The 41,490-nt window shown below is 71.7% G+C and carries 39 protein-coding genes and 1 riboswitch; of the genes, 12 read left to right on the top strand and 27 right to left on the bottom strand.

Going from position 1 to position 41,490, the window contains the following annotated elements:
• Nucleotides 1–119: 119 nt before the first annotated feature.
• The gene (locus ACWD38_RS23265) at nucleotides 120–971 is read right to left on the bottom strand and encodes a helix-turn-helix domain-containing protein (protein ID WP_184478710.1); all 852 of its coding nucleotides are present in this window, start codon (nucleotides 969–971) and stop codon (nucleotides 120–122) included.
• Between the two features lie 185 nt (nucleotides 972–1,156).
• Here ACWD38_RS23265 and ACWD38_RS23260 point away from each other — a divergent pair, with 185 nt between their 5' ends.
• Nucleotides 1,157–1,849, top strand: coding sequence for a DJ-1/PfpI family protein (locus ACWD38_RS23260; RefSeq protein WP_184478709.1), 693 nt, complete (start codon nucleotides 1,157–1,159; stop codon nucleotides 1,847–1,849).
• Between the two features lie 52 nt (nucleotides 1,850–1,901).
• On the opposite strand, the gene ACWD38_RS23255 is transcribed toward ACWD38_RS23260, so the two are convergent.
• Complete coding sequence (locus ACWD38_RS23255; protein WP_221315770.1) at nucleotides 1,902–2,888, bottom strand: alpha/beta fold hydrolase; 987 nt, start codon at nucleotides 2,886–2,888, stop codon at nucleotides 1,902–1,904.
• Nucleotides 2,889–3,198: 310 nt separating this feature from the next.
• Here ACWD38_RS23255 and ACWD38_RS23250 point away from each other — a divergent pair, with 310 nt between their 5' ends.
• A complete protein-coding gene (locus ACWD38_RS23250) occupies nucleotides 3,199–3,381 on the top strand; it encodes a hypothetical protein (protein WP_184478707.1) in 183 nt (60 codons plus the stop codon).
• 623 nt (nucleotides 3,382–4,004) lie between these two features.
• The gene (locus ACWD38_RS23245) at nucleotides 4,005–4,778 is read left to right on the top strand and encodes a S1 family peptidase (protein ID WP_184478706.1); all 774 of its coding nucleotides are present in this window, start codon (nucleotides 4,005–4,007) and stop codon (nucleotides 4,776–4,778) included.
• 66 nt (nucleotides 4,779–4,844) lie between these two features.
• Here the strand turns inward: ACWD38_RS23245 and ACWD38_RS23240 are convergent, their stop codons facing one another.
• Both ACWD38_RS23240 and ACWD38_RS23235 read right to left on the bottom strand, forming a co-directional pair.
• Nucleotides 4,845–5,843, bottom strand: coding sequence for an ABC transporter substrate-binding protein (locus ACWD38_RS23240; protein WP_184478705.1), 999 nt, complete (start codon nucleotides 5,841–5,843; stop codon nucleotides 4,845–4,847).
• Nucleotides 5,844–5,952: 109 nt separating this feature from the next.
• Complete coding sequence (locus ACWD38_RS23235; RefSeq protein WP_246456731.1) at nucleotides 5,953–6,948, bottom strand: 2-hydroxyacid dehydrogenase; 996 nt, start codon at nucleotides 6,946–6,948, stop codon at nucleotides 5,953–5,955.
• A gap of 240 nt (nucleotides 6,949–7,188) precedes the next feature.
• Here ACWD38_RS23235 and ACWD38_RS23230 point away from each other — a divergent pair, with 240 nt between their 5' ends.
• A complete protein-coding gene (locus ACWD38_RS23230; RefSeq protein ID WP_450124897.1) occupies nucleotides 7,189–7,674 on the top strand; it encodes a hotdog fold domain-containing protein in 486 nt (161 codons plus the stop codon).
• Nucleotides 7,675–7,843: 169 nt separating this feature from the next.
• Here the strand turns inward: ACWD38_RS23230 and ACWD38_RS23225 are convergent, their stop codons facing one another.
• Nucleotides 7,844–9,172, bottom strand: coding sequence for an MFS transporter (locus tag ACWD38_RS23225; RefSeq protein WP_221315768.1), 1,329 nt, complete (start codon nucleotides 9,170–9,172; stop codon nucleotides 7,844–7,846).
• Between the two features lie 247 nt (nucleotides 9,173–9,419).
• On the opposite strand from ACWD38_RS23225, the gene ACWD38_RS23220 reads away from it, so the two are divergent.
• Nucleotides 9,420–10,217, top strand: coding sequence for a DeoR/GlpR family DNA-binding transcription regulator (locus ACWD38_RS23220; RefSeq protein WP_184478703.1), 798 nt, complete (start codon nucleotides 9,420–9,422; stop codon nucleotides 10,215–10,217).
• A 329-nt stretch (nucleotides 10,218–10,546) separates the two neighbouring features.
• On the opposite strand, the gene ACWD38_RS23215 is transcribed toward ACWD38_RS23220, so the two are convergent.
• The 18 genes from ACWD38_RS23215 to ACWD38_RS23130 all read right to left on the bottom strand — a co-directional run bounded on the left by ACWD38_RS23215 (nucleotide 10,547) and on the right by ACWD38_RS23130 (nucleotide 31,982).
• Nucleotides 10,547–11,929: an NAD-dependent succinate-semialdehyde dehydrogenase gene (locus ACWD38_RS23215; RefSeq protein WP_450124896.1), complete on the bottom strand. Its 1,383-nt coding sequence runs from the start codon at nucleotides 11,927–11,929 to the stop codon at nucleotides 10,547–10,549.
• Between the two features lie 193 nt (nucleotides 11,930–12,122).
• Nucleotides 12,123–13,079, bottom strand: coding sequence for a glycosyl hydrolase family 18 protein (locus ACWD38_RS23210; RefSeq protein ID WP_450124895.1), 957 nt, complete (start codon nucleotides 13,077–13,079; stop codon nucleotides 12,123–12,125).
• A 354-nt stretch (nucleotides 13,080–13,433) separates the two neighbouring features.
• Nucleotides 13,434–14,768: an MFS transporter gene (locus tag ACWD38_RS23205; protein WP_184478700.1), complete on the bottom strand. Its 1,335-nt coding sequence runs from the start codon at nucleotides 14,766–14,768 to the stop codon at nucleotides 13,434–13,436.
• 62 nt (nucleotides 14,769–14,830) lie between these two features.
• The gene (locus tag ACWD38_RS23200) at nucleotides 14,831–16,306 is read right to left on the bottom strand and encodes a mannitol dehydrogenase family protein (RefSeq protein ID WP_184478699.1); all 1,476 of its coding nucleotides are present in this window, start codon (nucleotides 16,304–16,306) and stop codon (nucleotides 14,831–14,833) included.
• Between the two features lie 4 nt (nucleotides 16,307–16,310).
• Nucleotides 16,311–17,531: a D-mannonate dehydratase ManD gene (manD, locus tag ACWD38_RS23195; RefSeq protein ID WP_184478698.1), complete on the bottom strand. Its 1,221-nt coding sequence runs from the start codon at nucleotides 17,529–17,531 to the stop codon at nucleotides 16,311–16,313.
• Complete coding sequence (locus tag ACWD38_RS23190; RefSeq protein WP_184478697.1) at nucleotides 17,528–18,520, bottom strand: substrate-binding domain-containing protein; 993 nt, start codon at nucleotides 18,518–18,520, stop codon at nucleotides 17,528–17,530. Before ACWD38_RS23190 ends, manD begins: the two co-directional genes overlap by 4 nt.
• A gap of 358 nt (nucleotides 18,521–18,878) precedes the next feature.
• A complete protein-coding gene (locus ACWD38_RS23185) occupies nucleotides 18,879–19,325 on the bottom strand; it encodes an acetyltransferase (RefSeq protein ID WP_184478696.1) in 447 nt (148 codons plus the stop codon).
• A 64-nt stretch (nucleotides 19,326–19,389) separates the two neighbouring features.
• A complete protein-coding gene (locus ACWD38_RS23180) occupies nucleotides 19,390–20,271 on the bottom strand; it encodes an SMP-30/gluconolactonase/LRE family protein (protein WP_184478695.1) in 882 nt (293 codons plus the stop codon).
• A 412-nt stretch (nucleotides 20,272–20,683) separates the two neighbouring features.
• Nucleotides 20,684–21,685: a zinc-dependent alcohol dehydrogenase gene (locus tag ACWD38_RS23175; protein WP_343071323.1), complete on the bottom strand. Its 1,002-nt coding sequence runs from the start codon at nucleotides 21,683–21,685 to the stop codon at nucleotides 20,684–20,686.
• Between the two features lie 11 nt (nucleotides 21,686–21,696).
• On the bottom strand, nucleotides 21,697–22,854 hold the full coding sequence (locus tag ACWD38_RS23170) for a mandelate racemase/muconate lactonizing enzyme family protein (RefSeq protein ID WP_184478693.1): 1,158 nt from the start codon (nucleotides 22,852–22,854) through the stop codon (nucleotides 21,697–21,699).
• Complete coding sequence (locus ACWD38_RS23165; protein ID WP_246456729.1) at nucleotides 22,851–23,834, bottom strand: U32 family peptidase; 984 nt, start codon at nucleotides 23,832–23,834, stop codon at nucleotides 22,851–22,853. The genes ACWD38_RS23170 and ACWD38_RS23165 overlap by 4 nt, the downstream gene beginning before the upstream one ends.
• A 31-nt stretch (nucleotides 23,835–23,865) precedes the next feature.
• Complete coding sequence (locus ACWD38_RS23160) at nucleotides 23,866–24,174, bottom strand: hypothetical protein (RefSeq protein ID WP_184478691.1); 309 nt, start codon at nucleotides 24,172–24,174, stop codon at nucleotides 23,866–23,868.
• A gap of 29 nt (nucleotides 24,175–24,203) precedes the next feature.
• On the bottom strand, nucleotides 24,204–25,868 hold the full coding sequence (locus ACWD38_RS23155) for a sodium:solute symporter family protein (RefSeq protein WP_450124894.1): 1,665 nt from the start codon (nucleotides 25,866–25,868) through the stop codon (nucleotides 24,204–24,206).
• Between the two features lie 248 nt (nucleotides 25,869–26,116).
• Nucleotides 26,117–27,163 carry a LacI family DNA-binding transcriptional regulator gene (locus ACWD38_RS23150; RefSeq protein ID WP_450124893.1) on the bottom strand — a complete coding sequence of 349 codons (1,047 nt, stop codon included), beginning with the start codon at nucleotides 27,161–27,163 and terminating at the stop codon, nucleotides 26,117–26,119.
• Between the two features lie 407 nt (nucleotides 27,164–27,570).
• The gene (locus ACWD38_RS23145) at nucleotides 27,571–28,356 is read right to left on the bottom strand and encodes an ABC transporter permease (RefSeq protein WP_450124892.1); all 786 of its coding nucleotides are present in this window, start codon (nucleotides 28,354–28,356) and stop codon (nucleotides 27,571–27,573) included.
• Entirely contained in the window at nucleotides 28,353–29,339 is a 987-nt protein-coding gene (locus ACWD38_RS23140) for an ABC transporter permease (protein ID WP_343071322.1), read from the bottom strand. The genes ACWD38_RS23145 and ACWD38_RS23140 overlap by 4 nt, the downstream gene beginning before the upstream one ends.
• Nucleotides 29,336–30,859, bottom strand: coding sequence for an ABC transporter substrate-binding protein (locus ACWD38_RS23135; RefSeq protein ID WP_343071321.1), 1,524 nt, complete (start codon nucleotides 30,857–30,859; stop codon nucleotides 29,336–29,338). Before ACWD38_RS23135 ends, ACWD38_RS23140 begins: the two co-directional genes overlap by 4 nt.
• A gap of 93 nt (nucleotides 30,860–30,952) precedes the next feature.
• Nucleotides 30,953–31,144, bottom strand: a riboswitch (cobalamin riboswitch).
• Nucleotides 31,145–31,223: 79 nt separating this feature from the next.
• Nucleotides 31,224–31,982, bottom strand: a complete 759-nt coding sequence (locus tag ACWD38_RS23130; RefSeq protein WP_184478686.1) for a DUF899 domain-containing protein — start codon at nucleotides 31,980–31,982, stop codon at nucleotides 31,224–31,226.
• A 174-nt stretch (nucleotides 31,983–32,156) separates the two neighbouring features.
• Between ACWD38_RS23130 and ACWD38_RS23125 the strand changes: the two genes are divergently transcribed.
• Together ACWD38_RS23125 and ACWD38_RS23120 are read left to right on the top strand one after the other, a co-directional pair.
• Nucleotides 32,157–32,825 (top strand): hypothetical protein, encoded by a 669-nt coding sequence (locus ACWD38_RS23125; protein ID WP_184478685.1) that lies wholly within the window; start codon nucleotides 32,157–32,159, stop codon nucleotides 32,823–32,825.
• A 42-nt stretch (nucleotides 32,826–32,867) separates the two neighbouring features.
• Nucleotides 32,868–33,602 carry a hypothetical protein gene (locus ACWD38_RS23120; protein WP_184478684.1) on the top strand — a complete coding sequence of 245 codons (735 nt, stop codon included), beginning with the start codon at nucleotides 32,868–32,870 and terminating at the stop codon, nucleotides 33,600–33,602.
• 245 nt (nucleotides 33,603–33,847) lie between these two features.
• Here ACWD38_RS23120 and hrpB read toward each other — a convergent pair whose 3' ends face one another.
• Nucleotides 33,848–36,283, bottom strand: coding sequence for an ATP-dependent helicase HrpB (hrpB, locus tag ACWD38_RS23115; protein ID WP_450124891.1), 2,436 nt, complete (start codon nucleotides 36,281–36,283; stop codon nucleotides 33,848–33,850).
• Between the two features lie 46 nt (nucleotides 36,284–36,329).
• A complete protein-coding gene (locus ACWD38_RS23110; RefSeq protein ID WP_343071320.1) occupies nucleotides 36,330–36,764 on the bottom strand; it encodes a MarR family winged helix-turn-helix transcriptional regulator in 435 nt (144 codons plus the stop codon).
• A 62-nt stretch (nucleotides 36,765–36,826) separates the two neighbouring features.
• On the opposite strand from ACWD38_RS23110, the gene ACWD38_RS23105 reads away from it, so the two are divergent.
• Nucleotides 36,827–37,162, top strand: coding sequence for an antibiotic biosynthesis monooxygenase family protein (locus ACWD38_RS23105; RefSeq protein ID WP_184478682.1), 336 nt, complete (start codon nucleotides 36,827–36,829; stop codon nucleotides 37,160–37,162).
• Nucleotides 37,163–37,183: 21 nt separating this feature from the next.
• Here ACWD38_RS23105 and ACWD38_RS23100 read toward each other — a convergent pair whose 3' ends face one another.
• Nucleotides 37,184–38,431 carry a hypothetical protein gene (locus ACWD38_RS23100; protein WP_450124890.1) on the bottom strand — a complete coding sequence of 416 codons (1,248 nt, stop codon included), beginning with the start codon at nucleotides 38,429–38,431 and terminating at the stop codon, nucleotides 37,184–37,186.
• A gap of 65 nt (nucleotides 38,432–38,496) precedes the next feature.
• Between ACWD38_RS23100 and ACWD38_RS23095 the strand changes: the two genes are divergently transcribed.
• The 4 genes from ACWD38_RS23095 (at nucleotide 38,497) to ACWD38_RS23080 (ending at nucleotide 40,602) form a co-directional block, all read left to right on the top strand.
• Nucleotides 38,497–38,739 (top strand): hypothetical protein, encoded by a 243-nt coding sequence (locus ACWD38_RS23095; RefSeq protein WP_450124889.1) that lies wholly within the window; start codon nucleotides 38,497–38,499, stop codon nucleotides 38,737–38,739.
• A complete protein-coding gene (locus tag ACWD38_RS23090) occupies nucleotides 38,736–38,951 on the top strand; it encodes a hypothetical protein (protein WP_184478679.1) in 216 nt (71 codons plus the stop codon). The genes ACWD38_RS23095 and ACWD38_RS23090 overlap by 4 nt, the downstream gene beginning before the upstream one ends.
• A 231-nt stretch (nucleotides 38,952–39,182) precedes the next feature.
• A complete protein-coding gene (locus tag ACWD38_RS23085) occupies nucleotides 39,183–39,881 on the top strand; it encodes a dienelactone hydrolase family protein (protein WP_450124888.1) in 699 nt (232 codons plus the stop codon).
• Between the two features lie 91 nt (nucleotides 39,882–39,972).
• Entirely contained in the window at nucleotides 39,973–40,602 is a 630-nt protein-coding gene (locus ACWD38_RS23080) for a TetR/AcrR family transcriptional regulator C-terminal domain-containing protein (protein WP_184478676.1), read from the top strand.
• A 19-nt stretch (nucleotides 40,603–40,621) separates the two neighbouring features.
• Here ACWD38_RS23080 and ACWD38_RS23075 read toward each other — a convergent pair whose 3' ends face one another.
• Nucleotides 40,622–41,011, bottom strand: coding sequence for a hypothetical protein (locus ACWD38_RS23075; protein WP_450124887.1), 390 nt, complete (start codon nucleotides 41,009–41,011; stop codon nucleotides 40,622–40,624).
• Nucleotides 41,012–41,490 lie beyond the last annotated feature (479 nt).

The raw sequence follows: 41,490 nt of genomic DNA, 5'->3' as shown, positions 1-41,490 counted from the left end.
TCTCAGCGTTCTTCTCGCGAGGACAGCTTTTTCCCTCGTGGCGGAGCCACTCGGGAAAAAGATCCCGCAGCGAGAAGAACGCTGAGGTTCCGCCAAATGACCACCAGAGCAGAACGAGATCAAGAACAGGTAGTCAGGTTCCAGCTGGCGAGGAGGTTCAACGCGTCGTGCGACGGTGATCCGGCCTCCGCGGTGTAGAGGAACAGGGTCGTGTCCGGATCGCCGGGCGGTACGAAGGTCTCGTACTGGACGGTGAGTTCGCCGACGACGGGATGGCGCAACCGCTTCGACCCGTGGGTGCGCTGGTGGACGCGGTGCTCGTCCCACCACCGGCCGAACTCGGGGCTGCGCTGGCGCAGCTCGGCGACCAGCGCGACCGCCGCCGCGTCCTCGGGGTCGGCGCCGACGTCCAGGCGCAGCGCCTCCACCGTCGTGCGTGCGTGCTGCTCCCAGTCGGCGAACAGCGTGCGCGCGGCGTCGTCCAGGAACATCCAGCGCGCGTAGTTCCGCCGCGGCGCCGGGATCCGGTCGAAGTCGGTGAACAGCGCGTGGGCCATCCGGTTGCTCGCCAGCACGTCCGTGCGGCGACCGAGGACCAGCGCGGGTTCACCGTCGAGGGCGTCGAGCAACCGGTGCAGGCCGGGCCGCACTCGCTGGACCCCGCGCGCCCGCCGCCGCCCGGCACCGGCGGAGCGCTCGATGAGGGCTTCGAGGTGCGACAGGCCGGCGTCGTCGAGTTCGAGCGCGCGGCCGATCGCCGCCACCACCGGCGGTGACGGCACGATGCGCCGGCCCTGCTCCAGGCGCGCGTAGTAGTCGGTCGACACGCCGGCGAGCAGCGCGACCTCTTCCCGCCGCAAGCCGGGGACCCGTCGCACCCGGCCGTCGGCGGGCAGACCGGCGCGTGCGGGGTCGCCGAGGCTGCGGGCTCGCCGCAGGAAGTCCGCGAGCTCGCGGTTGGTCCGGGCCATGGGGCCATTGTCGCCGCTGCGGGGCGACCGCGGGTGGTCCGCTGCGTCCTAGGTTCGCCAAGGCGGGTCCGCGCAGGGCGCGCGGACGGGCTCCCGGAGCGCTTTCCGGGCGGCAGCCTGGGAGTCGATCCCGGACGCGAGCCGATCGCCGCCCGCGTCCTCCCGCCCCGAGAAAGGCCCGCTCCGTGAGCAAGATCCTGATCATCATGTCCGCCGCCGACGTTTGGGAGCGCGCCGACGGTTCGACTTACCCGACCGGCTACTGGGCCGAAGAACTCGCCGCGCCGCACGAGAAGTTCGTCGACGCGGGGCACGTGGTCGACTTCGCTTCGCCCGGCGGCGTCCTGCAACCGTTGGACCGGCACAGCGCCGACCCCGAGATCGCCGGGGCGGACTGCTCCCGCCACGTGCGGCACGCCGAGACGGCGCTGCGCGAGTTCGGGGCGCCGCTGCCGTTGCACGAGGTCGACGTGGACGACTACGCCGCCGTGCTGCTGCCGGGCGGGCACGGCCCCGTCGTCGATCTGCACCAGGACGCGGACCTCGGACGTCTGCTCATCCGGGCCGACGAGACCGGCACGATCATCGGCGCGGTCTGCCACGGCCCGGCGGGCCTGCTCAGCGCCGTCGATGCGGAGGGCGGCTGGCGGTTCGCGGGCCGGAGGATGGCCGCTTTCACCGACGAGGAGGAGCAGCTGTTCGGCACCGCCGAGGGCGCCCCGTGGCTGCTCGCGGCCCGGCTCCGCGAACGGGGCGCGCAGCACGAGGGCGGCCCGGCCTACGAGGCGCGCACCGTGCGGGACGGGAACCTGCTCACCGGCCAGAACCCGGCGTCCAGCGGACCGCTGGCCGACGCGATGCTCGACGCGCTGGGCTGACGGGCCGCTGCTCGCCGCGCGGCGCGATCGTGCGGCGAGCAGCCGTTCCCGCTCAGCTCGCGGAGCGCGGCTCCAGGTCGAGCCCGTCCAGCCAGCCGGTGATGGTCGCGGCGTACGTGGCCGGGTCGTGCCCGTGCATGGAATGCGGCATCTCCGGAAAGGCGCGGTAGGTGAACGAGTTCCCCGCGCCCTCGATCAGCCGCCGGGCGTGCTCGACCTGCTGGTCGGAGACCGCGCCGACCAGGTTGCCGGTCTCCGGATCGGCGACGTGGAAGTGGTGGGTGAACAGGACCGGCACCCGCACCCGCGACAGCATCGTCTCGTGGTCGCAGTTGAGCGCGACGCGACCGGAGACGAAGGCGTCACCCCACTCGGGGTCGTACTCGCGCAGGTTCTGCGGCACGGCGGCGGATTCGCCCGTCGCGTCACCGGTGTTCGCGCCGCCCAGCATCGCGGCCATCGCGCCGGGCAGCTCGGTCGCCATCGCCGCGCGCATGCCCTCGATGTCGCCGATGGACCACTGCGGGCCGAGCCACTTGTGCCAGAGCCGGAAGATCGGGCCCGCGCCCTGGCGCAGCGACGTGCCGACCGCGGGGTTCAGCTCGGACGAGAACAGCGGCGGGTCCTCGTAAACGGCGGCGCGGAGCTGTCCGGGTGCGGCGAAGGCGGACAGCCACGCCGTGATCACACCGCCGGACGACAGACCGCTGACCACCACCGGACGGCCGATGACCCGATCGATGAACCGGACGAGGTCGCCGCCGAAGAGGTCCAGGCTGTAGCGGCCCGGCGTCCACGTGGACCTGCCCTGCCCGCGCAGGTCGACCGCGTAGACCTGGTACCGGTCGGCGAGCAGCCGCATCGCCTCCTCGTAGCCCCACCACGATTCGCTCTGACCGGGGACGAGCAGCAGCGCGGGGTTCGTGGGGTCGCCCGCGACCGCGTAGTTCATGCGGATCTCGCCGAGATCCGCGATGTGCTCCGGATATCCGTGCTCGACGAAGATGTCCGGGTGATCGGCCTGTTCCAGGTACGGCACCGTGGCCGCTCCTTCCGAAGTGCTGAGATCGGCGGTCGCCGAGGGTGGAACCCAGGACGTGGCCGAAAACATTCCGCCATCCGAGCAGAACGCCCCGAACCGCCGAATCCGAACGGACCAGGCCGCACAACAAAACTACGTTAAGTGATCAGACGGGCCGAACCTGATCAACCGTTCGTCGTCGCAGGACGACCGCACAGCGGCAGGCCATCAAACGATCGTTGCCGTAAGTGATCGTCAGTGATGTTCTGATGCTCCATTCGGGGAGGGCTTCATCCGGAAGTTGGCATCAGCACTGGAAGGGACGCTCATGAAAAGCGCGATCTTGCACGACGGAATCACCCACGGCGCCGACGTCTCCTGGTTGAACGGCCAGGCGATCTCGCTATGCGGGAAGTCGTTCGGGGAGAACACGTTCACGGAGAAGCTGTTCCACGGCAGCGTGAACTGCCCGGATTGCAAGCACGCCAAGCGGATCGGCAAGCGGCTCTGAACCTCCGCGAGCACCGTTCACCCACGACCGCGCCACCACGTGGCGCGGTCGCGCACGTGCACGAGCACATCGCGACGAGGCTCCACCGACGCCCTGTACCGGGAACGGCAGGGGTCTGTCGTGCGGATCGTCGCCTCCCTCAGGGTCCGTCAAGAACGTCTTTTGATCATTTTCTTGTCAGCGGCGGAGCCGCTGAGCAGCGACCAGCTTGAGTAAAACGACCACCGGCGGGTTCTCAGCTGCTTCCTCGCGAGGACAGCGATTTCGCCGTGCATGGCATACATCGGAAATCGATCCCGCAGCGAGGAAGCCGCTGAGGTTCCGCTGAGCCGCCGGCTACGCAGGTCGTTCGGAAAGAGACGCGAATCTGCCACCACGAGCCCGGATTCCGGCGCTCACCGTGTTCGACCGACGACTCAACGCGACGGTGCGACCCTCCGGCGCGCTGACCTGCACCGGAAAGTTCCGGAACATGCGGGCGAATTCACCGAGTGCCGGATCAGGAACGCTCCGCGAAAAAGGCCGAATCCGGGCGTGTCCTAAGGCACATTCCCGCCCTGAGCACTCTGGACGGACCACCTCGGCGACCCTAGAGTCGGCCGCTTCCGAGTGGAGGGGCTTCCATGCGCCTGTGTCTGTCCATCGCCGCGGTCGCGGCATCGTTGCTGGTCGCTCCGGCCGCCGTGGGTGCCCAGATGGCTCCCGCGATCATCGGCGGCAAGACGGCGACCGACTCGTACGACTTCATGACGAGCCTCGATCACGACAAGAAGTTCTTCTGCGGCGGTTCGCTCGTCGCTCCCGACTGGGTGCTCACGGCGGCGCACTGCGTCACGGACACGGGCCAGAACGGCGAGTCCACGCCGCGCTCGCCGCAAGGCGTGACCGCGCGCATCGGCAGCGATGACCGCAGCGCCGGCGGCAGCACGGCCAACGTCACGCAGATCGTCGTGCACCCGAACCACAAGGGGTCCGCGGCGGACCTCGCGCTGCTCCGGCTGGACCACGCGGTGCCGAACAAGCCGGCCCGGCTTTCCGCCGACCCCGAACCTCCCCAGGAGCTGCCGCGTGCCATCGGCTGGGGCCGGACCAACGAGAAAACCCAGGACATAGCCCAGAAGCTGCAGGAGATCAGCACCCGGATCGTGCCCGGCGACCGGTGCACGACCGGCATCGACCCCCAGCGCAACTTCTGCGCCGAAGGAGCCGTTCCCGGCACCAGCGCCTGCGAAGGCGACTCCGGCGGCCCGCAGATCCTCGGCCGGGAAGGCGAGTGGGAGCTGATCGGCGTCACCAGCGGTCCCGGTGACGACGACGGGAAGTGCAGCACGGGCTACGGCCAGTGGACCAAGGTCGAGTCCTACCGCGACTGGATCACCACGACGATCCGCGGCTGATCCCCGGCCCGGCGGTGAGCCCGCTGCGGACCTGCTTCCCGGGAATCCGGGCGGAAATCGGGGTCCTCAGCGGCTCACCGCTTCGGCCAGTCGCGGCACGAGGTGGTCGAGGGCGTACGGGATGCCCACCGCGGTGGCGCTGGCGAAGGCCGAGGAGACGACGTCGTCGGTGAACACGACGTCCCGCCCCTCCCGCACGGAGGGAACGGCCCGGTAGAGCGGATCGTCGATGAGCACCTGCGGGTCCAGGCCGATGGTGGTCATCACGGTGAGGTCCGCGTCGAGCAGGTCCAGCCGTTCCTGCGAGATCGGCACGGAGAACCCGGTGCCCGCGAGCTCCTGGATCGCCGGTGAGTTGCGGAAGCCCAAGGCGCGCATGAACTCCACGCGGCTGGTGCCGTCCACGTAGGCGCCGAAACCGCGCACGGTGCGCGCTCCGACGACGGAGGTCGCGCCGACGAACTCGGGGTGCTCGCGGGCGGCCCGCGCGAACTTCGCCTCCAGGTCGGCGCGGAGCCGCTGCGCCTTCGGCCGTTCGCCGAGCGCGGTGCCGATGAGGTCGAGCTGCTGCTGCCACGTGGTGGTGTACTGCCGCGCGCCTTCGGGGATGCTGATCACCGGCACGCCGAGACCGCTGAGCTGCTCGTACCGGTCGGGGGCGCCGCTGGCCCTGGTGTCGAGGATCAGGTCGGGCGCGAGTCCGGCGAGCCGTTCCATGTTCACGTCGAGCGTGCCGAGCATCGGCGGCGGCTCCGGCTCGTAGCGCTGCTGGACCCACTCGCCGAGCCCGTCGCCGCCGACGCCGAGCCAGTCCGCGCTGCCCACCGGCTGCACGCCGAGCGCCAGCGCGACCTCCGCGTCGCCCCAGCCGAGGGTGACCACGCGCTGCGGGCGCTGCGGAACCGTGACCTCACCGAAGGCGGTGGACACGGTGACCGGGGTCCAGTCCGCGTCACCGGCGGGAACGTCGGGCGCCGCCGACGGACCTCCCGAACATCCGGCGAGCATCAGGACGGCGCTGAGCAGCGCGGTCGCGAGGACCGGGCCGCGAGGGCGGGCAGGCATGCGCAACTCCTCTGAAGTTAACTTTGCCTACCCTAATCAATTCGCCGGATTTGCGGGCATGAACGCGATCACACCGCGGCCCGCGCGGACGCGGGCCGCGGCGCGCGGGTCAGGCCGTGGTCACCACGTTGCGCAGCTGCTCGCCCGCGGCGAGCCGGCGGATGTTCGCCACGATGTCCGCGGAGCGACCGGCGAAGGTCTGGCGGGTCAGCCCGGAGGAGTGCGGGGTCATCAGCACGTTGCCGAGTTCGTGGAACGGCAGCGAACTCGGGTGCTTCACCTCGCCGGGAACCGGGTAGTCGTACCAGACGTCGATGGCGGCGCCGCCGATCACGCCGTCGCGCAACGCGTCGTACAGCGCCCGCTCGTCGACGATGGGCCCGCGACCGACGTTGACCAGGACCGCGGTCTCGCGCATCCGCGCCAGTTCGGCCGCGCCGATCAGCCCGGTCGTCTCCGGCGTGAGCGGCGTGGAGAGCACCACGACGTCCGAGATCTCCAGCAGTGCGCCCAGATCCGAGATGGTGGAGGTCCACTCCAGACCTTCCGCGGCGGCGTCGACCTCGCCCCGGCGGGTGACGGCGACGCCCTGCGCCTCGAACGCGCGGAACCGCTGCCAGGTGATCTTGCCGATGTGCCCGAAGCCGACGAAGCCGATCGTCGCGCCGGTCAGCGCGTTCACCCACGGCGCACGTCCACTGTAGACAGGAGTCTCCCACCGGCCCGCGCGCAGAGCCGCGTCCTGGCCGTGGAAGTCGCGGCGCACCATGGTGCTTGCGGCGACGACGTATTCGGCGATGGACTTCTCGTGGTGGAAGGTGTTCGCCACGACCGCGCCGCGCGGCAGGGCCCGCACCGCGATGCCGTCGGTGCCCGCGCCTGCCGCGTGCACCAGCTTCAACCGCTCCCCCGCCTTCGCCAGGTCCTCCGGGAGGTTGCCCGAGACGTACACGTCGGCGTCGGCCACGGCGGCCCGCATCGCCTCGGCGTCCTGCCGGTCCGGCCAGCTCACCCGCGTGCCCGCGGGCAGGTCCGCCTCGATCTCCGCGCGCAGCGGCAGCAGGTTGGTGTCGGCGATGACGACGTTCAGGCCGGGGGCACTCATGCGCTCTCCTCACTGGCGCCGGTTCGACGCGGAACCGGCACCGCACGCTGTGGAACCGGGCGGCGCAGCGAGCCGCCGCCCGGCCCCATCGTCGCAGCCCAGCGGCGGTGCCCGGCGAAAACCGGACGAGGATCACGAGGGGGCCCGACGCGGCGGTCGACCGACCGGGGGCCGACCCGCGGGTTACCCGCCGGTAATGTGCGGCACCGGCAACGACGTCCGCCCCGAAGGAGACCCACGATGTCCTCTACGCTGGAGATGTGGCGCAAGTTCTCACCGCGTCCACTCGGGACCAGGCTGTTCTCCTGGGGAGTGTGCTTGCGCGCGCCGTACTTCCGGACCGTCCGGCCGCACATCGTCCGGCTGGAACCGGGCTACTGCGAGGTGCGCTCGAAGAAGCGCCGCGCCGTGCACAACCACATCGGGACGTTCCACGCGATCGCCGCCTGCAACGTCGCGGAGGTCGCCGCCGGAGTCCTCGCCGAAGCGAGCGTCCCGGCCACGCACCGGTGGATCCCGGTCGGGATGGCGGTGCGCTACGTCGCCAAGGCCAGCACCGACGTCGTCGGCGTCGCCGAGCTGAACCCGCTGCCGGAACCCGGCGACGAGCCCGCCGAGTGGGTGGTGCCGGTGCGCATCCTCGACACCTCCGGCGAACCGGTCGTCACCGCGGACATCACGTTGCGGGTGTCGCCGAAGAAGAAGACCGCCGCGGCGAGGTCCTGATCCCGGTCGCGCCGTGCGAGCGGAAACGGCGGAGCCGGCGCCCCTCGTGGGGGCGCCGGCTCCGCCGAAAGATCTCAGCACTTCCGGCGCGGCGGGTGGCGCCGCGGCGGGAAGTCGGAGGTCGTGCCGTTTCGGCTCTCCGGGGGGACGAGCCGAGTCCGACTCGTGGTCAGTGCGCGACCACGGTGTTGTCCTCGGGCAGCTCCGCGGCTTCGCGCTGAGCTTCCGCGCTGGGCTCCCGAATGATCATCGCGAGCGCGGCGCTGACCAGGTGCAGCACGGCGTAGATCCACATGACGCCCTGGATGCCGATGATGCCGATGAACGCGGTACCGATGGCCGGGCCGACGGCCTGGCTCGCACCGGCGCCGAGGGTGTAGGTCGACATGACCTGGCCCTTGCGACCGGGGGCGTGCTGGGTCATCAGCGGGGGCAGCGGCACGTAACCGGCGAGACCGACGCCGAAGATCGCCACGGTGATCGCGACCGGGATGTAGCTGTGCCCGACGGCATTGGGCACGTAGTACAGGCCGAGGCAGGCGACCGCGCCGAGCACACCGCCGAACCAGACGATGGTCTTGTGCCTGCTCCACCGGTCGCCGAGCGCGCCGAAGGCGACCACGCCGGCCAGGTTCGAGCCCATCATGATCATCAGCAGCGTGGACCACTCCTCGGAGTTGAATCCGACCTGCTCGATCAGGTAGAGCGGGGTGAAGACCCACACGCCGAACTGCGAGGTGGTGTTGATCAGCCGCGTCAGCGCGCCCAGACCGACTCGCGGCCGGGAGAACATGATGGTGAAGCAGCCGACGAGCGTCTGGACCATGCTGGAACCGTCGGTGGCCAGCGGCGTGAAACCGGAGCGCTCCTTGAGCATCGTGAACACGATGATGGAACCGGCGGCGATCAGCGCGAGCGAGACCCACAGCGTCGGGTAGAAGCCCAGGGCCGGCTTGAGCCCGGAGACCAGGGCGGAACCCAGCACCGGGTAGCCCATGGTGAACGCGAACCAGTACCAGCCGAGCGCCTTGCTGATCTGCTTCTCCGGCGCCCCGACCATGATCCAGACGAGGAAGCCGTAGGCGAACAGCGGGTAGCCGAGACCGCGCACCCCGTAGGTGAGCAGGATCAGCACGTAGTTGCTGGTGGGGATGCCGATCGTCAGCATCAGCACGTGGCAGACCGCCCACAGGGCGGCACCCACCATCATGACCTTGCGCGGTCCCCACTTGTCGGACAGGCCGCCGGCGAGGAAGGCTCCGACCGCTGCGGCGAGGCCGTAGACGGTGAACACGATGCCGACGCTGGACTCGGAGAAGCCCAGGTCGACCTTGAAGTAGGTGGAGAGGTAGCTGGTCTCCACCCCATCGCCGATCATGAACAGCAACATCCCGACGTAGCCCCAGAGCAGGGTGCGCGGGATGCCGATGCGATCGAAGAACGTCGTCCCGCCGCCGGACGACGCGGATGCGGGGGGTTCGTGGTCGGTAGATACCACGGTGAGGACCTCCTGACGGGCTTCGGTGCCCGGTTCGGTGCAGCCGGATCGCCTCGCTGCAACGCAGGGCGGTCCGGGTGTTTTTACTGGTCATCCACCTCGCGGTGGTGGCCTTGGATACCTCCGGCCGGTCGCGGTAGCCGCGGCGGTCGGCCGGTTGTGTGAGATCAAGATGCTAGATTTCTCAGATCTTTTCAAGATCTTCACGCAAAATGTGGGATAAATTAGGGGTCGAGGGGAGGCGACGATGTCGAGCAGGAAGTCCAGGGCCGAGGTGGAGCAGCGCCGCCAGGCGGTCCTACGTCATGTCGGCAAGGGCGGGGAGGTGCGCATCGACGACCTCGCGGCCCGGCTGGGCGTGAGCCTGATGACGATGCACCGCGACCTCGACGACCTGCACGAGCGCAAGCTGCTGCACAAGCGGCGCGCCGTGGCCATCGCGCTGTCCACTGTGGACATCGAGAGTTCGCTGCAGTTCCGGGAGAACATGCACCGCGAGGCCAAAGCGGCCATCGGCGAGGAACTGCGCCACCACGTCGCCCCCGGCAGCACCGTGCTGCTCGACTGCGGCAGCACCCTGTTCCCGCTCGCCCGGCTGCTCGGGCAGACCGAGGACACCCACGTGATCACCAATTCGCTGCGGGTGGCCTACCTGCTGTCGGAGTCCTCGACGCAGGTGACCCTGCTCGGCGACCGCTTCTACCCGGAGTTCGAGTCCTGCGCGGGCCCCGAGGTGGTGCGCCAGCTCGAACGGTTCCACGTCGACGTCGCGTTCCTCACCGCGACCTGCGTCCACGAAGGACGGCTCTCGCACCCCATGCGGGAGTACGCGGAGAACAAGGAGGCGTTCGTGCACTCGGCGCGGCGAGCGGTCCTCGCCGTGGACCACAGCAAGTTCGGCCGCTCCGCCACCTACGCCCACGGCGACGTCAGCGGCTACGACACGCTGATCACCGACGACGCCGCTCCGCCCGGCGAGACCGCCGTGGCCCAGTCCCTCGGGGTCAAGGTGCACGCCGTCGCCCAGACCTGGGACGACGCCTGACCGCCTGCGCTTGATCTTGTCTTCCCAGGTGAGCGACGTCGTTGGTCGTTGTCCTGTCAGCGGCGGAGCCGCTGAGCAGTGACCGGCTTGAGCAAGGCGACCACCGGCGGGTTCTCAGCGGCTTCCTCGCGAGGACAGCGATTTCGCGGTGTAGGGAGCTACCTGAGAAATCGATCCCGCGGCGAGGAAGCCGCTGAGGTTCCGCTGAGCGCCCCACTGCTCAAGCCGAGATCAAAGACAGCCAGTGCGGATTCCGCCGCGCACACGCCGGGCCGTGCCCTGCGACTGAGGGCACGGCCCGACGTGGATCGTTTTCCGGGGCGGGAGCGCTACTTCTTCGTCTTCGACGTCCGGCGCAGCCGGGTGTTGACGAACTCCCCCATCCCCCAGCGGCCGAGTTCGCGGCCGAAACCGGAGCGCTTCACGCCGCCGAACGGCAGGCCCGGCAGCGTCGTGCCGTGCTCGTTGACGTAGGCCATGCCCACCTCTAGCCGGTCGGCGATCCGCTGCGCGCGCTCGATGTCCGCGCCCCACACCGAACCGCTGAGCCCGAAGCCCACGTCGTTGGCCAGCGCGACCGCCTCGTCGTCCGATTCGACGCCGTGGATGACGGCCACCGGTCCGAAGATCTCCTCGGAGTAGGCGTCCATGTCCGGGGTGACGCCGGTCAGCACGGCCGGGCGCATGAACGCTCCGTCGCCGTCGAGCGCGTCGCCCCCGGTGTGCAGGGTGGCGCCCTGCTCGACGGCGCGGCGGACCTGGTCGACCACCGCGTCCCGCGCACCGGTCGACGACAGCGGGCCGACCTGCGTGCTCGGGTTGGCGGGGTCTCCCACCTGGGCGGACTCGAAGGCCTCGGTGACGATGGCGGTGAACTCGTCGAGCCGGTCGTTGCCCACGATCATCCGCTTCGGGGAGTTGCAGGCCTGCCCGGTGTTGGACAGCCGCGCCCGGGCGCCGACCTCGGCGGTCCGTTCGAGGTCGCCGTCGTCGAGGACGATGAACGCGTCGGAGCCGCCCAGCTCCAGCACGGCCTTCTTCAGGTTCCGGCCCGCGGTCTCGGCCACCGAAGCACCGGCGCGTTCGCTGCCGGTCAGCGAGACGCCGCGCACCCGGGGGTCGGCGATCATGTCGGCGATCTGCTCGTTGCTCGCGAACACGTTGAGGTAGGCGTCCGCGGGCACCCCGGCGGTGTGCACGATCTCGGCCATGAGCTCCGACGAGGCCGCGCAGAGGTGCGCGTGCTTGAGGATGATGGTGTTGCCCGCCATGAGGTTCGGGGCGACGAACCGGGCCACCTGGTAGTAGGGGTAGTTCCACGGCATCACACCGATCAGCGGGCCGACGGGCTCGGTCTGCACCACGGACTCGTCGGATCCCTGCGGGTCGAGCACTTCGCGTTCCAGCAGGTCCGGGCCGTGTTCGCCGTACCAGCGGTAGATCGCGGCGGCCAGCCGCACTTCGCCGACCGCCTCGTTCCGAGGCTTGCCCATCTCGGTCGTGATCAGCTCGGCGAGCTCCTGCTCGCGGCGGCCGTAGGCGTCGGCGATCCGGATCAGCAGCTGCGCGCGCTCGGCCGCGGGCGTCGCGCGCCAGTCCGCGAAGGCGTCGTCCGAGCGGCGCAGGACTTCGGGCACGGCCGAGTCGTCGAGCCCGGCGAACTCCTGTTCGGTCCTGCCGGTGGTCGGGTTCAGCGTCGCGTAAGCGGGCACGGTCCGGTCCCCTTTCCGTCGGGTGCGCCGGACGCGGGGGCGGCGGGCCGTGCCGCCGCCGAACCGCCTCCGACAGCGGAAGCAGCCCCCGGGTTACCCGACGGCGCAACAGGAAAACGTCTCCCAGTGCACCGGTTCTCAACCCTCACGCCCCGCTCCCGGAGGCTAGGACGTGCCGTGTTCCGAACCCGGGTCAGTTCCAGGCGCTCGCGACGTCGATGAGCCACTGCCACGGGTCTGAGCCCTCGGCGGGCTGGGAGTTGAAATACTCCCACCCGGTCACCCCGGCGAAGTTCGGGTGCGCGGCCTGCAACGCCGACAGCGTGGCCCGCAACCCCGCGACGTCGACGTAGCCGGAGCCGCCGTTGCCCTGGTTCGTCAGCGCGGTCACCGAGATCCGCTCCGCCGGGATCACCCCGCGGTCGACGATCGCGTCGAAGTCCGCAGTCGACGAGGCGTCGCCCCAGCCGTTGTAGAACTGGGCGTTGAACCAGGCGATCTCGCCGCCGACCTCGCGGTAGAGCTGGTCGTAGTCGAACCCGGAGAGGTTGCCGCCACCGGACAGCGCGCTGGCCACCGGCCCCATCGTGATGAGGAAGTCCGGCCCGAAGTCGGCGCGCAGCGCGGTGATGAGCCGCTGGATGCCCTGCTGCGACATCTCCTCCTCGACGTTGAGGTCCACGCCGTCGAGCCCGCGCGTGCTCAGGAAGTCCTTCAGCAGCGGGTAGTAGGTGTCGAACTCGGTGTCCAGCCGCTGGAAGCTGCCGTGCGCGGCGCCGCCGACCATGCCGAGCACCTGCACGCCGCCGTCCTGCAGCGCGCGCAGGTCCGTCCACATCTGGTCGTACTTCGCGGCGTCCGGCGGATCGTCGTTGAGGTGCAGTTCCGTCGGCGAGTTCAGGTGGACCGCGCCGACGATCACGTCGGTCACCGGTGCGCCGTTCGCGGTCAGCTCCAGCGGCGAAACGTACCGGTCCCCGTCGTACTGGGTCTGGTAGTAGAGCGCCGCGTGCTTGCCGTCCACCGCGCTCGCCGGTGGCTGCACCGCGACCAGCAGCGCGACCGCCACCGCCGCCGCCACCGCTACCAGCGCGATCAGCACGGCCCGGACACCACCGACCCGCGTGGGCGACGTGAAGTGGAAACTCATCTCGGGATTCCTCGTTCCTCGACGGCGAGCACCGGCTCTCCAACGTGATCACCCATCAGAGCGCGTCCGGCACCCCCGGTCAACAACGCGAACGGAGCAATGCACTCCCGTTTGCCGTTACCACCCGCCGTCGTTCCAGGTGAGCGACGTCGTTGATCTGTGTCTTGCCAGCGGCGAAGCCGCTGAGCAGCGACCACGCACGCAGATCGACCACCCGCGGGTTCTCAGCGTTCTTCTCGCGAGGACAGCTTTTTCCCTCGTGGCGGAGCCACTAGGGAAAAAGATCCCGCAGCGAGAAGACACCTGAGGTTCCGCCACCCGACCCCTGCGCAAGCCGAGACCGAAGACAGGCAATCATGCATCGTCGGCGCTGGTGAGGTTGCGGTTCAGGGTTTCCGGGCTGCGCAACGTCGCGACGAAGCTGATCAGCGCGACCGCGGACATGTAGATCGCGACCGGGATCCACGATCCGGCGAACGCGGCGACCAGCGCCGTGCACAGCAGCGGGGCGACACCGCCGCCGAGCACCGAGGAGAACTCGCGGCCCAGCGTCACGCCCGCGTAGCGGTACCGGGTGCCGAACAATTCCGGGAAGTAGCTCATCTGCACGCCGACGCCGCCGTGGCAGGCGAGGATGAAGCCGAGCACGATCACCACGACGATCGCGGTGGTGGATCCGGTGCTCAGCGCGATGAAGCTCGGTCCGGGCAGCAGGACCAGCGCGCCCATGATCGTCGCGTACACGGGTTTGCGCCCGAACCGGTCGGACAGGGCGCCGAACCCGGCGGCGGCCACACCGCCGCACAGCGCACCGATCAGCAACACCTTCGGGACGAGCTCGGCGTCGACTCCGACGGAGGACACCAGGTAGGACGCCATGAACACCTGGTAGGTGTAGGACTGGGCGCTCGCGCCGACGTTCATCAAGAACACCAGCAGCAGCGGGCGCCTGCCGCGCCGGAAGACCTCCGCCACGGGTCGGCGCGGTTCCGCTTCCTGCTGCTGGATCTCCTGGAACACGGGGCTTTCGGCGAGCCTGCGCCGCAGGATCAGCGCGGCGACGGTCACGAGGAGGCTGCTGGCGAACACCAGCCGCCAGCCCCAGCTCATCAGCTGGTCCTCCGGCAGCAGCTGCGCCAGCACCCAGGCAACCGCGCCGAACGCGGTGCCCAGCGCCGCGCCGGTCATCACCAGCGCCGCCAGCCGCCCCCGCCTACCGGGTGCCGCGGTCTCGGTGAGCAAGGTGGCGCCACCGGCCTGCTCCGCTCCGGCACCGAGACCTTGCAGGCAGCGGCACAGCAGCAACAGCACCGGGGCGAGCAGCCCGACCTGGTCGAACGTCGGCAGCAGGCCGATCGCCAGCGTGGAGCCGCCCATCAGCAGCAACGTCGTCACCAGCACCCACTTGCGCCCGAGCCGGTCTCCCAGCCGGGAGAAGAACAGGCCGCCGAGCGGGCGCGCGGCGAAGCCGACCGCGTAGGTGCTGAAGCTGGCGAGCAATCCGGCCGCCGGGGACACCCCGGGGAAGAACAGCTCGCTGAACACCAGCGCGGAGGCGGTGCCGTAGATGACGAAGTCGTACTGCTCCAGCGCGGTGCCGATCAGGCCCGCCCACGCCGCTCGGCGCACCGAGCGCGGGTCGGCGGGCTGGGACGGCGCGGCGGTGCCGGCGGGTGCTCTGCTGTCCATGCGTCCTCGAATGGATCAGGTCGCGGCGGTGCGCGACGGCGGGGTGGTTCTGCGGGGTTCGGTCAGGTGGTGGTCTCGCGGACCGCGGCGGCCGGGCCGTGCCGGGTGATGAGGTCGACGAGTTCGGCGACCCGCGCGGCGAACTCGCCGTGCCCGGCGAGTTCCGCGCCGAGCAGCCCACCGCCGAGCACGTCGTCCACGAAGGACCGGGTGGAACCGTTGCGGCGCGAGGACTCCACGAGCGCGTCCCGCGCCGGGTCGGACATCGCCGCCGCGTGCGGACCGGCGTCGGCGGCCGGCGCCAGGCAGCACAGGTAGGCGGCGACCGTCAACGCCAGCTGCTGCGGGACCCGCCCGGAGCGCAGGTGCGCCAGCGCGGGATCGGGCACGCGCTGGGCGAGCTTCACCGAACCGTCCGAACCGACCTGGCGGGTCCGGTGGCGCAGCGCGGAGTTCGCCCACCGCTCGAACAGCCGCTGCACGTAGTCGTCGGCGTCGATCGCGTCGGGCACCTCCAGCGTCGGCAGGTAGTCGTCGCGCAGGGCCCGCCGGGCGGCGTCGGCGATGAACGGCCGCTCGATCGCCTCGGGGATGGTGTCGCACCCGTCGAGGGCGCCCAGGTAGGCGATCAGCGAGTGGGTTCCGTTGAGCAGCCGCAACTTCAGCAGCTCGTAGGCCTCGACGTCGTCGGTGAACAGCGCGCCCGCGTGCTCCCACGCGGGCCTGCCCGCGGCGAACTCGTCCTCCAGCACCCACATGCTGAACGGTTCCGCGGGCACCGGGACCGCGTCGCGGGCGCCGAGCAGCGCGCGGGCCGCCTCGCGGTGCTCGTCGGTGGTGGCGGGCACGATGCGGTCGACCATGCTGTTGGGGAACGTCACCGATTCGGCCAGCCACGGTTCGAGCTCGTCGCGTTCGGCGGCGGGGAGCTCGGCGATGAACTCCCGCACCAGCCGCCGCGTCCGCCGCCCGTTGGCGCCGAGGTTGTCGCAGCTGAGCACGGTGATCGGCCCGGATCCGGCGCGCGCCCGGCGTTGCAGGCCGCGCGCGATCTGCCCGATGGTGGTGCGCGGCGGCGCGTCGCCGCGCAGGTCCGCGCGCACCGGCTCGGAGTCGACGTCGAGCGCGTGGGTGCGCGGCGAGTAGGTGTAGCCGCGTTCGGTGACGGTGATCGTCACGATCCGGGTGTCGGGCGCGGCGATGGCGTCGAGCACCGCGTCGGTCTGCTGCGCGGCGACGAGCACTCCGGTGTGCACGGCGGGCACGACGGCACGGCTGCCGTGCGCCGACAGTTCGAGCACGCAGTAGCGCAGGTCCTGCTCGCGCATCGCGTCGGCGACGTCGGTGGAACGCCCTGCCACGCCGAGGATTCCCCAGGGCCCGTCGGTGTGCGCGAGGGCCTGCGCGGTGTGCACGGCCTGGTGCGCGCGGTGGAAGTTGCCGAGTCCTAAGTGGACGATCCCGGTGCGCTCCGGCGGAGCGGGCCGCAGCAGCGCGGCCAGGGGCGCGGTGCTCGCCGCGAGGCGGGGCGTGGTCATCTGCTCACCAATCCGTCATCGAACCGTCGCGGCGGCGCGCGACGGGCAGGTAGGCGGGTTCGTACGGGAACTTCGCGGCGGCGTCCTCGTCCACGCTGACGCCCAGGCCCGGCTCGTCGCCGGGGTGCAGGTGGCCGTCGGCGTAGCGCCACGAGTGCGGGAAGACCTCGTGCACCGCTTCGCCGTAGCCCATGTACTCCTGGATCGCGAAGTTCGGCGTGCTCAGCCCCACGTGCAGCGACGCGCCCAGCGCCACCGGCGACACGTCCGACGGGCCGTGCGGACCGAGCTGGACCTGCCACAGCTCCGCGAGCGCCGCGATCCGCCGCAGGTGCGTGATCCCTCCCGCGTGGGTCACGCAGGTGCGGACGAAGTCGATGAGCTGCTCGGTGATCAGCGTCTGGCACTCCCACACGGTGTTGAAGACCTCGCCGATGGCCAGCGGAGTCGTGGTGTGCGCGCGCACCCGGCGCAGCACCTCCTGGTTCTCGGCCGGCGTGACGTCCTCCAGCCAGAACAGGTCCACCGGTTCCAGCGCCCGCCCGAGCCGCGCCGCTTCACCGGGCGTGAGCCGGTGGTGCGCGTCGTGCAGCAGGTGCAGCTCCGGGCCGACGTGCTCGCGCACCCCGGCGAGCACCTCCGGCGCGTGGCGCAGGTAGGCGGCGGTGTCCCACACCTCCTCGTGCGGCGCGGCGCCCCGGCCCGCCGGTTCGTAGCCGGCGGCTCCCCGGTGCACGCCGTAGACGGTGTCCAGGCCCGGCACGCCGGATTGCGCCCGCACCGCGCGGAAACCGCGCTCCCGCTGGGCGTCCACGGAGTCGAGCAGTTCCGGCAGGTCCCATCCCGACGCGTGGGTGTAGCTCAGCACCCGGTCGCGGACGGCGCCGCCGAGCAGTTCGTACACCGGCAGCCCGGCGGTCTTGCCCTTGATGTCCCACAGCGCCAGGTCCACGGCCCCGATCGCGGTCATCGTGACCGGCCCGCGCCGCCAGTACGCGCCCCGGTAGAAGTACTGCCAGGTGTCCTCGATGCGCGCCGGATCGCGGCCGATCAGCAGCGGCGCCAGGTGATCGCGCAGATAGGAGGCGACGGCGAGTTCGCGGCCGTTGAGCGTCGCATCGCCCCAGCCGACGACCCCGTCGGCCGTGGTGATCTTGAGGGCGACGTGGTTGCGGCCGGGGCTGGTGATCAGCACTTCGGCCGCCGCGATCCGGTCGCGGCTCATGCGATCCCCTCTCGGACGGGCCCGGTGGTGCCGCGCACCACGAGCTGAGTGGGCAGGTGCACCGTGCGCGGCAGGCGCCGCTCACCCGCGACGGCGCGGTGCAGCAGCTCCACGCTCACCGCCCCGGCGCGATCCATCGGCGCGGCGATGCTCGTCAGCGCCGGGTGGGTCACCTCGGCCAGCGGGATGTCGTCGAAGCCGACGACGCTCAGGTCCGCCGGGGCGTGCACGCCCAGCGTCCGCGCGCCCGCGACGATGCCGAGCGCCACCAGGTCGTTGTGCGCGATCACCGCGGTGGCTCCGCTCGCGACGACCCCGGCCGCGGCCGCGGTGCCACCCGCGACCGTCTCCGCCTGGTGGCCCAGCACGTCGAGCCGCACCCCGGCCTGCTCGGCGAGCGCGGTGACGATGCCGAGCCGATGGGTGTTCGACCAGGAACGCGCGGACCCCTGCACGTAGGCGAGGTGGCGGTGCCCGAGCGCGATCAGGTAGTCCGCGGTCTGGCGCAAGCCGTCGGTCGCGTCGGTGAGCACGCAGTCGACTCCGGCCGTCTCCCGGTTCACCAGCACCGCCGGGGTGCGCCCGCACAGCGCGGGCAACTCCTCGGCGTCCAGCCGCGGCGAGCACACGACGATGCCGTCGGCCCGGTCCCGCAGCCGCGCGATCACGTCCCGCTCGCGGTCGCGGTCGAAGGCCGTGTCGGCGAGCACCACGGTCTGCTCGCGGTGCCGGCCCTCGCCCTGCGCTGCTTTGACGAAGGCGCCGAACACGGGGTTGGCGATGTCGGGCACGACCACGGCGACCGTGGTGCCGCGCGGCAGGTCGCCCGCGCGGCGGGAACGCCCGGGTTCGTAGCCGAGTTCCTCGGCGGCGGCGAGCACCTTGCGCAAGGTGTCCGCGCCGAGCCTGCCCGGTTCGCCGAACGCGCGGGACGCCGTGGACAGCGCCACGCCCGCGTGCTCGGCCACTTCGGTCAGCGTTGCCGCCACACCGCCTCCGCTCCGTCGCGCCGCACCGCCTGATCGGCGCGGCGCGAGCCATCGAACGCCCCCTTGCGCAACGTTGTCAACGCCTTGCCGCAACCTTGCCGCCCGCTCCGCCGAACCAAGCCGCACCTGCTCCAACCCCCCGCAATTTCGCGAGAAATTGAACCACCGCCCACCACTACAAGATGGTTATCCGTGCAGATCAACAGGTGATTCTCGGCGCTACGCCGTGGCCGTTGCCGAACGATTTCGCGAGAAATCGGGGAAGTTGTCCACAGGTGAGGGATTCATCCCCAGATCGGGCGGAGGCGGAGGGGGCTGTGGACCGGGGCGTGTCGGGCGGTCGGGATGGGGCTCCGCGTCAGGACGCGGAGCCGAGTCGCAGGTGGAGCAGCGGGTAGGGGCGGCCCGCGTCATCGGTCTCGCTGCGGCCGGTGACTTCGAAGCCGCGGTGGGCGTAGAAGCTCGCGGCCTGCTCGTTCTGCTCGTTGACGTCGAGCCTCGTCACGCCGTGCTCCGCGATCGCGTGCCGCAGGAGCGCTGTGCCGATCCCGCTCCCGCGGTGAGCCGCGTCGACGAAGAGCATCTCCAGGTTCCCGTCGAGCGTGCCCGCGAAACCCACCGGATCGCCGTCGATCTCCGCGACCGAGAGGACGACCGCGGGGAAGTGGTCCGACGCCAGGTGCCGCTCGATCTCGTCGCGATCCGCGGCGGCGAGGAAGGTGTGCGTCGCATCGACCGCGCTGCGCCAGATCGCGACGAGCGCCCCGTGTTCCACGGCTCCGATCGACGGGCGAACGGTCACCACGATGGACCTCCTCTGCGTCGAGCTCAGGATGTCATCCGGAATCCCGGTCGAGCGGACGGTCTGATCAACGCGTGCCAGGTCGGCTCATCGCGCAGGGCAGGACCGGCAGGCCGCGCCCCGCGTCGCGGAGCACGAACAACGCGCCGGCCTCCGGGTGGCGACGCACGTCCGTCTCCTGGCGGGAGGTCGTGATGTAGAGGTCCGTCCGGTCGACGCCGCCGAAGGTGCACGCGGTCACGCGCGGCACCGGCAGCGCCACCACGGCGAGCAACCCGCCGTCCGGCGCGTAGCGGTGCACCGCCGCGCCGCCCCACAGCGCCACCCACACGCAGCCCTCGGCGTCCACCGTCAACCCGTCCGGAGCTCCCACCACCGGGTCGATGCGCACCAACGGCCTCCGGTCGGTGAGCTCGCCGTCGCGGTAGGTGAACACGTCCACCCGCTGCGTCGGCGTGTCCACGTAGTAGGCGCGGGCGCCGTCGGGGCTCCACGCCAGGCCGTTGGAGATCGTCACGCCGTCCAGCACCACCTCCGCGCGCCCGGACGCGTCGAGCCGGTAGAGCGCGCCCGCGCCGGGAGTGGCCGCGTAGGCCATCGATCCGCAGTAGAACCGGCCGTGCGGGTCGCAGCCGCCCTCGTTCATCCGCACTCCCGGATCGGCCCACTGCTCGCCGAACGGGCGCACGTCGGTGAGGTCGTCGTCGGCGAGCGCGAAGCCCCGTTCCACCGCGAGCACCGCGCCGCCACCGATCCTCGGCCGCAGCGCGGCGGCGACCGAACCCACGTGCGTGCGCCGCACGGTCCCGTCGGGCAGCAGCGTGAGCACGTCGCCCGCGAGCATGTCCACCCACCGCAACCCCGGCCAGCCGTCGTGCCACACCGGCCCTTCCCCGTGCTTCGCGCACGCCTCGGTGACCTGCTCCGCCCGATACCGCCGCACGTCCATCCGACTCCTTCCCGCGGGGTGAACGGACCGTTCGTCCAACCGGACTGGTCGAACGGTCCGTTCACCCGCCTCCACCCACGATCCGCACCACTGCCCCGGCACCCGTCTTCGATTCGGGTGAACGGACCGTTCGACCGATCTCCTCGGACGAACGGTCCGTTCACCCCACCCCCTTCCCGACCCCCCGGGAGATCAACACCGTCGTCGGTCGCCACCGGGTTCGAGTGAACGGACCGTTCGTCCAACGGGATTGGGCGAACGGTCCGTTCACTCCGAAAAAGCTCGTGCGCCTTGCATGATGTCGTTGCATCGCGCGCTGCGCTGTGCAGCGATGCGCGTGTGGTTCGGGGTGAACGGACCGTTGGTCCAACGGGATTGGACGAACGGTCCGTTCACTCCGATCGCCGCGGGGTCATCGGTGGGGGTTGAGGAGGATCTTGCCGACGTGGGGGCCGGGTTCCTCCAGGGTCTCCAGGGCTTCGGCGGCGTCGGGCAGGGCGAACTCGTGGGTAATGATCCGCCCCGGGTCCAGCACCCCGGCGGTGAACAGGCGCACCACGTGCGACCAGGCACGGGACGGCGCGCCGAACACGGTGTGCACGGTGAGCTGCGCGGACACGAGCCGCGCCGTGGGCAGCGAATCCGACTCGGGAGGCACCCCGGTCAGCGCCACCCGCCCGCCGCGCCGGGCCAGCCGGGTCGCCAGGTGCGCGGTGCCGGGCGTGCCCGCGGTTTCGAGCACCGCGTCGAACCGGCCGCACCGCCGCACCGCTTCCAGGGGGGTGAGCACGGTCGTGGCCCCGCACGACTCGGCGATCTCCTCGCGGCCCGTTCTCGGTTCCACGACGACGAGTTCCGCCGGGCCGGTGGCCGCGAGCAGTTGCGTCCCGAGCAGCCCGAGGCTGCCGCCGCCGACGACGGCCACCCGCTCCCCCGACACCCCGCCGAGCCGCAGGCAGGCCTCGCCGACGCACGCCGCCGGTTCCAGCACGGCCGCCGCCCGCAGATCGGCTTCCGGCGGCAGCACGTGCAGCAGGCGGGCGGGCAGCACGAGGTGCCCGGACCACGCGCCGGGCAGGGTGAACCCGGTTTCCTCGTAGCCCGCGCCGCACAGGTTGTTCTCGCCGCGCCGGCACGCGTCGCAGGACTGGCAGCCGCGGAATCCCTCGCCGACGACGTGGTGACCCACGTAGTCGCCGGTGACGCCGGGCCCGACCGCGAGCACCGTGCCGGACCACTCGTGGCCGGGGATCACCGGGTACCGCACGAACGCGTCGGGCCGTCCGCCGGTGAACACCTCCCGGTCGGAGCCGCAGATCCCGCTCCACGCCACCCGCACCAGCGCCTCGCCGGGCCCGGGTTCGACGGCTTCGACGCGGCCGATCCGCAACTCCCCCGGCCGATCGATGATCACCGCACGATCGTTCACGCGGAGCCCCCGGTGCCGCGGAACTGCCAGTCGTCGGCGTACAGGTCGAAGTGCGCGCCTTCCGGCGGGTGTTCGCGCACGAAGTCCACGTCGAGCTCCACGCCGAGACCGGGTGCTTGGGGCAGCGGGAAGTAGCCGTCGGAGACCTCGGGCAGCCCGGGGGCCGCCTGCTTCACGTGCCGGTCGGCGAAGTCGTTGAAGTGCTCCTGGATCTTGAAGTTCGTGGTGGCCGCCGCCAGGTGCAGGTTGGCGGCGGTGAGCACCGGCCCGCCCACGTTGTGCGGTGCGATCAGCACGTAGTGGCTTTCGGCGGTGGCGGCGACCTTGCGGGTCTCCAGGATGCCGCCGAAGTGCCCGATGTCGGGCTGGATGACGTCCACGGCCCGCCGCTCGAACAGCTCGCGGAACTCGGTGCGGTCGTGCACGCGTTCGCCGGTGGCCACCGGAACGCTCACCTTCTCGGCCACTGTGGACAGTGCGGCGAAGTTCTCCGGCGGCACCGGTTCCTCGATCCAGCTCGGGGAGAACTCGGTGAGCTCGCCCGCGATGCGCACCGCTTCGGCCGGGGTGAAGCGGCCGTGCATCTCCACGAGCAGTTCCACGTCGGGGCCGACGGCGTCGCGCACCGCTTCGACCAGCGACACCGAGCGTCGCCGTTCGGCGGGTTCCAGTTCCCACCGGCCCGGCCCGAACGGGTCGAACTTCAGCGCGCGGTAGCCGCGGCGCACGACCTCCTGCGCGGCGGCGTGGAACTCCTCGGGCGACCGCTCCACCGTGTACCAGCCGTTGGCGTAGGCCTTGATCCGATCGCGCACCTTGCCGCCGAGCAGCCGCCACACGGGCTGACCGAGCGCCTTGCCGATGATGTCCCAGCACGCCATCTCGACGCAGCCGATGCCGGACATCGCGATCTCCCCGGCCCGCCCGTAGTCGCCGTGCTTCATCCGCCACACCAGCGATTCCAGGTCGAACGGGTCGGTGCCGACGATGTGCCTGGGCGCGGCTTCGCGCAGGTAGCCCAGCAGGGCCTGGGTGTGCCCGAGCATCCGCGTCTCGCCGACTCCGACCAGTCCGTCGTCGGTGTGCACGAGCACGTAGGTGAGGTCCCGCCACGGGGTGCCGAGCACGAAGGTGTCCAGGTGGGTGATCTTCATTCCGCTCCCCCGTCGGTCGTGCGCTCGGTCATCCAGGAAGTGGCCGCGGTCCGGTTTCGCGGTTGCGGCAGCGCCAGCCCGTCCGCGCCCGGCACGGAGGTGCCCACGTCCGGCGATTGCCGGGCGAGCAGGTCCAGGCCGATGCGGGCCCGCCGCACCCGTTCCCGCCCCAGGGCCACCGCGGTCGGCGTCAGGTGGGTGCCGCTCGGGTAGATGTTCGGCGCGTTGCGCAACCCGAACTTGACGTAGACGGGCGCGGCGACCCGCACGATCTCACCGATCTCCTGGTGCCGCACGAACCCACCCAGGTCGTCGGGCGCCTCGATGTAGACGTCCAGCGGCAGGTCGGTCGCCGCGCGGATCGCGGCGAGCTGCCCGGTGGTGAGGTCGGTCGGCACGTTGTAGGTGTCGGCCCCGAGATCTTCGGCGATGCGCACCGAAGCCGGGTTCGCCAAGCCCATCTGCACGCTGATCTTGAACTGCAGATCCGGTGGCAGGTCACCGGATTCCCGCATCTTCGCGGCGATCCGCAGCACGCCGAGGTCGGTGATCAGCACGCTGCGCACCCCCGCTTCGGCGCTGCGGTGGATGTCGTCCACCGCGTGCACGAGCCCGTCGGTGCCGCGGGCCTGCGCCGCGACGGGGCCGCCCCCGGACGCGGTCGCCATCGCCCCGATGTCCCAGCCCGCCAGCGGCCGGGCGAACAGGCTCAGCTCGACGGAGGCGTCCGCCGCCGTGCCCGCCATCCGCGCCAGCTCCACGTCGGTGAGCAACAGCGCCCCGCTGCCCTGGGAGATCCGGTGCACCACCACTTCTCTGGCGCGCGCCTCCTCCAGCACCGCGTCGAGCACTTCCGGGCCTTCGGTGCTGGGGATCTCCACGCGGTAGTGCGCCCCGTCGGGGAAGCGCTTCCCGCTGGTGGCGGGAGAATCGTCGGCGGCGAAGCCGTGTTCGGCGAGGAACCGTCGAGTGTGCGGCAAGGATCGTCCTTTCATCCGGGGCGTCGAATGGTCACTCCTCGTTCGGCGGTTCCACCCGCAGCGGCCGGGTCTTCAGCCACAGCAGGAAGAATCCGCCGACCAGCAGCATCGCCAGCCCGGTCCACAGGTTGATGTTGATGCCCTGCGCTTTCGCCAGCGCGTCCGCGTCGGCGAACAGCCCGGCGGCGCCGATCAGCAGCCCGTAGAACACGAACAGCCCGCCGATCACGCTGCGGACGTCGAACAACCGGGCCGCGGTGCCGGATTTCCGCTCCAGTTCCGCGATGTCGGCGGCGTGCTCATCTGGTGTGCCGTGCTCCGGGCGGTCGGGTTCGGTCATGGTGGCCTCCTTCCAGGTGCGGGATTCGCTCAGAACGAGAACGGGAGGTAGCAGGCCGCGGCGAGCACGATCGCGCCCCAGCCGAGCAGCGCCGGGCGGCGGTACCACGCGGAGTCGCCGGGCAGCTCCTCACCGCGGTCGTTCGCCGCGGCCCTCGTGTAGACGAGCCCGCGCAGCTCGGAGTCCGGCTTCGGCGCGGTGGCCAGCGCGACGGGCACGCTGACGGCCACGTCCACGGTGAACGCGATCATGGAGGAGATCATGTTCGCGCCCTGGTCGGTGGCGATCGGCACGACGCCGGTCTTGTACGCCACGTAGAAGGTGATCGGCGCGATCGTGCCCGCCAGCAGGCCGTAGAAACCGGCCTTCGCGGTCATCCGCTTCCAGAACAGCGCCAGGATGAACGTCGCGAACAGCGGCACGTTGAAGAACGAGAACAGCGTCTGCAGGTAGTTCATGATGTTGCTGAACGATGCCGCGATGAACGCCGTGCCCATGCCGGCGAGCACGCCCACCGCGGTGACGACGCGGCCCACCCGCAGGTAGTGCGCGTCCGGCATGCCCGGTTTCAGGTAGGGCCGCCAGATGTCGGTGGTGAACACCGTGTTGAAGCTGGACACGTTCGCGGCCATGCCCGCCATGAACGAGGCCATCAGCCCGGTCACGGCCAGCCCCAGCACGCCGTTGGGCAGCAGGTCGCGCATCAGCAGCGGGATCGCGTCGTTGTAGTCGTAGGCGCCACCGGCCTGCCCGATCTGTGGGTACACCAGCAGCGCGATGATGCCGGGCAGCACCACGATCAGCGGGATGAACATCTTCGGGAACGCCGCGATCAGCGGGGTGCGCCGCGCCGCCGAGAGGTTGCGCGCCGACAGCGAGCGCTGCACCTCGGCGAAGTTCGTCGTCCAGTACCCGAACGACACCGCGAAGCCGAGCCCGAGGGTGATCGTCAGCCAGTTCGCCCCCAGCGGGTTGTCCTGGCCGAACCCGGTGCCGCCCCACGCGGTGAGGAATTCCGGTCCGGGGCCTGCGAAAACGCGGTCGATGAACCCGCCGATGCCGCCGACCCTCGCCAGGCCGAGCACGGTCAGCGGGACCAGCGCGGCCACGATGACGAAGAACTGCAGCACCTCGTTGTAGATCGCCGAGGACAACCCGCCGATGATGATGTAGGCGAGCACGAACACGCCCGCAACACCGATCGACACCGGCAGCGGCCAGCCCAGCAGCGCCCGCAGCACGATCGCCAGCGCGTACAGGTTCACGCCCGCGATCAGCACCGAGGCCACCGCGAACAGGGCGGCGCTGAGCAGGTGCGAGGAGCGGCTGAAGCGCAGCAGCAGGAACTCCGGGACGCTGCGCACCTTCGAGTTGTAGTAGAACGGCATCATCACCAGGCCGAGGAACACCATCGCCGGGATCGCGCCGATCAGGTACCAGTGGATCGTGTAGGCGCCGTACTGCGCCCCGTTCGCCGCCATGCCCAGGATTTCCGTGGCGCCGAGGTTCGCCGACACGAACGCCAGCCCCGTCACCCACGCGGGCAGCGATCGGCCGGAGAGGAAGAAGTCCAGGCTGTTGCGGACACTGCGCTTCGCGGCCAGGGCGATGCCCAGCACCACCGCGAAGTAGACGATCAGGATGAGGTTGTCCATCCAGTTCATGGACAGCCGTAAGCCATCGGCACTGAGCATGGTTCTCGTTTCCTCGTCTTCGTTGGCGAAGAGGCCTTCCGGGGTGATCTGCGTAGGGGTCGGGTGGCGGGACCCCAGCGCTGCGGGGTCGATGTCCCGGCCCGGCTCCACCGCGAGGGAAATCGCCGTCCTCGCGGGAAACCCGGCCGCGTGCGTGGTCACTGCTCAGCGGCTTCGCCGCCGACAAGATCGGAGGTTCGCAGGGATCAGCGGTGCGTTCAGGGATCGAGCGGACCGCCGAGCCCGCGTCACGGGTCGCGGGCTCCGGTGCTGTCGCGCACCACGAGTTCGGCCGCGACGATCGAGCGGTCGGGCACGTCCGCCGCGCCTTCGACCAGCCGGAGCAGCTGGTCGCACGTCATGCGCCCCAGGGCCAGGAAGTCCTGGCGCACCGTGGTCAGCGGTGGGGAGTAGTAGGCGGCTTCCGGCACGTCGTCGAACCCGACCACCCGCACGTCGCCCGGAACGGACCGGCCCGCTTCGGACAACGCGCGCAGCAGGCCGAGCGCCATCTGGTCGTTGGCCGCGAACACCGCGTCCGCGCCCGGATACCGCAGCAGCTTCCGCCCCGCCTCGTACCCGGAGCGGGGGCTCCAGTCCCCGCGCAGCACCGGAGGCACCGCTGCGCCCCGCTCCTCCAGCGCGGCCCGCCACGACTGCTCGCGGGCCTCGGTCTCGAACCAGCCGTCGGGACCGGAGATGTGCCAGACCGTCTCGTGCCCGAGCGCGAGCAGGTGCTCGGTGGCCTGGCGCCCGCCGTCGCGCTGGTCCACGGCGACCACCGGGACCGGCGCCTGCTCGGTGTCGGCGACCGCGACGACCGGCACGCCCGCGGGGACGTCGTCGAGCGCCCGTCCCGTCTCCGCGTGCGGCGCGATGACCACGATGCCCGCCACGCCCTGCGCGCTGAGCGCGTCGACCGCCTCACCGATGCCCGCTCTGCCCGGTTCGCGGACGCTGGCCACCGAGACGCCGAAACCGGAGTCGCGGGCGGCGTTCTCGATGCCGAACAGCGTGCTCGCCGGCCCGTGGAGCACGGAGTCCAGCGCGACCACGCCGAGCACCCGCGACCGCCCGGTGGCCAGTCCCCGGGCGTGCGGGTTGGGCCGGTAGCCGAGCCGCCGCACGGCGTCGAGCACCCGCCGCCGGGTGTCGGCCCGCACCGGCCCGGTGCCGTTGACGACGCGGGACACCGTCATGTGCGAGACCCCGGCGAGCCGGGCGACGTCGGCCAGCGAGGCCCGCTGCACCGGGCCCGGCGCACCGGCCACCGGACCACCGGATTCCTCGGCCATCGCCGCCCCCCGCTTCCGCCTCGATCGGATCGAGCCGCCAGTGTTAGCGCTAACACATCGGCGGTCAAGGTCCTCCGGGGCGAATTGCTCCGACCGCCGCGACGGCACTGCGGTGGACGGCGGCGCCGCCCACTCCATCGGGGGCAACCGCGCGCACCTCGGCCCTGGTGCGCGGCCCCGCTCTTCGGGCCGGAGCCGAAGGCCCCACCCCGGACGTGCCGGGCCGGCGCCCGCGATTTCGCGAGGAATCAACGGTCTCCGGCGTGTCCGACATCCCCTGTGGACAACCGTTCCGGCAGATCAGCGGGGGCACGATGGGCTCGGAGCGGGGGTTTCGCCTCGTTCGGGTGGTTCAACTTCTCGCGAAATTGCGGGAATCGTCCACAACGTGACGGCTGGGGCCGGGGTCAGCTGGGGCCGCGGCCGGTCACCAGGTGGTGGTCGACGGTGAGGTTGATGCCGGTGCAGAGGGCGACCAGCAGGCCCGCCGGGACGAGGACCGCGCACGGCTGCAGGAACAGCGCCTCCTGGTTGCGCTCCACCAGCACCGCCCAGTCGGCGGTGGCGGGATCGAGGCCCAGGCCGAGGAAGTTCGCCGAGGCGACGAGGTACAGCACCAGGCTCAACCTGCCGCCCGCGTCCACGGCGACGGGCGCGAGCACCCCGCGGCCGATGTAGCCGAAGTGGATGCGCCACCACGATTCCCCTTGCAGCGCCATCGCTTCCACTGCGCCGCGCCGGCCCGCGTCGAGCGCCGCACCGCGCACGATCCGCACCACGGCGGGCAGTTGCAGCAGCGCCACCGCGACGACGAGCGCGCCCGCCGTCCGGGTACCGGTGGCGGCCAGCACCATCAGCACCAGCAGTCCGGGCAGTGCCAGCACCAGGTCCAGGCCGCGGGTGAGCCACCGGTCGAGCCACCGGTACGGCTGGCCCACCGCGGCCAGCGCCAGCGGCACCCCCGCCAGGTAGGACAGCGCGAGCGCTCCCCCGGCCAGCGCCAGCACCGATCCGCCGCCGTGCAGCGCCAGGGCGAGCACGTCCCGGCCGAGCACGTCGGTGCCGAGCGGGTGCGCGCCGCCGGGCGGCAGCAGCGGGACGCTCGCCGCGTTCACCGGCCCGGTCAGCAGCGGTCCGGCCAGCGCCGCCATGAGCGGCACGCCGAGCAGCACCCAGCCGAGGACGCGGCTCATCGCGCGCCCGCCCGGAACCGGCGCGCCGCCAGGTCGACGACCGCGTTGACGCCGATCGTGACCGCGGCGAACAGCAGCGCGTAGCCCTGCACCGCGGGCAGGTCCCGGGCGCGCACCGCCTCGACGAACCCGGACCCGAGCCCGTCGAGGGCGAACAGCGCCTCCACCACGACCACGCCGCCGAGCAGCCCGTCCACGGTGCGCCCGAGTTGTTGCAGCACCGGGCCGATCGCGTTCGGCAGCACGTGGCGCAGCACCACCGCGCGCGCACCGAGCCCGGCGCGTCGCGCGTGCGTCGCGAACTCCGCGGAGTTCGCGACCACCACGCCGGCGCGGACCTGCCTGGCCAGCGCGGACAGCTGCTTGGCCACCAGGACCGCCACCGGCAGCACCAGCACCGCGGGTTCGGCCGCCAACGACCAGCCGGACAACCCGGCGGCCGTCGCGGGCAACCAGCCCGCCTGCACCGAGAACACGCCCACCAGCAGCAGCGCCAGCGCGAACTCGGGCACCGAGTTCAGCAGCACCACCGCGAAGTTCACCGAGCGGTCGAACCGGGATCCGGCGCGCAGTCCGCTGCGCGCGCCCAGCCACAGCGCCAGCGGCAGCACGATCAGCAGGGTCAGCACCGCCAGCAGCACCGTCGTCGCGGCGTTGCCCGCGATCTCGTCGACAACCGGGCGCCCGGTGCGCAGCGAGGTGCCGAGGTCGCCGTGCAGGATTCCCGCCGCCCAGTCCAGGAATCGGGTGCCCAGCGGCTCGTCCAGGCCGAGGCGCCGCCGCAGCGCGTCGACCTGCCCGGTGTCGGCGTGCTCGCCGAGGACGACTTCGGCGGTGTCGCCGGGCAGCAGCGCGGTGAGCGCGAACACGCCGACGGCGACCAGCGCGATCTGCGCCACCGCGACGCCGATCCGGGACAGCACCGCGCCGAGCACCCGAGCACCGGGGGCCGCCCCGCGCAGCCGCGGAGCGAGCGCGATCACCCCACGCTCACCCGGTCGAACCGGGCCCAGTCCAGGGAGTTCGGTGGTGCTCCGCGCACGCCGGACACCTGGTCGGAGGTGGCGACGTTCCAGCCGCTGAAGCCCCACACCACCATGCCGCTGTGCTCCCGCGACAACCGCTGCGCCCGCGCCAGCAGGGCCGCCCGCCGATGTTCGTCGGCTGTGGACAGAGCTTCGGCGTGCAGCGCGTCGAATTCGGCGGAGCGGTAGCCGGTGTAGTTGTTGCCGCCCGCGTCGGAGGTCATGCGCTGGCCGAGGAACGTCGGCACCGGCAACGCGGCGGTCCTGCTCAGGGAGGCCACGCCGTGCTCCTTGATGTCGGAGAAGTACGTTTCCGACGGCCCGACCCGCGGCGTCACGCGCATCCCGATGTCGCCCAGCTGCTGGGAGATGAGGCTCGCCGCCGACTCGAAGTACGGGTCGACGGAGCTGGTCTGCAACTCCCAGCCGAGCCCGTCGGCGCGGGCCTCCCGCAGCAGCGACCGGGCGAGCTCCGGGTCGCGGACGGGTTCGGGCAGGCCCGCCGGGTAGAACCGCAGACCGGCGCCGAACAGGTCGTTGCCGATCCGTCCCTGGCCGCTGAGCGCGATGTCGAGCAGCGCTCGGCGGTCCAGCCCCGCCCGCACCGCGCGCACCAGCCTGGGGTCGGAGAACGGGGGCCGGTCGACCTTGAGCAGCAGCGACTGCATGGTGCCGAACGGCGCGGAGTGCACGCGCGCCCGGCCGCCCTGCTCCAGCAGTCGCACCGAGTTCGCGCTGACGTCGTGGGCGTAGTCGACCTGACCGGACAGCAGCGCGTTGACCCGCGCGCTCTCCTCCTCCATCGGCACGAACTCCAGCTCGGCCGGGGTGGCCGGGCCGGACCAGTGGTCGTCGAACCGCGCGAACACGGCGGGTTTGCCGGGTTCGAAGGACACGAAGCGGAACGGTCCGGAGCCGACGGGGGCGGTGAAGTCGGTCGTTCCGGCGGGCACGATCTCGGTGGCGGGGGCGCCCCACGCGGCGGGGAACTCGAAGTTCGGCGCGCCGAGCACCAGTTCCAGTTCGGTGGCCGAGATCGCCGTGCTGGCCGCGAAGTCCACGTCTCCGAAGTGCGCGCTCGCCTGCGCCGCGGTGGAGTCGTCGGCGATGCGCCGGTACGTGTAGAGCACGTCTTCGGCGGTCACCGGGCGTCCGTCGTGGAACTTCGCCGGGCGCAGCCGGATCCGCCAGCGGGTGCCGGTCGGATCAGGCTGCCACCACTCGGCGAGGCGGGGCACCACGCTCATGTCGTCGGCGTAGCCGACGAGCGTGTCGAACAGCGCTTTCGCCCTCGCCTGGTCGACGAACAGCGAGCCGGTGTGCGGGTCCAGGGATTCGGTCGCCCCGCCCGCGGGGAACGCCACCCGCAGCCGCCCCGGGCTCGACCCGGAACCGCCGGAACAGGACACCAGGGGCACCGCGGCGAACGCTCCCGCGACACCCGCGAGCAGCCGCCTGCGGCCGAGCACGCCGCTCACGCGGCGCGGCAGGACTCGGGGGACCGACCGGAATCCGGCGCGTACAACGAGTTCGGGTGCACTTCGTACCTCCTCGGGGCTCCGCGACCCCGTGCGAATCGGTACGACGGTGCCAGTCTCCTGGCTCATGGATCAGCGCCGCGCCCCGCCTTCCCACCGGTTTCCCGGCAGTGGCCCCAGTGGACGCGGCTCCCCATTCACAGTGGCGGGACCGCGCCGGATTCCTCACCGGCTTCCTGCACACCGTCGCAGTGGAACGTCGCGACAACCTTTCAGCCTGCGTTGATCGTTGTCAAGAAACATGTGAACCACCCGATGCGGGCGGACCCGCGGTCATCGCCCGACCCCGCTGCGCCGCCGGTGATCAGTACTCGTCGTGGTAGCGGACCTTGTCGCTGCCCGCCGGAGCGCCGACGGCACTCGCCCGGCCCTTCGGTTCCTCCCACTCCTCCTGCCTGCCCAGCGCGGTGAGGTCGAGCAGGCTCGTGGTGCTGCCGAGGCCGTCGAGGCCGCGCGCGTACGTGGAGTAGGTGTGGAACACGGCGTCCCCGTCACGCAGGAACACGCTCAGGCCGGGCAGCTCGAACGGCTCGGAGCCTTCGACGTAGTAGCCGACCCCGGCCCGCTCCAGCTCCGCCCTGGTGCGGTAGTTGTACTCGATCGGCGACACCGATTCGTCGTGGGTGACGTGGAAGTCGTGGTTGAACCGGCCGCCGCCGGAGGAGTACCACGGGAACGTCCAGCCCATCCGCTCCTTGAACGGTTCGATCTTGTCCAGCGGCGCCCGCGAGACCACGACCAGCGAGGTGTCCCGCGCGCGCAGGTGCGTGAGGTCGCCGAACTGGTCGACGAACCCCGAGCAGCTCGGGCAGCCCGCGTCCCAGCTCGGGTCGAACATGAAGTGGTAGATCAGCAGCTGGCGGCGCCCGCCGAACAGGTCGAGCAAGGTGGCCGTCCCGTCCGGGCCGTCGAACCGGTAGTCCTCGTCGATGCGGACCATCGGCAACCGCCGCCGGTCCGCGTTGAGCGCGTCCCGCGCCTTCGTCGCCGCCTTCTCCCTCGCCAGCAGTTCCTTGCGCGCGGCGAGCCATTCCTCCCGCGACACGACCTCGGGCAAGCTCATCGTCGTCCTCCTCGAATCGTCCGTTCCACGAGTTCGACCGCTCGGTGCGCGGGAACTCATCGCGCAGCCCGCCGGTTCCACCGAACGGACGACCCGGGTGCTCGCGGGGCTCGTTGTCGGGGGTCTGGTGCAGAGTGTCGCCATCACAAGATCGACGCTTGACGAGGACCACCGATGACAGCACCGACGTTCCCCGCGGACACCCTGGATTCCGAAGGCGGCCCCGCATGGATCTCCGATCTCGGCGCGGAGGACCCGCACCAGCTCGTGCACCTGGTGCGCGACCTGCAGCCGCTCGAAGCGCTGGAGGTGCTGGGGGCGAAGCTCCGGCACGTGCGGCCGTGCACCTTGCCGCCGGAGCGCTCCGACGAGCACACCTCGCTGCCGCGCACCGCGCTCGGCGACGTCGAGTGCAGCGCGGTGCTGCTGGCCGGACGGATCGGCGGCTGGACCTTCGTCCTCGACGACGCGGGCATGACCTCCGAGGTCTCGGGCGTCGACGGCGCCTTGGTGGATCCCGCCGTGGCGCTGTCCCGGACCGGCGGGTCGGCGTTGACCCTGGCGAACAACTTCAGCGGGCCGAGCTGCGGCCTCGTGTTCGCCGAGCACGGCGAAGAGGTGCTGTGGACGAACTCCGACGACCTCGACGGGATCGCGCCCGAGCTGGAGGGCAGGCTCAAGGACGCCGTCGAGGCCGCCGGGATCGTCGAGCAGGACTACCTCGATCCGGGTGAGCGCGACCCGGAGGCGGTCATCCGCATGGGCTGCGCGCTCGCGGGGATCACCTCCTGGACGTCGGCGGACGTCCGCGGCGCCGACCTGGTGATGCTGCCGTTCGGCTGAGCTCGCCCGTCGGCCCGCCCTTCCCCACTCCGAGGAGATGTCTTGCCCACACCTGGTTTTCCACCTGGAACCCTGGACGCCGATGATCGCCCGATCTGGCTGTCCGAACTGGACGTGATCGGCCACTCCACCGCGCACCTGGTGCGCGACGTCGCACCGCGCGCGGCGCTGGAGCTGCTCGGCCTCGACGCCGGTTCCGCCGTGCCGTGCACGTTGCCCGCGCAGTCCACCGACGAGCACACCTCGTTGCCGCGCGCGGCCCTCGGCGACCCCGACTGCGTCGCGGTGCTGCTGGCGGGCCGGGTCCACGGCTGGACGCTGGTGTTCGACGACGCCGGCGCGACCAGCGAGGTCGGCGACCTGGAGCGCGCCCGCGCGGTGGACGCGGCGGCCGGCGGCGACTGGTCCGGTCTCGAGGCGATGGCGGGCAGGCCGAGACCGGCCGTGCAGGAGCCGAGCGCGGTCCTGTCCGCCGCCGGCGGACCCGCGGTGACGATCCGGACGAACTTCACCGGCCCTCCGGTAGCCATCGGGTACGCGATCGACGGCGAGCTCGTCTTCAGCACGGACTCCGACGACCTGGACCTCCGCGATCCGCAGCCCCGAGCCGACGTCCGGGCGGCCATCGCGGCGGCGGGCATCTCCGACGAGGACGACCTGGCCCCCGGCGAACCGGACACCTTCGCCCTGGCCCGCATCGGCTGCGCCCTGGCAGGCGTGACCTGGACGCTCCCCGACCTCCGAGCCACCGACCTCATCGCCCTCACCTTCAACTGAACAGAACCAAAGCCGCTGACCACTTCTCTTTGATCTTGCATTCTCCAAGTGAGCGCCTTCGTGGTCGTTGTCTTGTCAGCGGCGAAGCCGCTGAGCAGTGACCACCAGAGCAACCGGCACCGCCGCGGGTTCTCAGGTGCTTCCTCGCGAGGACAGCTTTTTCCCTCGTGGCGGAGCCACTTGGGAAAAAGATCCCGCAGCGAGGAAGCACCTGAGGTTCCGCCACCCGCCCCCTACGCAGACGATCAACGGCGGGTCTTCCGCGTGGGAAGTGCCGTGGTGGGGTCGGTGGGCCAGGGGTGCTTCGGGTACCTGCCGCGCAGGTCGGCGCGGACCTGCGGGTAGCCGGTGGCCCAGAAGGACTCCAGGTCGGAGGTGACCGCCGCCGGGCGTCCGGCGGGTGAGAGCAGGTGCAGCACCAGGGGGATTCGGCCGCCGGCGAGCATCGGGACCTGGCGCCAGCCGAAGACCTCCTGCACCTTCACCGGCAGCACCGGCCGATCACCCGAGTAGTCGATCTTGATCCGGGACCCGGAAGGCACCTCGACGCTCTCCGGCGCGAGCTCGTCGAACCGGGCCGCCTGCGACCACGGGATCAGCCTCCGCAGCCCGCCCGCAGCGGAGATCCGCGTGAGGTCGGCCCGCTTCCGGGCGCGGGACAGCTCCGGCTCCAGCCAGGAGTCCACATCGGACAGCAGCGAGTCGTCGTCGACGGCGGGCCACGGTTCGCCGAGCACGGAGTGCAGGAATCCGATGCGGTCGCGCAGCCGGACGGCGTCCTGGCTCCAGCGCACCAGCTCCAGTCCGTCGACGCGGAGCCCGTCGAGCAGCGCAGCCCGCACCAGCGCCGGGTCGGGTTCGCGCAGCGGCCTGCTGTCCACGGTGATCGCGCCGATCCGCTCTTCGCGCACCGCCCGCACGTCGCCGCCGGACCACCGGACCTCGTCGCGCGCGCTGAGCAGCGGAGCCGCCACTCGTCGAGCCAAGCCCTCGTCGGCGGGGGCGGCGAGCCGCACCGTGCCGTGCGCGGCGCCGGGGCTGCGGTCGGCGACCGCCACCGCGAGCCACTCGGCGTGCCGCAGCGGCGATCCGGTGGGCACTTCGACGGCCGTGCCCGACGCCATCAGGTAGATCGGGGAGTCCGCAGCCCGGCGGCGGGCGACGCGCTCCGGGAAGGCGAGCGCCACGATCTCGGCCGCGTCCGCCCTGCCCTGCCGCGTCGGCTTCTCCGCGCGCCCGGCCAGCCTGCGCGATTCCCGCCGCCACCGGTCGGTGCCGGGCCCGCCGCGGCGCAGCCGCGCCAACGCGGAGTCCACATCGGACTCGGAGGTCACCGTGTCGTCGTCGAGCAGTGCCACGACCTCGCTCGCCGCCCGTGCCCCGGCCCGTTCGGTGCCGTCGAGCAGTGCTCGCGCCAGCCTCGGGTGCAGCCCGAGCTCGGCCATCCGCCGGCCTCTGCCGGTCACCGCGCCGTCGGGGTCGAGCGCGCCGAGTCCGCGCAGCACCTCGTGCCCGGCGGCGAGCGGACCCGTCGGCGGCTCGTCCCACCAGGTCAGCGCGGAACCGTCCGGAGTTCCCCAGCAGGCCAGCTCCAGCGCGAGGCGGGTGAGTTCGGCGGTGCGGATCTCCGGCTCGGCGAACGCGGGCAACGTGCTGTGCTCGTGCTCCGGCCAGCACCGGTAGGCGATGCCCGGCCCTTGCCGCCCGGCGCGGCCGGCGCGCTGCTCGGCACCCGCCTGCGACACGCGCACCGTCGCCAGTCCTGCGAGCCCACGCCTCGTATCCACTCTGGACACACGGGACATCCCGGAGTCGACGACCGCGCGCACGCCCGGCACCGTCAGGCTCGACTCCGCGACGGCCGTCGCGAGCACCACCTTGCGCCGCTTCCCCTCGCGCAGCGCGGAATCCTGCTCGGCGTGCGGAAGCCTGCCGTGCAGCGGGAGCACGTCCACATCAGACAGTCCGGCGAGCGCGGCGGCGACGCGGCGGATCTCGCCCGCGCCGGGCAGGAAGGTGAGCACGTCGCCGTCCTGCTCGTCGAGCGCGGTCCGCACCGCCCGCGCCACGCACGCCTCGATCCGTTCGCCCCGGTTCGGCGGCAGGTAGCGGTGCTCCACCGGGTAGGTGCGCGCCTGCGCGTGCAGCACCGGGGCGCCGCCCAGCACTTCCGCCGCGCGGGTGGCGGCGATCGTCGCGGAGGTCGCCAGCAGCCGCAGGTCCGGGCGCAGCCCGTCGCGCGCGTCGAGCAGCAGCGCCAGCAGCAGGTCCGCGTCGAGGTGGCGTTCGTGGCACTCGTCGAGCACCACCACGTCGACCCCGGACAGCTCCGGATCCGCCTGCAACCGCCGCACCAGCAGGCCCGAGGTGACGACTTCGACGACGGTGCGCGGCCCACGCACGCGCTCCCCGCGCACCGAGTACCCCACGCGCTCGCCGACGTCCTCCCCCACCAGCTGCGCCATCCGGCGGGCGGCCGCGCGGGTCGCCAGCCGCCGCGGCTCGGCCACCACCACGCGCAGTCCGCGTTGCGCCAGCGCCAGCGGCACCAGCGTCGTCTTCCCGGTGCCGGGCGGAGCGACCAGCACGGTGGTGCCGTGTTCGGCGAGGGCGTCGGCGACCTCGCCGAGCACCGGACGCACCGGCAGGTCCGGCAGCGGGAGGGAGGAGAAGTCGGTCATCGCAGCACAGTGTCCAGGTCGTTCGTCGCGGTCGGGGGGCGCGGGCTCAGTCGGCGAGGTTGTCGGTGCACCGGATCAGCAGGCCCGCCAGCTGGAGGCGTTCCGCCGCGTCGAACCCGGCCAGCATCCGCTCCTCCGCCGCGGTCATCACCTCGGCCGCCCGAACCAGCCGCTGTTCGCCGAGCGGCGTCAGCCGAGCCGGTTTCGCCCGCCCGCTCGCGGGACGGTCGGCGACCTCCACGAGCCCGCCGCCGCGCAGGCCCGCGAGCACGTCCTGCAGCGACTGCCGGGTGACGAAGCAGAACCGCGCCAGCTCCGCCGAGGACGCGCCCGGATGTTCGTGGAGGGCGTTGAGCACCGCGTACTGCGCGATCGTGACGCCGACGCCGCGCAGTTCGCGCTCGGATTCGTGCCGCAGCATCTGCTGGACGCGCTTGACGAGGTATCCGGGCCGATGCTCGGTGTGTCCCTGTTGACTCACGTAAGGATCCTGACACAGACTGTGTGATGTCAGGAACCTGACATATCGAGAGGATCCGAGAGATGCCGAGCACCATCGAGCAGAACGCGCCGCTGGCGACCCTGATCAACGTCTTCACCGTGCGCCCGGAGCGCCAGCGCGAACTCGTCGACCTGCTCAACCGCGCGACGGAAGAGGTCATGATCACGCTGCCCGGCTTCGTGTCCGCCAACATCCACGCCAGCACCGACGGCACCAAGGTCGTCAACTACGCCCAGTGGAGCGACGCGGACGCGTTCCAGGCCATGCTCGCCAACCCCGTCGCGCAGCCGCACATGCAGGCCGCCGCGGAAGTGGCCGAGTCCTACGAGCCGCACCTCTACGCGGTCGACGCGGTGCACGTGGTCGACGACATCTGAGACCTCGCGGCGCGGAGCGGCTCAGCGCGGCGGGAGGCGGTGGCGGATGTGGTCGAGCACGTCGGACAACGTCGAGGGCAACGCCTCCCCCGGCACCCTGGAGACGGCACGTCGGAGGCGGTTCTCGGTCCGGACCGAGTGCATTTGACCGAGCATCGGCGCCACTGCGATCGCAGCGCGTTCGGCCTCCGCGACATCACCGGCCGCCAGCGCCGAATCGAGCAGGCACGCCCGGTGGATGTAGAGCGCCCACCGCTGGCTCTCCCGCCCGGACGCCAGGTCCACCGCGCTGCTCAACAGCGGCAAGGCTTCGACATGCCTGCCCAACGAGGCGAACATGCTGCCGGCGTGCCCGTCTAGCTCCCGCGCGTTGAACCACCACGCCCAAGCGGGATCGCGGTTGCTGACACCATCACCGAACGTCGCACGCGCGCGGTCGAACGCGCTGCGCGCCGCCGACTCGTCGCCGAGGTGCCCGAGCGCACGAGCCTGCCGGAGCCGGAACAACGCCCGCACCCGAACGGGAACTCGCGACTCCTCACCGAACCGTTCGGAGATCCGCAGCGCCTCCCGCTGCCGCCCGGAGTACGTGCCCGCCAACGCCTGGTTCGACAGGATGAACCACTGCATCGAGGTATCACCGGCGATCTGCGCCAGCATCAGCGCTTCCGCGTTGATCAGCCTCGCCTCGTCGTGGCGCTGCGCGTCGATGAGCATCCAGCCCGCGACCTCGCCCAGCTCCGCCGTCGCCGCCTCCAGATCCCGCTCCACCTCCACCCGGTAGCGCCCCGAAGCCAGAACCCGCTGCGCGTCCCGGAAACGCCGCACCACGGCGTCGACCACCTCGCCCGAGCCCAGCAGCGAGTCCATCCGCACGAACTGCGCGATCGCGCCGTGCAAGGAGGCCACGAAGTCCGCGTCGGCGGGCGGCCCGTTCTCCGCCGCGCCCGACCCGGTCGGATCCGAAGCAGCCTCGGCGGAGATCTCGTCAGCGGCCGACGGCGTCTCCGGGAACCCCAGTTCCGCGTCCGACGACGCGCCCAGCACCGCCCGCAGCGCCGCCCGGTACGGCGCGGAAGGTCGGCGCACCGCGCCGCGCTCCCACTTCGCCAGCAGGTGCGGGTCCAGGTCGTGGCGCTTGCCGGTCTCCCGCCACAACCACGACGACACCGCCGAAGCGAGCTCGGAACGGGACATCGGTTCGCCCGGCGCGCGCCGGGACGCGGTGCGCGACCGCGCCTCCCGCAGGCTTTCGTTGGGTTGACCCACGGTTACCCATGATGACCACCCGGCTGACCTGGAGTCCACGCACCCTCGGTGACGATCCTGCGACCATGAGTGATCGAACATCCGAAGTGCAGTGGATCGGCGGCAGGCACGCCGCCGTCGGACACGCGGTGCCCGCGCGGTGGCGGTGGTCGCCGGGGTGCACCACGCGAGCCGTGTGCGGCGCCGAGATCCGACCGGCGTGGCCCGGGTACCTGCTGCCGCCGGGAGTGTGCCCCGACTGCCGCACCCGGACGGGCACCGCGCCGCCGCTCGACGAGCGCCGCCCGGCACCGAGGTGGCAGCCGTGATCTTCTTCGCCCGCTACCGGAGCACCGCGCTCGGCGTCTCCGGCTTGATCAGCCACGCGTTCGAGATCCGGCATCCGGCGGCTCGCGGCAGGGAACTCACCTCGCTGTGCGGGCAGACGTTCCCGCCCGGCGTGCTCGCCGTGCTGCCCGGCTGGACGGGGAACCGCTGCCCGGCCTGCGCGCTGCGCCGGTCCCGGAACGAGCACCGATGAGCTCCGGGCCGGAGTACGCGGACGACCGAGCGGATCACGACGCCGGGATCGGATCGCCCTGGGTCCACCTGTTCAGCGGCGACCTCGCCGCCGACCTCGCCGCCGCGGCTCCCCCCGGACGGTGCTCCCGACCTGGTGACGCTGGGGGTGGTGCTGACCCGGTTGCGGGAACTCTGACGCCACCCACCCCACCCGCTGCCCCGGACCACCGGGAAGTGGTGCAATCGGGGCATGGCTGAGAACCCACTGCAGAACGTGACCTTCCCCAGCAACGGGGGCACCGCGCACGGCTACCTCGCGCTGCCGGAATCGGGAAGCGGCCCCGGCGTCGTCGTGATCCAGGAATGGTGGGGCCTGACCGACCACATCGCCGACGTCACCAACCGGCTCGCCGCCGAAGGGTTCGTCGCGCTCGCCCCCGACCTCTACGGCGGGCGCACCACGCACGACTCCGACGAGGCCGGTCAGCTCATGCAGGACCTCCCGGTGAACCAGGCCGCCACCGATCTCGGCGGCGCGGTGGACTACCTGCTGGCCCACGACGCCGTGACGAGCAGCAAGATCGGTTCCGTCGGCTTCTGCATGGGCGGCGGGTTCGTGCTGGTGCTCGCCGCGCAGCAGGGCGACAAGATCGGCGCCGCGGTGCCGTTCTACGGCGTGCTCGGCGAGGACTACCCGAGCTTCGAGAACCTGACCGCACCGCTGCTCGGCCACTTCGGCGAGCAGGACTCGATGGCCCCGCCGGACGCCGTGGAGGCGCTGGCCGACCGGATCGAATCCGAGTCCGGAACGCGCCCCGACTTCCGGATCTACCCGGCCGGGCACGCGTTCTTCAACGACGAGAACCACATGGGCACCTACGACCCCGTGCAGGGGGCGAAGGCGTGGGGCGCGACGCTCGAATTCCTCCGCGCCAAGCTGGAGGGCTGATCTCCGCCGGGCGCCGGTCACCGCACGTCGTGACCGGCGCCTCCGGCGCACGAGCGCTGGCGGCGGCGCGGAGTCTCCCTAAGCTGGGGCGATGGGCGAACCGCGCAGGCTCGAACCGGCCACGGTCGTGGCCGAGGCGGTGCGGGTGCTCGACGAGCAGGGGCTCGACGCCGTCACCCTGCGGGCCGTGGCCGATCGGCTCGGCGTCCGGATGAACACCGTGCTCTGGCACGTGAAGAGCAAAGCCCGGCTGCGGGAACTGATGGCGGACGCGCTGATCGGCGAGATCCGCTTCGACGACCTGCCCGGCCCGTGGGAGCCGAGGGTGCGCGAGCTGTTCCACCGGCTGCGGCGGGTGCTGCTGGCGCACCGCGACGGCGCCGCGCTCGTCACCGGGACCTACGCGCTCGAACCGCACGTGCTGCGCTTCGCCGAAGAGCTCGCCACGACGCTGCTGCGCGGTGGTCTCGCGGTGCGCGAGGCCTCGTGGGCGGTGTGGACCTCGCTCTACGTCACTCTCGGGCTGGTGCAGGAGGAACAAGCCCCCTCCGGTCCCCGCCCCGCCGCGCTCCGGGAGGCGGTCGACGAGCGGCGGTACCCGGCGCTGCACGGCATCCTCGGCGAGTTCACCGGCACGGACTTCGCCGCCCGCTTCGACTTCGCACTCACCGCCCAGCTCGCCGCCCTCCGCGAACACGCGCACCTTCCGCCGAGCACGTGATCCCACCCGGTGGACTGGGTCAGGCGTCGCAACCGTCGCCGTCGCGCTCGGAGCGGTGATCCACCCGGTGGACTGGGTCCGAGGCGCAGTCCTCGTAGTGCACGGGCTCGCGCGTCCGCGCGGGTTCCGGGGCGGCGATCCGTTCGGACGCCCGCACCTCGTAGGTCGCGGCGGGCGGCAGCGTCGACTCCGGGACGACCGCCGGGGCGAGCACGACCGCGGCGGGCTCGACCGACCCGGTCGGCACCGGCCGGGCCGACTCGCCCTCCCGCGACTGGTCGCACGAGGCCGCGAGGCCGAGCACGAACAGCAGGGCGAAGACGCCACCGATGACCCACGTCCACTGGCGCCGATCCGGCCGCAGGTGCGACGAGGCGGTCGGCGACTGCGGGAAGGTCCGCGTACTCATGTCCGTCTTCTCATTTCCGCCCCCGGGCAGGGGCGCACCGGGCCCGGTGCCGTTCACCGGGCTCGATGACCATGTCGCCGGACACGGACGGTCGTTACGGAATACACCCCATCGGCCCAACCGACCCGCAACAGTGCACCTCACCGTCCCCAACCCCCCCGCACGAACACGGATCGTCCTCCCCGAAACGCACCCCCGCCACCGACCGGCGGCACCCCGACGCAAAGCGGGGCCCGCAGCGCACCCACGCACCACGGACCCCGAAACCTCGCTCGAAACCGCCGGCCCCCGACCTCACCGCGACAAGGTGAGCAGCGTTCATGCTCTGTGTCCTGTCAGCGGCGAAGCCGCTGAGCAGCAACCACCAGATCAACCGGCACCGCCGCGGGTTCTCAGCTGCTTCCTCGCGAGGACAGCTTTTTCCCTCGTGGCGGAGCCACTTGGGAAAAAGATCCCGCAGCGAGGAAGCAGCTGAGGTT

The organism is Saccharopolyspora sp. NPDC002578 (genome assembly GCF_053592695.1).
The sequence above is the reverse complement of the archived record's forward strand: the minus strand, read 5'-3'. Positions and strand labels throughout refer to the sequence as shown.

Coding starts and splice junctions, on each gene's coding strand:
- ACWD38_RS23265 (WP_184478710.1), bottom strand. CDS start 971: ATGGCCCGGACCAACCGCGAGCTCGCGGACTTCCTGCGGCGAGCCCGC.
- ACWD38_RS23250 (WP_184478707.1), top strand. CDS start 3,199: ATGAAAAGCGCGATCTTGCACGACGGAATCACCCACGGCGCCGACGTC.
- ACWD38_RS23245 (WP_184478706.1), top strand. CDS start 4,005: ATGCGCCTGTGTCTGTCCATCGCCGCGGTCGCGGCATCGTTGCTGGTC.
- ACWD38_RS23240 (WP_184478705.1), bottom strand. CDS start 5,843: ATGCCTGCCCGCCCTCGCGGCCCGGTCCTCGCGACCGCGCTGCTCAGC.
- ACWD38_RS23235 (WP_246456731.1), bottom strand. CDS start 6,948: ATGAGTGCCCCCGGCCTGAACGTCGTCATCGCCGACACCAACCTGCTG.
- ACWD38_RS23230 (WP_450124897.1), top strand. CDS start 7,189: ATGTCCTCTACGCTGGAGATGTGGCGCAAGTTCTCACCGCGTCCACTC.
- ACWD38_RS23220 (WP_184478703.1), top strand. CDS start 9,420: ATGTCGAGCAGGAAGTCCAGGGCCGAGGTGGAGCAGCGCCGCCAGGCG.
- ACWD38_RS23210 (WP_450124895.1), bottom strand. CDS start 13,079: ATGAGTTTCCACTTCACGTCGCCCACGCGGGTCGGTGGTGTCCGGGCC.
- ACWD38_RS23205 (WP_184478700.1), bottom strand. CDS start 14,768: ATGGACAGCAGAGCACCCGCCGGCACCGCCGCGCCGTCCCAGCCCGCC.
- ACWD38_RS23200 (WP_184478699.1), bottom strand. CDS start 16,306: ATGACCACGCCCCGCCTCGCGGCGAGCACCGCGCCCCTGGCCGCGCTG.
- manD (WP_184478698.1), bottom strand. CDS start 17,531: ATGAGCCGCGACCGGATCGCGGCGGCCGAAGTGCTGATCACCAGCCCC.
- ACWD38_RS23180 (WP_184478695.1), bottom strand. CDS start 20,271: ATGGACGTGCGGCGGTATCGGGCGGAGCAGGTCACCGAGGCGTGCGCG.
- ACWD38_RS23170 (WP_184478693.1), bottom strand. CDS start 22,854: ATGAAGATCACCCACCTGGACACCTTCGTGCTCGGCACCCCGTGGCGG.
- ACWD38_RS23160 (WP_184478691.1), bottom strand. CDS start 24,174: ATGACCGAACCCGACCGCCCGGAGCACGGCACACCAGATGAGCACGCC.
- ACWD38_RS23155 (WP_450124894.1), bottom strand. CDS start 25,868: ATGCTCAGTGCCGATGGCTTACGGCTGTCCATGAACTGGATGGACAAC.
- ACWD38_RS23150 (WP_450124893.1), bottom strand. CDS start 27,163: ATGGCCGAGGAATCCGGTGGTCCGGTGGCCGGTGCGCCGGGCCCGGTG.
- ACWD38_RS23145 (WP_450124892.1), bottom strand. CDS start 28,356: ATGAGCCGCGTCCTCGGCTGGGTGCTGCTCGGCGTGCCGCTCATGGCG.
- ACWD38_RS23130 (WP_184478686.1), bottom strand. CDS start 31,982: ATGAGCTTGCCCGAGGTCGTGTCGCGGGAGGAATGGCTCGCCGCGCGC.
- ACWD38_RS23125 (WP_184478685.1), top strand. CDS start 32,157: ATGACAGCACCGACGTTCCCCGCGGACACCCTGGATTCCGAAGGCGGC.
- hrpB (WP_450124891.1), bottom strand. CDS start 36,283: ATGACCGACTTCTCCTCCCTCCCGCTGCCGGACCTGCCGGTGCGTCCG.
- ACWD38_RS23105 (WP_184478682.1), top strand. CDS start 36,827: ATGCCGAGCACCATCGAGCAGAACGCGCCGCTGGCGACCCTGATCAAC.
- ACWD38_RS23095 (WP_450124889.1), top strand. CDS start 38,497: ATGAGTGATCGAACATCCGAAGTGCAGTGGATCGGCGGCAGGCACGCC.
- ACWD38_RS23085 (WP_450124888.1), top strand. CDS start 39,183: ATGGCTGAGAACCCACTGCAGAACGTGACCTTCCCCAGCAACGGGGGC.
- ACWD38_RS23080 (WP_184478676.1), top strand. CDS start 39,973: ATGGGCGAACCGCGCAGGCTCGAACCGGCCACGGTCGTGGCCGAGGCG.
- ACWD38_RS23075 (WP_450124887.1), bottom strand. CDS start 41,011: ATGAGTACGCGGACCTTCCCGCAGTCGCCGACCGCCTCGTCGCACCTG.